The following is a 57671-nucleotide window of genomic DNA, read 5'->3' on the forward strand; positions in this document are numbered from 1 at the left end:
CTACGGGTTCACGACCATCGCCGTCGCGGCGCCCACGATCAGGGCTGGCCAGACGCGGGCGCTGGCCATCAGCAGCGCGGGCCGCTCCCCGCTGATGCCGGAGGTGCCGGCCATTAGCGAAACCCTGCCGGGGTTCGAAGCCGTGGTCTGGTACGGCCTGTTTTCCCCGGCAGGGACACCCGAGGCCATCCTGCGATATCTGCACGAGGCCTTCGGCCAGGCGTTGGATTCCGAGCGGGTCAGATCCGAGTTCGCCACGCAGGGGTTCGACGTTTTCAAGCTGCCCCGGGACGCGATCAAACCCTATGTCGAAGGCGATGCCCGCAATTGGGGAAACGTGATACGCCGGGCGGGCATCCAGATCGATTGAACTCGGCCGTGGCGCGGACCGGCGCTCACGCGAACCGCCTGGCGCCCGCCACGCATCCCACCGCGCCCAGCGTCGCGGCCAACATGGTGCCGCTGATCGGTTCGTGCAGGAACAGCGCGGCCAGCCCCAAGGCCAGGAAGGGCTGCAGCAACTGCAATTGCCCGACCGCCGCGATGCCGCCCTGCGCCAGGCCCCGATACCAGAACACGAAGCCGATCAACATGCTGAACAGCGACACGTAGGCCAGGCTGAACCAGGCCGGCGCGCCCACATGGTCGAAGGATGCGGGGCGGGTCAGCAGCGTCATCGGCAGCATGACGGGCAGCGACAGCACCAGCGCCCAGCTGATGACCTGCCAGCCCCCCAGCCGACGGGAGAGCCGCGCGCCTTCGGCGTGGCCCAGGCCGCACACGGCGATCGCGGCCAGCATCAGCAGGTCGCCGCGCAGCGATGCCCCGATGCCGCCCAGGGCGGCATGGCCGGCCACGAACACGCTGCCCAGCAGCGAGAACAGCCAGAACGCCGGACGGGGGCGTTCGCCGCCGCGCAGCACGCCGAAGACCGCGGTGCACAGCGGCAGCAGCCCCAGGAAGACGATGGAGTGCGCGGACGAGACATGCCGCAGCGCCAGCGCGGTCAACAGCGGAAAGCCCACCACAACGCCCAGGGCCACCACGGCCAAGGCCGGCAGGTCGCTCAGGGCCGGACGGCGCTCACGGAAGGCCAGCAGCAGCATTGCGCCCAGCAGGGCGGCGATGGCGGCCCGCGCGCCGGTCAGGAAGGTCGGGTCCAGATCCATGACCGCGGCCCGCGTGGCCGGCAGCGAGCCGGCGAAAATCACCACGCCTATCAATCCGTTGATCCATCCGTTCGTCGTCTTTTCCATGAGCCACCTGTGTATGGGCTGTCAGTAGAGCATGGGCAGGTATCGGGGCCCAGATACGGTCCAGTACAATTCAAGATAACTGTTATGACTATTTGACCGATACAGTCGGGGTGCCATGAAGGGACAGGGAACGCGCATCGACGCCGTGATGGAGACGATCCGTTCGAGGATCGCCTCGCGCGCCTACCCGCCGGGGGCGCGGCTGCCCTCGGTGCGCGCGCAGGCCCAGGCCATGGGGTTGTCGGTCTCGACCGTGGTCGAGGCCTACGAGCGGCTGGTGGCAGAGGGCGCCGTGCGCTCCCGTCCGGGGTCGGGGTTCTACGTTTCCGGGCCGGCGGCGCCCTTGGCCCTGTCGGAGATCGGCCCGAAACTGGATCGGGAAGTCGATCCGTTATGGATATCGCGCCAATCGCTGGAGACGGGCGATGCCGTGCCCAAGCCCGGCTGCGGCTGGCTGCCGCCGGCATGGATGTACGAGGACGGCATGCGCCGCGCGTTGCGGGCGCTGGCGCGCGCCGACGCGCCCGTGCTGGCCGATTACGGAACGCCGCTGGGCCTGCCGCCGCTGCGCCAGTTGCTGGCCCGCCGGATGGCTGCCACCGGCATCGAGGCCGCGCCCGAGCAGATCATGCTGACCGACTCCGGCACGCAGGCCATCGACCTCATCTGCCGTTTCCTGCTGGAGCCGGGCGATACCGTACTGGTCGACGATCCGTGCTACTTCAATTTCCATGCCTTGCTGAAGGCACACCGGGCGAAGGCGGTAGGCATCCCCTATACCCCGAACGGACCGGACGTCGCGGCTTTCGAGGCCGCGCTGCGGGACCATGCGCCCAGGCTCTACATCACCAATTCCGCCATCCACAACCCCACGGGCGCGACGCTGTCGCCCGTGACGGCGCACCGGCTGCTGAAGCTGGCCGACGGCTCGGGCCTGGTCATCGTCGAGGACGACATCTTCGCCGATTTCGAGACCGCGCCGGCTCCCCGGCTGGCCGCCTTCGATGGCCTGGATCGCGTGATCCACATCGGCAGTTTCTCCAAGACCGTCTCGGCCTCGCTGCGCTGCGGCTACGTGGCCGCGCGCGCCGACTGGATCGACAGCCTGGTCGACCTGAAGATCGCCACCACCTTCGGCAACGGACACCTGGCGGCCTCCGTCCTGCTCGCGGCGCTGACCCACAGCGGCTATCGCAAGCACATGGAGGAAGTCCGGCACAGGTTGGCCGAGGCGATGGACAGGACCGTTGCGCGGCTGCGCGCCATCGGCATCCAGCCGTGGCTCGTCCCGCAAGCGGGCATGTTCGTCTGGTGCCGTCTGCCCGATGGCGTGGATGCTGCCGACATCGCGCGTTCGTGCCTGAAAGACGATGTGGTCCTGGCGCCGGGCAATGCGTTCAGCCAGTCGCGCAGCGCCGCGGGCTTCCTGCGGTTCAACGTCTCGCAATCGGGCGACGGCAGGATCTTCCAGGTGCTGGCGCGCGCGCTGGAGGCGTGCCGCGGCTAGCGCGTAGATCCGGTGGACGGGTAGGCCTGTGCACGCGCCGCCCGGGGTGCGGTCTCCGGCATTTCCCGCAGGACGGGCAGCACCGCCAGCGCGACCAGCGCGATCATCGCCCCCGGCGCGGCGGTCCAGCCCGTGGCCTGGACCAGCCATTCCGCCAGGAAGGGCGTCAGCCCCCCGAACAGCGCGGTGGCCGCGGTCGCGCCCAGCGCCAGCCCGCTCAGCCGGCCTTCGCCGGGAAACTGCTCGGCCGTGGCGGGGGCGCCCACGGCGCTGACGCCGCCGGCGACCAGCGCCAGCGCGACCGCGCCCAGGGCGACCTGCAAGATCGTGCCGTGCGCCATGTAGGTGAACATGAACAGCGGCAAGGCCGCGCCCAGGACCGCCAGTCCCATCAACATGCGCCGGCGTCCCAGGCGGTCCGACAGCGCGCCGGCCGCGGGCGTGACCACGATGACGGCCACGGCGGCGACGGTCGACAGCCAGAGCGATTCGCCTTCCGCGCGGCCGCCGGCCGAGGTCAGGAAGGCGGGCACGTAGGTGATGCCGACGTAGTAGGTGATGGAGCCCAGTGCCGAGATCGCGAAGGTCCGCAGCACGGCGGCGCGATGATGGGTGAGCGTGTGCAGGATGGGCGAGGCGGGGATGGTGCCCTGGCGCCGCTGCCTTTCGAAGTCCGGCGATTCCTGCATGGCCGAGCGCGCGATCCAGATACTGCCCGCCAGGGCCGCGCCGACGAAGAAGGGGATGCGCCATCCCCAGGCGTCGAGTTGGGAGGTATCCAGCAGGGCCACGGTCGCGGCCGACACCGCCACCGCCAGCAGCGCGCCGACTTCGCTGGCGGCCGACGCGAGCGACGTGACCAGGCCCCTGCGGCCGGGGCGCGCGCCTTCCAGCAGATAGGCCACCACGCTGGTGTATTCGCCGCCCACCGAGAATGCCATCAGGCAGCGCAGGACGAGCAGCAGCACGCCGGCGGTGGCGCCCAGGCTGCCGTAGGCGGGCAGCAGCGCGGTTGCCAGCATGGCGGCCGTCATCAGCGCCATGGACAGCAGCAGGGTCCGGCGGCGGCCGAAGCGATCGCCGATGTGGCCGAACACGAGGGCGCCCAGGGGCCGCATGAAGTACGAGACGGCGAAGCCGGCCAGCGTGGCCAGCAGCGACAAGTGGCCTCCGCCGAAAAAGACGCGGGACAGGACCGTGGCGAAGTACAGGTACAGGGTGAAGTCGTACCACTCGACGATCGTGGACAGGGCGGCGATCGTCAGGGATCCGCGCGAGATCTCGGGGGCCGGGGTGGGGCCGCTGGCCGCCGCCGGCATGTCAGGAAAGAGGAATCGTGGCCATGTTCCCGGGAATGATATAGGGATGGCCGGCTCCTGGAAATGCGGGACGTGTCTCACGATGCTTCGATCCGCGTCGAAGCATCGCTGGCCCGCGCGGCGTTACGCTATCCGCTTGAACGAAGGAGCCCGCGCCATGCCCGAGCACGCCGAGATCGCCGCCACCGCTTCCCTGATTGCCGAGCCGGCCCGCACCGCCATGCTGGTGGCCCTGCTCGATGGCAGCGCCCGGCCGGCGGGAGAGCTCGCGCATGCCGCCGGGGTGACCGCGCAGACGGCCAGCACCCATCTGGCGCGCCTGGTGCAGGGGCGGCTGCTGGTGGTGGAGAACGAGGGACGCCATCGCTATTACCGGCTGAACGGGCCGGAGGTGGCCCAGGCGCTGGAACACCTGGCCGGCGTCGGCGGCCCCGCCTTCGCGCGCCGGCCACCGTTGGGCAAGCAGGCCCGGTCGCTGCAGTTCGCGCGCTGCTGCTACGACCACCTGGCGGGGCAATTGGGCGTGGCGGTGGCGCAGGCCTTGCAGCGGCATGGCTACGTCATCGCGCAACCGGGAAAGCGCTGCGGGATCACGCCGGCCGGGGAACACTGGTTCAGCGGCATGGGGCTGGACGTGCGGACGCTGCGGCCCACCCGTAACGGGCTGGCAAGGCTGTGCCTGGACTGGACGGAGCGCACGCATCACGTGGGCGGTCCGCTGGGCGTGGCAATGCTGGCGGCGTTCTGCGAGCGGGGATGGCTGCGGCGCACGCCGGGATCGCGGGCCTTGACGCTGACGCCGCCTGGGCGGATCGCGCTCAGGGAACAGTTAGGGGTCGAGGTCGAGGACGCCAGCTAGCTTCTCTACCCGGCGGCGTTGCCAGCGGCGGCAGGCGTGCCGCCGCTGGCAACGCGCGCCTGGCCTAGCGTGCCACCACCGCGAACGCCCCTTCCTGGTCGACCCGTGCCCAGTAGGCCGATTTCGTGGCGTCATAGCCCACGGCCGCGGCGCACGAGGCGTCGACGTCGGCGGGCAGCGCGGACAGGAACGCGGCCTGATAGGGTTGCTTGCTGATGCAAGACGCCGGCGCCAGCGCGATCCACTTGCCGTCCGCGTCGCGGCGCGCCAGCGTGGTGGCGGCGGCCTCGGCGCCGGCGGGCAGCGCGAATTCCAGCACGTAGGTGTCGCCGCTCTGGTCGGCGCCGAGTTCCCACTGGCGCGTGGCGTGGGCCGGCAGTTGCACCGGCAGCTTGCCGCTTTCCGAACCGTCGCCGTAGCTGCCCGGCAGGCCGGTGGCGGTCGTGATGTCCTTGGCGCGTCCCCACGGATCGATGTAGGTGCCGGTCTGCCCCGCGATGCCGCTGACCCACAGCACGTCGGACACCGTGTCCTTGCCGCGCTCCTGCCAGTTCAGCGCCACCAGCTTCTTCAGGTCGATGGTGGTCGCGCGGACCTCGATCTCCTCGTCCGGCGTGCCTTCGCCCACCAGCCGCGCGCGCTGGCTGTTGTTCAGGTTGCGGCTGAAGCTCTCGTCGCTGATGAACATGTAGCGGTACATCATGGACAGCATTTCCATGTTGCTGCCGGCATAGGAATAGCCCGGCGTGGCGCTCATGCCGCGGGTGCGGGTGTCGTAGCGGTTGAAGCTGCGGTTCGTGCCGTCCAGCAGGCGCGCGCGATGGCCGCTGGCCGAGGCGCAATAGCTGGTGCGGTAGGACGGGTCGTAGGCGCTGTTGCGCTGGATGTCGGCGGGCACGCTGCCGGGGAATACGACCTTTTCGCAGCGCTGCGTGGAGCGCACGAACCGGTCCAGCAGTTTCCATTGCGGCGTGGCGAGTTCCTTGGGGCCGTCCTCGTTGCGCGCGACCGAATGCGTGGCGAAATACGATCGGTAATCCAGCATGCCGCCCTGGATGGTGAAGATCGAGGCATTGGCGTCGACGAAGCCGGTGTCCTCGTGCTGCACCTTGTGCATCAGCACGTTCTGGATGCGCTCGTGTTCGCCGAAGCGCGTTTCGTAGCCCTTGTAGGCGGAGTCGCCCGAGATGATCTGCTGGAAGCCCAGGTCGGAGTCGTCGCGGATGAGGCTGCGCGCATAGTGGTGCTCGTGGCCCGAGACGTAGATCACGTCGTACTCGGCGAACAGCTTGCGGTACTTGTCGTAGGCTTCGCGGAACTTGACGTCGTTGACGATGGCCAGGCTGCCGTCGACGATGTTCTCGCGCACCAGGCCGTAACGATTGCCGGCGAAGGAGTTGTGGGTCTGGAGGATGATGTGGTCGACCTTGCCGCCGTGTTCCCTGACCATGCCTTCCACGAAGTCGTAGGCCCGTTCCAGCCAGCCGTACGAGATGTTGATGAACAGCACGTTGTCGCGCACCAGCGCGTAGTTCTTGTAGGCCGAGCCGGGCATGTGCTGCGCGTCGGCGGGGATGAAGTCTTCCACCGTGTCGTACCAGTCCTGGTCTATGCCCTTGGGGTCGTGGTTGCCCATGATGGGCAGGATGGTCATCCTGCCCTTGTACTGTTCGGCCAGGCCGCGCCACAGCGCGTACTCGGCCGGCGTGCCGTTCTCCACCAGGTCGCCCACCGCCAGGACCACGTTGACGCCCGATTTGGCGTACAGGTCCAGGATGGCTTTCATGGGATGCAGGGCGACGCCGGAGTCGCCGCCCTGGGTGTCGGGCAGAATGCCGACACGCAGCGTGGGCGTGACGGGTTCGGTCGGTGTGCCCGGTTCGGTCGGCGTGCCGGGATCGGTCGAAGCGGAGCCGTCTCCGCCCCCGCCGCAGGCGGCCAGTGTGGACAGCACAGCGAGCGTCAGGGCGGCAGCCGCCCCGCGCCCGGTCTTGGCGATACGTATGGACATCGTTTATTCCCCCGAAAGCGGCGCAGCTTAGGGGGAGGATGTGACCGCGTCATTGCTGCGGCCGCGAGGGGGGCGACCGCTCCTGGCATGCCTGCGTCGTTCGCATAATTGCGAATAAAGGGAGGATGCTGTAACGTGTTTAGCAATTAGAATCAATTGCAAAGCCTGTATGAGCTATTACAGCGAGACGGAAAGGCCGTTGCTCAAGCGGTTTCTGCGTGTCTTCGTCGCTTTCCTGGCCGTGTGTTTCCTGAACGCCGCGATCCTTCGCCTTGCCTGCCATGCCGGCGGCGTGCCGGAGTCCCGGCTGCTGTCCAGCTTTGCCGTGGGGTGCCTGTAAAGGCACGGTCTATCCAGGCGCCGCGCTACCTGGCGGCGTGGTCATCCCTGGCCGAGTCTCGTCTTCTTCTTTTACGCTCGACGCTATATACCACCAGCAGCGCACAGGCCAGCCAGATCAGCAGAACTTCCAGAAGCATGGGTTCCATCCAACATCGAAGTTAGGGCGATTGCCCTGCGATGATAGTGGGCGCTTCCACATACTGCCAATTGATTAAACCAAATGCAGCAATAGGGTTTGCCTTGATTGCCTACGCGCAGTCCAGGGGTCGCCCCCCATTTGAGTGATGTGATGGTTCTGCCATAACGATATCCTCGGACGTAGTGGCTTTTGTCCGGTTCGACATCATGGATATCCTGTATTTTCCCCGTTTTCGCGTGTTGCGCGGCGTGGCCGTGCTGGCCGCCGCGGGCTGTGCCTGGCCGGCGCTGGCCGCCGATTCCGGCGCGCTGTTCCGCCAGCTTGGCCAGATGATCGAGCAGACGGGCCGGGCCATCGCCGAGGACCAGCGTCGCCAGGAAGAGCAGGAGCAGCGCGCCGCCGAGAACGCCCGCCGAGAGGGCGAGCAGCAGGCGCAGCGGGAACGCGAGGAGGCTGCCCGGCAGCGGCAGCAGCAGGAGGCGGTGCGGCAGGAACAAAAGCAGAGCTTGCAGGCGCTGGCACCGCCGCCCGAGTACCAGGGCCGCATCGTAATCCACAAGCGCCTGCTCGGCATGCAGGAAGCCGGCAGCGCCCGGCCCGATTTCGACATCACGGCGCGCGGCACCGCCAGTATCTCGCCCGATGGCGCGTGGCTGGCCTTCGAGGCGACGGACGGGCAGATCATGTTGCGCGATGCGGCCTCGGGCAAGGACCGCGCGTTGCCGACACGCGTGCCGTCCGGCCAGTCTTCCCGCACGCTGGCCTTCGTCGGCAACGAGGCGCTGCTGGTCAGCGACCTGAAGAACGGTTCCGAGCTGGTCGACCTGCAAGGCAATTCGCTGCGTACGCTGCCGCCGGGCGGGTACTTTCCGTGGCCGAAGGAGGTGGGCGGACGCTACGTCGTCGAGCATTTGCGGATGACCGAATTCGACAAGGGACGGCGCTGCCTGGGGGTGAACTACTACGATGCCCGGGGGGCCGAGCAGGGAGGCGTGTCGGTGGATGATGCCGACGCTTGCGCCGCTCGCATCGACGACCAGGGCCGGCAGGAGTTCTTCGCGCAGAAGGACGGCGTGGTCAGCTATTTCGTCAACGGCGCCAAGGCCGGCGAATTCCGGGGAGATGACCGGAGGCCGGCGGACCAGTACAAGCGCCTCGACTATCGATGGATAGGCAACACGCCCTATGCCTATTCCGAGATGGGAGACTGGAGCAACCCGTCGCATCGGCTGCGGGTGTGGGACGTGGCCCAGGGGAAGATGCTGTGCGAGCTGCCCGGGCACGTTTTCGGAATCCCGTATGCCGACAAGAAGGGCAACCTCGTCATGGCCCAGCCGGCGGTACGGCTGAGCCTGCCCGCCTGTTCGATGGTGCGCGTCGGCAACGGCAACGAGCGGCTCCACTCCTGGGGCGAACAGGCCTACCTGCACGACGAACAGACCGGCACGGTCGACGTCATCGATACCTCGACCTGGCAGCGCCGCGCCACGTTGCAGACGCTGCACCGCAAGTCGCCGCAGGATAGTTCGTATTCCGGTGCGTTCCAGGAGCGGCCGGGGCACCCGGACCAGGTGCTGGTGACGTCGTATGCGACCTCGTCCCGGATACCGGCGCAGCTTTTCGACACGAAAACCGGCCAGTTGCTGCGCACCCTGCCGGCAGGCAGGTTCCAGGCGGGATACATCATCCAGCAGGACCTGCTGACCGGCCAGTCGTACAACTGGCGCACGCGTCTCTGGCGCTTTGCCTACGACGACGGCGCGGGCAAATCGGCCGCGGTGTTCCTGGCCGCGTTGAAAAAGGACAAGTTCGAGACGTCGGCCGAGTACCAGAAGCGGCTGGCCGCGCTGACGCTGCCGCATACGATGAAGGTCGCGCTGCAGGACTACGACGCGGACCGGGGCATGTTCATCGGCACCTGGCGCGACGTGCCGGTCATGGTCCCGCTGCCGCCTGCGCAGGCCCGGCAGTTCGCCGACGCGACGGCAATGAGCGTGACGGGCGAGCTGCGCGTCATCGACGAGGATTACCTGGAGCTGCGCAATGCCAGCGTGACCACGCCGGCCGGGCAGGCGCTGACGCTGGTGCTGCCCGACGGCCCCGCGCCCAAGGCGCAAGCCAGGCCGCAGGCGGCGGGCGCGCGCGATGGCGGCTCGGCGCAGGCAAGTTCGGGGGCCCCGGCGGCACGGGCTTCCAGTGGCCAGGGAAGCGGTGGGCGTTGCACGGGGACGATGGCGCATCTCGCCCCGCAACTGCGGCCCTACACCAACCCCCTCCTGGCCGAGGTCCGCAAGGAAGCCTTGCAGATCGACATCGCCTCGACGCTGGCCAAGGTGAAGGCCGGCGGCGGCAATGCCGAGGTGCTGCGCCAGCAGGCCGATCAGTCCGACCAGGCGGCGCGCGATTCGGCCACCACGGCCAACCAGAGCGACGGCGGCGGCAACAGCATCACCAGGGCCGACAACGGCACCTTGCCGTTGAACTGGCCGTGCGAGGGCATTCATTCGTCGGCCGTCTGCAACTACATCACGATGCGCTGGCAGGCCCTGCTGACGCGAGAGATCGCCAGCCTGTACGCGACCTGCCAGGGGGGCTGAGGCCGGCCACGGGCCGCGGTCAGGCTTCCCCGTAGCCCCCGCCTCCCGGCGTCTCGATCTCGACCCGGTCGCCCGCCCGCAATTCCGCGCGATCCGCGTGGTCCAGCGGTTCGACCCGCCCGTCGGCACGCAGCACCCGCGCCAGTCCCGGCGCGCCAGGCTGGCCGCCGCGCAGCCCGAAGGCAGGATGGTGCCAGCCGTTGGCCAGCAACGACACCGTCATGGGCTCCATGAAGCGCAGCGTGCGCACGCCGCCGTCGCCGCCGCGCCACCGGCCGTCGCCGCCGGAGCCGTGGCGGATCTCGTAGCGTTCCAGCCGCACCGGGAAACGCAACTCCAGCACTTCGGGGTCCGTCAGCCGGGAATTGGTCATGTGGGTCTGCACCACCGACGTGCCGTCGAAGCCGCCGGCCAGGTTGCCGGCTTCGTCGAAGCGGCCGCCCGCGCCCGAGCCACCGGAAATGGTCTCGTAGTACTGGTGGCGGGCATTGCCGAAGGTCAGGTTATTCATGGTCGGCTGGCTGCTGGCCATGATGCCCAGCGCGCCATACAGCGCGTTGGTGACGCAGGTGGAGGTCTCGACGTTGCCGGCCACGACGGCCGCCGGATAGCGCGGGTTCAGCATCGAGCCTTCGGGAACCACGATGGTGAGCGGCTTCAGGCCGCCCGCGTTCATGGGGATGTCCTCGTCCAGCAGCGTGCGGAACACGTACAGTACGGCGGCGGAGGTGACGGCGCGCGGGGCGTTGAAGTTGTTGGGCAGTTGCTTTGACGTGCCGGTGAAATCCAGCGTGGCGCTGCGAGTGGCGTGATCCACGGTGACCGCCACCCGCACCTGCGCGCCGTTGTCCAGCGATACCGCGAAGCTTCCGTCGCGCAGGCGGCTGATGGCGCGGCGCACGGATTCCTCGGCGTTGTCCTGCACGTGGCCCATGTACGCCTGCACGACGGCCAGGCCGAAGTACCGCACCATGGCCATGAGTTCTTCGCGGCCCTTTTCGTTGGCGGCCACCTGGGCGCGCAGGTCGGCGATGTTCTGGTCGATGTTGCGCGCCGGATGCCGAGCGCCGGCCAGCAGCTGCCGCATCTCGGCCTCGCGCAGGTGGCCGCCGCGCACCAGCAGGAAGCTCGTGATCAGCACGCCCTCGTCGTCGATGGTGCGCGAGTCGGGCGGCATGGATCCGGGCGTCAGGCCGCCGATGTCGGCGTGGTGGCCGCGCGAGCCCACGTAGAACAGCACGCGGGTGCCGGCCTCGTCGAAGATGGGCGTGATGACCGTGACGTCCGGCAGGTGCGTGCCGCCGGCGTAGGGATCGTTGAGCACGTAAGCGTCGCCGGGCCGCAGCGTGCCCTGGGTGCTGTCGATGACGGCCCGTACGCTGGCGCCCATGGATCCCAGGTGCACCGGGATGTGAGGGGCGTTGGCGACGAGGTCGCCCTGCGCGTCGAAGATCGCGCACGAGAAATCCAGGCGCTCCTTGATGTTGACCGAGTGCGCGGTGTTCTGCAGGCGCCAGCCCATCTGCTCGGCGATGGACATGAACAGGTTGTTGAAGATCTCCAGCATCACCGGGTCCGCTTGCGTGCCGACGGCGCGGCGCTCGGGCCGGGGCACGGCGCGTTCGAGCACGATGTCGCCGTTCGCGCTCGCGGTGGCCCGCCAGCCGGGATCGACCACGGTGGTCGCGTTGGCGTCGGTAATGATGGCGGGGCCCGCGATGACGTCGCCGGCCCGCAGATCGGCGGACGCGTAAAGCGGGCTGTCCTGCCAGGAACCGGCGTGCATGGCGGCGCTGTCGCGGGCGCGCAATCGCGTGCCGGCTTCGCGCGCGGGACGATCGAACCAGGCGGCGTGCGCGCTCTGGGGCCCTTCCCCGGCGGTGGCCTCGGCCATCACCGAGTCGATCACCAGCGCGCGGCCGGGCATCAGGAAGGCGAAGCGCTGGCGATAGGCGCGCTCGAATTCGGCCAGCATGGCCGGGGTCTCGCCCAGCGGGACCGGCAGCGCGGTGTCGGTGCCCTCGTAGCGCAGATAGGCCCGTTCGGCGATGCGCAGGTCGGCCGCTTCGCAGCCCTGGGCCTGGAGTTCGCCCTTGGCCGCGGCGCCCAGTTCGTCCAGCACCCGGCGCGCCTCGGCGCGGCCGGCGTCGTCGAAGCGGCGTTCCACCGAGCGTTCCCGCACGGCGGTGGCGACGGCCAGGCCCATGCCGTAGGCGGACAGCACGCCGGCCAGCGGATGGATCAGCACGCGCGGCATGGCCAGCGCGTCCGCGACGGCGCAGGCATGCTGGCCGCCGGCGCCGCCGAAGGTGGTCAGGGTGTAGCGGGTGATGTCGTAGCCGCGCTGCACGGAAATCAGCTTGATCGCGTTGGCCATGTTGGTGACCGCGATCTCCAGGAAACCGTGCGCCAGCGCCTCGGGCGTGGTGGCGCGGCCGGTGCCGAGCTCGACTTCGCGGGCCAGTTCGGCGAAGCGCGCGCGGACCACCTCGGCGTCCAGGGGCTGGTTGCCGTCGGGGCCGAACACGGCGGGAAAGTGGTCGGGCTGGATGCGGCCCAGCATCACATTGGCGTCGGTGACGGTTAGCGGTCCGCCGCGCCGATAGCAGGCGGGGCCGGGGTCGGCGCCGGCCGATTCGGGGCCCACGCGCAGCCGCGTGCCGTCGAAGCGCAGGATGGATCCGCCGCCGGCGGCCACCGTGTGGATGCTCATCATGGGCGCGCGCAGCCGCACGCCCGCCACCAGCGTATCGAAGGTGCGTTCGTATTCGCCGGCATAGTGCGATACGTCGGTCGAGGTGCCGCCCATGTCGAAGCCGATGATGCGGTCGAAGCCGGCGGCGGCCGAGACGCCGGCCATGCCGACGATGCCGCCGGCCGGGCCGGACAACACGGAGTCCTTGCCCTGGAAGGCGCGAGCGTCGGTCAGCCCGCCGCTCGATTGCATGAACTGCAGGCGCACGCCGGGCAGGGCGGACGAGACGCGGTCCACGTAACGGCGCAGCACGGGCGACAGATAGGCGTCGACCACGGTGGTATCGCCGCGCGCGACAAAGCGGATCAGCGGCGAAACAGCGTGCGAGACGGAAACTTGCACATAGCCGAGTTCGCGCGCGATCGCCGCCACCCGTAGTTCGTGCGCCGGGTTGCGGTAGCCGTGCATGAGCGCGATGGCGATGGACTGGTAGCCTTGCGACCGGCCTTCGGCCAGGGCCGCCCGGGCCTGCGCCTCGTCCAGTCCGGCCACGACGGCGCCGTCAGCAGCCAGGCGTTCGTCGATCTCGGCCACGTGGCTGGAGAGCTGTTCGGGCAGGATGATCTCGCGGTCGAACAGGCGCGGCCGGTTCTGGTAGGCAATGCGCAAGGCGTCGCGAAACCCGCGGGTAACGGCCAGCAGCACGCGCTCGCCCTTGCGTTCGAGCAGGGCGTTGGTGGCGACCGTGGTGCCCATGCGTACGACCTCGATGCGGTCCGCGGGTACCGGTTCGCCCGGAGCCAGCTCCAGCAGGCGCCGTATGCCTTCGACGGCGGCATCGTCGTAGCGGCCGGGATTCTCGGAAAGCAGCTTGGCGGTCGTCAGCGAGCCGTCGGGCCGGCGCCCGATCACGTCGGTGAAGGTGCCGCCGCGGTCTATCCAGAATTCCCAGCGGGCGTCGTCGGCGGGAGAGGGGGAGGCAGTATTCATAGCGATGAGGCCGCGCGAGCGGCCTGGTCATAAAGGCCCGACAGCATGCGCAGGCGCCGGGCCACGTCGGACAGGGAAGCGCCGTCGGCCAGTTCGCCTTCGACGCTGGCAAGCAGGCAGCGGCCCCGGACGGCGCGGAAGCGGTCGATCAGTGCCGCGCCTTCGTCCGTGGTGGCGTAGAGCACTTCCTTGCCGCTCTTTTCGCCGCGCACCAGGCCCATGCCTGCCAGTTTCTTCAGCGAGTAGTTGATGACGTGCGTGTCTTCGTAGTTCAGGGTGAAGCAGATGTCGGCCAGCTTCTTGCCTCGTTCCCGATGATGGACGTGGTGCAGCACGAGCACGTCCGTGACCGCGAGGTCGGCCGTGCCGGCCGCCGCCATGCAGCGCACGATCCAGCGGCTGAACGCGTTGTGGGCGATGATCAGTCCGAACTCGAGTTCGGACAGCTCCGCATGCGGGCCGGTGGCCAGGTGCGCCGAGGACAGGATGCGCAGGCGTTCGCCGGCCTCGTCGGGCGCGCCCGGGCGCCGGCGGTCATTCGTCATCGTCGTCGCTCTCGCCGGCGAACAGGCGTTCCTTGGGGGGAGCGATCTCGGTCACGAGGTCGCGCACCAGCGGCTTGTTGGGCAGGGGTTCGACCGTGTGTGAGCTGCCCGGCTCCAGCTTGGCCAGACAGGCATACACGACCTTGCCGTCCAGGCGCATCATGCATTCCTTGCAGGCATTGGCGTTGATGCAGGCATAGCGGAAGGCTAGCGTATCGTCCTGGTGCGCGCGCACCCAGCGCAGCGCGTCCAGCAGCGACGCGGCCGCCTGGGGCGGCACGTCGTACTCGACGACGCGGGCCTCGGTATCGGCGCCGGCACGCCGGATCTTCAGGCGGATGGAGTCGTTGGGCGATGTCATGCGATGTCCTCCTGCCGGGCTTCGAGGCGCTGGACGGGCTGGGTGGCCAGCGTCCATTGGCCGTCGCGCCAGGCGATGGTCTGGTTCAGCGTCCAGGCGTCTTCCTGCCCGGGGTGGTCTTCGCGCTGGTGGGCGCCGCGGCTCTCGCGCCGCGCCAGCGCGCAGCGGGTCACGGCCTGCGCCACCAGCAGCATGTTGCGCAGGTCCAGCGTATCCAGCCGCACCGGGTCCTGCGGTCCGCCGCCCGGCAGATCGCTGCCGGCCCGCGTCCGCAAGGCATCGAGTTCGCCCAGCGCCTGCCGCAGGCCAGCCTCGGTCCGGAAGGGGCCGACGTGGGTCTGCATCAGCGCCTGCAATTCCTCGATCAGCGACGCGGCATTGAGCCCGTCCGGCTCGCCGTGGCGCGGCGCGAGGCGTTGCAGCCAAGGGCGGGCCAGGGCCTCGAGTTCCTCCAGCGACGGCGGCTCCGGGCAGTCGGCGGCGGCGACGCGGCCGGCCCGCAGGCCGAAGGCGATCGCCTCGGTGATGGCGTTGCCCGACAGCCGGTTCGCGCCGTTGGCGCCGCCCACGGCCTCGCCCGCGGCATACAGGCCGGGGACGTCGGTGGCAAGGTCGGTGTCCACCCGGATGCCGCCCATGTGATAGTGGGCGATGGGCGCCACTTCTATCATCTGTTTCGTCAGGTCTATACCCGCCTTGGCCAGCTTGTTGATGATGGGGCCGAAGGCCGCGCGCAGCGTGTCTTCGGGCACGTGGCGGAAGCTCAGCCACGCGCCGCCGGCCGGCGTGCCGCGGCCGGCCTCGACTTCCTTCAGGATGGCGTAGGTCGCGGCGTCGCGGGTAGTGGTATAGCCCTGGCCCTCGGCGGCGTTGCCGTAGCGTTCGACGAATTCCTCGCCCTGATTGTTCAGCAGCTTGCCGCCCAGCTTGTAGCGGAAGGGATCCCACATGATGGGGTCGAAGCCGACCAGGCGCGGCGCCAGGTGGCCGATGGGGAAGAACTGCACGAACTCCATGTCGATCAGCCGGGCGCCCGCGCGCAGGGCCAGCGCGAAGCCGTCTCCGCCCATGTTGAGCGAGGCGCTGTTGCGGCGGTAGAGGCGCGTCAGGCCGCCGGTGGCGATGATGGTGGCCCCGGCCCGTATCAGGACCGGGTCGCCGGTGCCCAGGTGCAGCGCCACTGCGCCGACGACGCGGCCGTCCTTGCGCAGCAGCTCCACCACCAGCAGGTCGCCCACGCGCCGCACGCCGGCCTCGCGCGCGGCCTGCGCGCGCAGGGTCTTGGCCACGGCGGGACCGGTGTTCAGGTAGTCGACGTAGACGCAGCGGGGGCGATCATGGCCGGGGGCGCGGGTCTGCGCCATCCGCTCGCCGTCGCGGGCCCAGCCCACGCCCCAGCGGTCCAGCAGGCGGATCGCGTCCACGCCTTCCTCGCACAGCAGCCGGGCCAGCGGTTCGCTGCACAGGCCGCGGCCGGCCGCCAGCGTGTCGCGCAGATGATGCTGCCAGTGGTCCGGCCCTTGCTCGCCCAGCGCGGCGGCCACGGTCATCTGGGCCATGATGGTGGCGCCGCCGCGTCCGATCAGGCTGCGGTCGGCCAGCAGCGCGCGCTTGCCTGCCTGCGAGGCGGCGATCGCCGCGCTCATGCCGGCGCCGCCGGCGCCTATCACCAGCACGTCGGTTTCCAGCGTGTGGGGGGTGGGGTGGGACATGTTCATTCTCCGTTGGGGGCCAGCGCCCCCTCCAATTCCCGGGCCGGGGCCTCGGCGCCCAGGTAGGCCTGCTGCACGGCGGGGTCGGCCGCGAGATCGGCGGCATTGCCTTGCAGCACCACGTGGCCGTGCTGCAGCACATAGGCCCGGTCGGCCAGCTCCAGCGCGATGCGGGCATTCTGTTCGACCAACAGGATGGTCTGGCCGGACGCCTTCCAGCGGAACAACACCTCGTAGACGGCATCGACGAATTTCGGCGACAGGCCCATCGACGGTTCGTCGATGCAGACCAGCCGCCCGCGCCGCAGCCACGCGCGGCCCAGGGCCAGCATCTGCTGTTCCCCGCCCGACAGGGTGCCGGCCAGTTGGCCGCGCCGCTCGGCCAGGCGCGGGAAGGCCTGGAACACCTCGTCCAGGTCGGCGGCCACGGCGGCCTTGTCGTGGCGCCGCGGGTAGGCGCCCAGCAGCAGGTTCTCGCGCACCGTCATGTCCGGAAAGACGCGGCGCCCCTCGGGCACGCTGGCCACGCCGAGATCGATGACTTCGGCGGGCGCCAGGCCCTGGATCTCGCGTCCGTCCAGCAGGACGCGGCCGCTGGACGGGCGGGCCAGGCCCAGCACCGACTTGAGGGTCGTGGACTTGCCCGAGGCGTTGCCGCCCAGCACGGAGACGACCTCGCCGGGCTGGACGTGAAGGCTGACGCCGAACAGGGCCTGGACGGCGCCGTAGTGCACGTCGACGGCGTCCAGCTGCAGCAACGGGGGGGAAGTGGGTAGCTCAGCCAAGATGGGCATCCGAGTTGACCGGCCGCCTGCGCGCGCGGCCGAGGTAGGCTTCGACGACTTCGGGATGGTCCAGGGCCTCGGCTGGCGTGCCGGTGGCCAGTATCCGCCCCTGGTTGAGGACGATGGCGTGATCGGCGATGCGGCGCACCAGCGACAGCTTGTGCTCGACGACCAGGATGCCGAGCTGGGGCTGTTCCGCGCGCAGCGCGAGCAGCAGGTCGGTGAGTTCGGCGGTCTCGCTGGGGTTCATGCCGGCCGCCGGTTCGTCGAACAGCACGAAGCGCGGCCGGGCCGCCAGCACGCGGGCCAGTTCCAGGCGCCGGCGGTTCGCGTACGAAAGACTGTAGGCCGGCTGGTCGCGCCGTGGCCAGAGCCGTTCGCCGAAGCGTTGCAGGGCCGCGCGGGCGCGCTCCTGCGCCTGGGCGCGGCGGCGGCGCCAGGCGGGCAGGCCGAGCAGTTCGCCGGCGATCTCGGTCAACGGATCGACCAGCCGCGCGGATCCCGTACGGCCCAGCAGCCCGGCCTGGGTGCCCAGCATCACGCTGTCCCACACGCTCAGGGCGGGGAACACGCGCGAGGTCTGGAAGCTGCGGCCCAGGCCCAGCCGGGCGATGCGCTCGGGGGCCAGTCCGTCTATGCGGCGGCCGTCCAGGAAGACATGTCCCGACGACGGCTTCTCGACCCCGCTCAGCAACTGGATCAGGGTCGACTTGCCCGCGCCGTTGGGGCCCACCAGCGCCACGGTCTGTCCCGGACCGACGGTGAAGCTGACGTCGTCCACCGCCTTGACGCCGCGGAAATGGCGGCTCAGGCGTTCCACCCGCAGTCCTCGTTGTTCATCGCGAGTCGTCATATCAGTCGTTCATGGCAAAGGGGAGTCCGTTGCGACGTGTGTTCCGATCGAGGGCACAGCGGATCCGGCTTTGCCGGTCCGCCAGTGCCGCCCCCTTGAGGGGGCGCGCGTAGCGCGTAGGGGGTGGGTTTCATCTTGCTCCCAGGAGGCCATGCGGGCGCAGGCGCAGCATGATCAGCAGCGCGACCCCGTAGGCCACCATGCGCCATTCGGCGAAGGGCCGCAGCAGTTCGGGCAGCAGGGTCAGCGCGAAGCCCGCCAGCGCCGCGCCGGTCAGGTTGCCCAGGCCGCCCAGCACCGCGATGGTCAGCAGCAGGATGGAGGCGCTGACGGTGAAGCTCTCGGGACTGACCACGCTCTGCACATAGGCGAACAGGCCGCCCGCCAGACCCGCCAGCAGGCCGGAACAGGCGAAGCCCACGAGCAGGTAGCGGCGCACCGGCAAGCCGGCGGTGTGCGCGGCCAGCCTGTCCTCGCGTATGCCGCGCCAGGCCCGGCCCACGCCGGAGTCCAGTAGGCGCTGCGCCAGGAACAAGGCGATCCCGGCCACGGCCGCCACCAGCCAGAACTTGCCGGCCAGGCTCGACAGCGGCAGTCCACCCAGCAACGCCAGCCTGGGCGCGGGGATGCCGATGAACCCCATGGGGCCGCGCGTGACGTCCAGCCAGCTCATGAACACCAGGTAGCCGATCTGCCCGACGGCCAGCGTACCCAGCGCGGCCGTATGGCCGCTGAGCTTGAGCAGGGGCAGGGCGGCCACCACGGCCACACAGGCGGTGACCGTGGCGGCGCCGATCAGCGCGGCCTCGGCCGGCCAGCCGAAGTTGCGGGCCAGCAGTCCCACCGCGTAGGCACCCACGCCGTAGAAGGCCGTGTGCCCGATGGACAGCACGCCCAGCGCGCCCGAGACCAGCGTGACGCTGGCCACCAGCAGCGCGAAGATCATGGCGTAGACCACGGCCTGCAGGAAATAGGCGTTCTGCGTGAGCGCCGGCAGCAGCGCCAGCACGGCTGCTGCCGCCAGGAAGCCCCAGGGCGGGAGTTCCCAGGCGCGCACGGCGCCGCGCTGGCTCGAGGACGAGGCCAGCACGCTGGTGGTCGGCATGGCGCCCGCCGCGCCGCTGGCGCCGCCCAGCGCGTCCAGGCGTCGGTCGCCCAGGAGCCCGTGCGGCCGGAACACCAGGAAGACCAGCACCAGGCAGAAGGCCACCAGGTCGCGTGATCCTTCGCCGATGTAGGCGCTGGCCAGCGTTTCCACCACGCCCAGCAGCAGGCCGCCCAGCACCGCGCCGGGCGTGCTGGTCAGGCCGCCCAGCAGCGCCGCCGCGAAGCCCTTCAGGCCAAAGGGCAGCCCCATCTGCGGGAATACGCTCTTGAAATAAAGCGCGACCAGCACGCCGCTCAAGGCGCCCAGCGCGCCGGCCAGGGCGAAGGCCAGTTGCCGCACGCTGCCGGTGCGCACGCCCAGCTGCGCCGCGGCGTCGCGGTCCTGCGCGGTGGCGCGCAGCGCGCGGCCCCACCACGAGCGCGACAGGAACAGCGTCAGGGCCAGCGTGGCCAGCGCGCCGAAGCCGAAGATCAGCAGGTCGGTGCTGGTGATGTAGGCGTCGCCGAAGTAGTAGGTGGCTTCATCGAACGACACGGGGAAGGACTGGCTCTCGGGCGACCAGATGATCTCGGCCAACTGTTCGATGATGAGGCTGATCGCCAGGGTGGACAGCACGGGGGCGATGTAGGGCGCGTTCTCCAGGGGGCGCAGCGCCACCCGTTCGAGCAGCATGCCGAGCAGCGCGACGATGAGCACCGATCCGGTGGCCGCGACGGGCAGCGGCAGTTGCAGCACGGCCACGCCGGTGAAGGCGATGAAGGCGCCCAGCATGAACAGCGCGCCCTGCGCGAAATTGATGAGGTTGGAAACGCCGAACACCAGCGAGAAGCCGAGCGCGATCAGGGCGTAGACCTGGCCGATGGCCAGGCCGTTCAGAATCTGGCTGGCGAATAATTCGAGCATGGGAATGAGTGCGGTGGCCGGAAAAGGCTGCGCCGGCCGCGCCGTGAGGCGGGCCGGCGGCAGGCGCTGAAGGAAATTACTTGCTCAGTTGGAATTCGCCGTTGCGGATCACCAGGAAAGTGGGCGCCTTGCGGACGTTGCCGTTCTCGTACTTGGTCACGCCGGTCACGCCCTCGTAGGGAGGGCCTCCCGCCAGTTCGTCGCGCACGCTTTGCCCGGTCAGCGGCTTGCCCGATTGCACGACACGGCGGATGGCGGCCACGCCCACGCCGGCCGCGTCATAGGCCAGCGCGGCGAACTGGTCGGGCGTACGGTTGTACTTGGCGCGATAGGCATCGGTGAAGGCCTTCTTGGACGGATCGCCGGCGAAGAAGATGCTGTGGACGACCACGCCCTCGGCGGCCTTGCCCGCCAGCTCGATGAACTTGGGCGATGTCAGCGGCACGCCGCCGCCCACCGGGATGTCGACGCCGGCCTGGCGCAGTTGCTGGATGAAGATCGAGGCTTCCTGATAGGGCAGGGCCAGGAAGACGCCGTCGGGCTTGAGCGACTTGATCTTGCTGACCAGCGGCCGGAAGTCACGGGCGCTGGGCATCACGGCCTCGGTCAGCAGTACCTTGCCGCCGTCCTTCTCGATCGCGGCCGAGGTGGCCTTGACGGTGAACAGGCCCCAGTCGTCCTGCGAGTACGGGATGACGATGCGGTTGGCCTTGAGCTGCTTGTGGATGGTGTCGGCGTTGTACTGGGCCAGCACGTCGTCGGTATTGTTCTGCCGGAACTGATACGGGCTTTGCTTGCTGAAGTCCGGGTGCGACGAGGTGGGGCTGATCTGGGCGATCTTCGCCTCGGTGAAGATGGGCGCCGCCGCCAGCGACGCCGTGGTCGACCAGGAACCGATGGCCAGCACCACGCCGGGCGTGGCCACGATCTTGCGCGCCACGGTGGCCGCTTCCTGCGGCGAATTGCGGTCGTCCTCGACCACCAGCTTGACCGGGCGGCCGTTGACGCCGCCGTCGGCATTGACCTTGTCCAGATACAGCTCGACGGCGTTCTTGAAGCTCGTGCCGTATTCGGCGAAGTTGCCGGACAGATGGGTGAACAGGCCGATGGTGATCGGCGGTTCCGCGGCCAGGGCGGGAGCGGACAGCAGGCCGGAGACGGCAGTGGCCGCCAGCAGGCGGCGGAAGGGGAGTCGCGTCGGCACGTTGATTCTCGGTCGTTGATGAAAGAAAACGGCACCGCAACGTCGAGATCGGCGCGTTGTGGCTCGACGCAAACGTTATGCTTTCATCAACAAAACATCAACGTATTGTTACTAATAAGCTTATATCGCCAGGACGGCATCCAGCAGGCCCGCGCGCCAGGCCAGCCAGGCCAGGGCGATCACGGCCAGCGCGATGGCGACGCCCCAGGCTTTGCCGTGCCGTTCGGCGAAGGGATCGCGCAGGTTGCGCCCCGCGTCCGGCGGGATGCGGGCCATGCGCGACAGCGAGCCGCCCAGCTTGACGTTGATCTTCATGCGGCCATTGATAGCCCAGCCGCTGGCATCCAGCAGCGGGCCCAGACTGCGCTGGCGCAGCTTGAGCCATGCGATGAGCACGCTGGGACCGGAAATACTCAGGACGATGCCCAGCAACGCCACCGGTATCCACCAGCCCAGGTCCACGAACTTGGTGAAGACCGCCACCAGCACCGTGCTGATGCTGCCCAGGGCGACGCCCAGGGCGGCCACGGTCCCGACGTCGACCTTGCCCGGCGTGGCGGGCCGGGCATCGCCGTCCTTCCTGTCGGCGGTGACCAGGTTGGCCGCCAGCGAGCCCAGCTTGCCCTGCGCCGCCGCGTCGCTGGCGGCGGCGCGCTTGGCCACCTGTTCCTCGATCATGCGCACGAACTTCTTGTACGGCGAGAAGAAGGCCTGCGCGATGCTGGTGGGATTCTCGATGATCTTGACGATGGTGGCGTCCCAGTCCCGGCCCTGGCGGTCGTAGAACACGCCGTTGCGGCCGACGAAAAGAAAGTCCACGTCGCCCGCCGTGATCGCCGCCACGATGGTGATCTTCTCCCCTGGCCGGCGGCAATCGCAATAGACGAGGTAGGCCTTGGCCAGGCCCGCCAGCGCGGCATGGCGCGCGGCGTCGTCGACGCGTACCGTCAGTTCGCAGCTGCGCGCGTCCAGGTACAGGGTGCCGGCCTGGAAGACCGCTCCCTCGCGGCGGTAGAAGTCCTTGAACGAGACGAAGTTGTCGAGCAGGTGGACGAGGTCGCGCTGGAAGCGCAGCAGCTTTTCCAGATCACCCATGCGCGTGGTGCGCGGTTCGATCTTCTCGTCGGCGTCGAGCAGGGACTTGATCGCGGCCTCGGTGCCTTCGTCCAGCATGGCCATGAGGTCCGCCATGGCCAGGGCGTCGAGCCTTGTCGCGGGCTTGGCGGCCAGCCAGTTGCGCGCCGGTTCGAGCCGTGTGGTCAACTGCACCCAGGCCGGTTCCGCCAGGGTGTCGAGCGTCGTGCCCAGCAGGGGCTCGGCGGCGCGGACGCGGAAGGTATCGAGCGCCTGGGCCCAGGCGGGATTGACGCCTTCGCGCAGCGGCAGCGGACGGTCGGCCGCGATGGTCGCCAGCGGCAGTTGGGCGATGCGGTCGGAACCCAGCGTCAACGCTTCGTCGTACAGCTTGCGGTATTCCTCTTGCGACGGATTCAGGGCCAGGGCCGCGCGGCGATCGTAGGCCGCCAGGCGGCAGCGCGCGTAATAGTCGTCGATCTTGGCTTGCACCGCGTTCACGGCCTGGACCGCCGCGAGGGTATCGTCGCCCAGCGGCACGACCGAGGGGTCGCCCGCCACCTTGTCGCGCCATTGCCGGATCGCCGCGGCCTCGGCGAAGAAGGCCTCGACACGCGCCCGGTCTATGCCCGGCCTGGCGTCCAGGCCCTCCACGCTGCCGTGGGTTTCCATGATGTGGCGGATGGCCGCGCGAGCCGCGGGCGTCTCCGCGGTTTCTTCCGTGATGATGCCATCGCCGTTGAAGCGCATGGCCGCCAGCAGGCGGCTGCGGTCGGCGACATCGGCCAGGCCGATGACGTCGCCCGGCTTGCGCAGCAATTGCAGGATGTGGCGGGCTTCCTCGGCCAGTTGCGCGCCTGGATCGCCGTCGGACAAGGCTTGCAGCGCCAGTGTGTCGCCGCCTTCCAGCAGCCGGTCCGGATCGCGTAGCCGTTCGCATGTCCAGCGGCAGGCGGCCAGTAGTTCCGGAGGCCGGATGCGGCCATCGGCATCGGTATCGATCAGGTCCAGGGTGCGGGGATCGAACTCGATGCCGCGCGTGGGGCAGGCCAGCGCCACCCACAGTTTCTGGTCCAACTGGTCGAGATGGCACACATCGGCGCCCGAGCGGATCGATACCTGGTCGACGCCGCCCGCGCGGAAGAATTGCCAGGCATGTTCCATGTACGGCCGGCTCCGGGGCGAGTCATGCGGATGGGTCCCGCGCCCTTCGCATTTTTCATGCCTTGCCGTGGATCAAGGCATGGAACTGGCCGTTCGTGCCGGCCTTACAGCAGCGACTGTCCGTATTCCAGCACCTGGTCGCAGACTTTCTCGGTGATCTGCTGCTTGAGCCCGCCGCCGCCCAGTTCCATCTTCTGTCCGCTGTTGCCGCCCAGGATGCCGCTCAGGCCTTCGCGATAGCCGGGATCGGACTGGGCCTGCTGTTCGCCGCCCAGCTTGCCGAGCAGCTTGTCCTTGACCGACGCGGCGCCGCCGCCCAGGTAGTTGTTCTTGGCGCAATAACTCAGGATGCCCGTGATGTTGCCGGTGCCGACCGAGCCCAGCGACGGCATGGATGCGCCACCCAGGCCCCCCAGCAGCGAGCTTCCGCCGCCCGAGGATTGCTGGCCGCCACCACCGCCCAGCGCGCCCTTGACGGAATCCAGGAGCTGGGCCTGGGCGGTGGCGGCTCCGAGGAGCAATCCCAGGGCCAGGGCGGCGAGACGGGGGGCGGTGGTCGACATGTTTGATCTCCTTGACGGCTTGGATGGTCCGGCGCGGGCCCGGGGCCCGTGGCTGGAAGCTGCTCAAGCGTATACCAGGACGGTGACGCGAACCAGTTGCCGATACCGATGCTGACAACAGGTTGCCGATCCCGATCCTGACAAGCGGCTGACATGCCGCATTTCCGGGATCCTGCCCCGTGCTCTACACTCGTCCGGCCCGCCCGAGCCACCCCTTACGCAACGGATTCCGCATCGTGTCTTCCGCCGCATCACGTTCCTCGCGTCCCCTCGTCATTGCCTCGGTGATGGCTTCCATGTTCATGATCGCGATCGAGGCCACCATCGTGGCCACGGCCATGCCGCAGATCGCCGGGGACCTGGGCGGGCTGAAGCTGTACAGCTGGGTGTTCGCGTCCTTCCTCCTGACCCAGACCGCAATGACCGTGGTCTTTGGCAAGCTCTCCGACATCTACGGCCGCAAGCCGATGATGCTGGCCGGCATTGCCGTGTTCCTGCTGGGTTCGGTGCTGGCGGGCTTCGCGTGGTCCATGCCCTCGATGATCGTCTTCCGGCTCATCCAGGGCATAGGGGCGGGCGCGATACAGCCGGTGGGCATGACCATCGTGGCCGACCTGTATCCGGTGCGCGAGCGTGGCAAGGTCCAGGGGTACCTGGCCAGCGTGTGGGCGATTTCCGGCGTGCTGGGGCCCATGCTGGGCGCGCTGATCATCCACCAGTTCTCGTGGGCATGGATCTTCTGGATGAACGTGCCGCTGGGTCTTCTCGCCACGGCGGGTTTCGTGTTCTTCCTGCACGAGGAGCGCGAACGGCGGCCGATGTCCATCGACGTGACCGGGGCCGCACTGTTCACGGCCACCGTGGCGGCGCTGATGATCGCCCTGACCGACGCCGGCGACGGCCTGGCCTCGCGCGCGTGGATGGCTGCGGGCGCCTTCGTCGTCTGCCTGGTGCTGTTCGTGCTGCAGGAGCGGCGCGCCGAGCATCCCGTCGTGTCCTTCGCCTTGTGGAGCCGGCGCCCGGTGGCCGCGGCGAACGTCGCGATGCTGCTGGGCAGCATGGTCATCATGGGGCTGACGACCTTCCTGCCCATGTACGTGCAGAGCGTGCAGCACCGCACGCCCGTGGTGGCGGGGCTGGCGCTGACCATGATCATGGTGGGCTGGCCGCTGGGGTCCACCGTGGCGGCCAAGGTGTTCCCGCGCTACGGCCTGCGGCCCATGCTGCTCCTGGGCAGCATACTCGTGCCCATCGGGGCCTGTGCGTTCCTGCTGCTGAGGCCGGACAATTCGCCGGTGCTGGCGGGCGCGGGCTCGCTGATCGTGGGCCTGGGCATGGGCTTCATGGGCGTCTGCTCGCTGGTGCTGATCCAGGAGATCGTGGATGTGTCCGATCGCGGCAGCGCGACGGCTTCCAACATCTTCGCGCGCAACCTGGGCAGCACCCTGGGCGCCACCGCGCTGGGCGCGGTATTCAACTTCGGGCTGGCGCGGGCCACCAGCGACGCGCCCATCTCCTCCGAACAGCTCAAGCACGCGCTGGAGTCCGCCGGCGCGAACCCCGTCATCCAGGCCGCCATGCAGGACTCCTTGCACATGACGTTCTGGGCGGTGTTGGTCATCTCGCTGCTGGTGATGGCGGCCACGGTCTGGATTCCTCCGACTTCCGTGGGCCGCGTCAGCCGTTCCGCCGCCAAGATGTAAGCGTCGGCATCGGCGCCGGCAACCGGCAACGGCGCCGGGAACGCCGGCGGCCTTCGGCCCTCGGCCCCGGTGCGGGGGCGCATCCGGGCTCGTCCATGTTCGGGATGCCGTCCGCGCGGCGCGTGGATGTTACGGCCTGTGAGGCCGATGGCGCCTTCTCGCATACATACGGCAACCCGGCGCGCCGCCTGGTTTTGGCAGGATGGTGGCACAGGAACCCCATTTGGAGATTGCCATGAAACGAAGCTATGTCCCCGCCGTGGGCGCCTGCCTGATCGCGATGGCGTCGGCCGCGATGGCGCAGGCCCCGCAGCAGGCCCCCGCGCCCGATCCCTCGCAAGGCGCGATGCCCGCGCAGCCCCAGCCCGCGGCCAACGTGTCGGACGATCAACTGCGCAAGTTCGTGAGCGCGGCCCAGAAGGTGGCCATGATTTCGCAGGAGTACACGCCTCGGCTGAACTCCGCGACGGACGCCGCGTCGCAGCAGCAGGTGCACAAGGAGGCCGACGACAAGATGGTCGACGCCGTGCATCGCGAAGGCTTGACGGTGGACGAGTTCAACGGCATCGGTCAGGCCGTCGAGCAGAATCCCAGCCTGGCCCAGCGCGCGCGCGACATGGCCAAGTAAGGGCATCGCGGGCATGCGCCCGCGATGTTCACGAGCGGTCAGCCGAACAGCTTGTTGGCAGTACGGGCCACCAGTTCCCCCTGGAAGCGCGCGCCCGCCAGATCGGCCGCCGAGGGCTGGCGCGAGCCGTCGCCCCCGGCGATGGTGGTCGCGCCATAGGGCGCGCCGCCGACGATCTCGGTCAGGGTCATCTGGCCCTGGTAGCTGTACGGCAGGCCCACCACCACCATCCCGAAGTGCAGCAGGTTGGTGATGATGGAGAACAGCGTCGTCTCCTGGCCTCCATGCTGCGTGGCGGTGGAGGCGAACGCCGCGCCCACTTTCCCGTTCAACGCCCCGCGCGCCCACAGGCCGCCGGTCTGGTCCAGGAAGGCGGCCATCTGCGAGGACATGCGCCCGTAGCGCGTGCCGGTGCCGATGACGATGGCGTCGTAGTTTTCCAGCTCGGCCACCGTGGCCACCGGCGCGGCCTGGTCCAGCTTGAAGTGGGCATTCTTGGCGACGTCGGCCGGCACGGTTTCCGGCACGCGCTTGACGTCCACCTGGGCGCCCGCGCTGCGCGCGCCCTCGGCAACGGCCTCGGCCATTTTCTCGATGTGGCCGTATGACGAGTAATAGAGAACCAGGACCTTGCTCATGGAACCTCCTCGGAGCGCTGCGTGGGCGACCCAGGTATTCATCCCATACGCCCGCCCGGCGTGCAAGCGGAAGATGTGTAATGAAGTGTTGCGCCTTCCTCAGGGCTTGAAGGCGCCGATGAAGATGGCCGGATCCACCCGCGCGTCGTTCAGGCTGACGTTCCAGTGCAGGTGGGGGCCGGTGGCGCGGCCGGTCGATCCGACCCGTCCCACTTCCTCGCTCCGCGCCACGTCCTGGCCCACGCGCACCCCGACCTCGGACAAGTGGCAGAACATGCTGATGAAGCCCTGGCCATGGTCGACGAACACGGTCTTGCCGTTGAAGAAATAGTCGCCCACCAGGACCACGCGTCCCGCGGCGGGCGCCTTGACCGGCGTGCCGGCGGGCACGGCGAAGTCCAGGCCGGAATGGGGATTGCGGGCTTCGCCGTTGAAGAAGCGCTGCAGTCCGAAGGGGCTGGACAGCCGGCCGCCGGCAACGGGGCGGTCCAGCATGACGTTGCTGGGGCCTTGCGGGCGGAAGGCGCGGTAGGCGGCCAGTTGCTCGGCGGTTTCCTTCTCGATGCGCGCGAGGTCGGCCGGGTCCGGGTTGACCTGGCGCTTGTTCTTGAGCTTGATGTGCTGGGCGACGTAGGTTTTGGTTCCCACCTGGAAATCCAGCGTGCGCGTTCCTCCTTCCTCCTGCACCGCCAACCGCTGCGTGCCCGGCTTGGTGCCGAGCGGAATGCCGACGACGGCGATCCATTGTCCGCCGTCGTCGCGCAGCACCATCGTCCTGCGGTCCAGATAGGTCGCCACCGGCGCGGCGGGACCGTCGCCCAGCGCGACGACCGCCACGCCGCCCGGCACGGGCTTGTTCAGCAGGCGGGTAATGAAGCTTTCGGCGTGGACAGGGGCGGCGGCGCACAGGGCAACCACCCACAGCAGGCGGCGGGCAAGCATGGCGGGCATGGGAGGTACGAGGAAAGGCATTGCCCCAAGCGTACAGGCTCCCACCGTTTCCCCGCAAACGGGCCCGCTAGTCGGCGTCCAGTTCCCGGTAGTGGCGGAAGATGCCGTCGCCCCAGGGCAGGCGCCGTCCGCTTGTCAGATAGGCCTGGAGTTCCGGCAGGCCGCCGACGCGCGCGTGCAGCGCCATCACGCCGGGATGGGCGCGCGCCAAGGCCGCCATTCGCCGGGGGAACGCGTAAAGCAGGCCGTCGACCAGGTGGTAGAGCGACAGGTCGGCATAGGTCCAGCGGTCGCCGCCGCCGACCCAGTCGCCGCGGCGGGCCAGCACGCGTTCGAAGTAGCCCAGGAACTTCGGCATGCGCTGGCCGCGGAAGTCGCCGGCGCGCCGCAGCGCTTCCGCCTTCTGTTCGTCGTAGTAGAGGCCGGAGGCGATGGGGTGATGGACGTCGTGGGCCTCGGCCACCATGTCGGCGATGGTCAGCTGGATCTGGTTGATCCACAGCCGGCCCGCCAGGTCGCCCGGCGCGAGGCCATGGCGTTCGCCCAGGAACAGGAGGATGTTGGCCGTTTGCGAGATCGTCATGTCGCCGGCCACCAGATAGGGAGGCGCGAAGGGCGGGCTGTCGCGGTCGGCGGCCATGTCGGCCACCAGGTCCGAGGCCTGCACGCCGGGTTCGCGCGCGCATTCCCGATAGGGGATGCCGCCGGCTTCCAGCGCCAGCCGGACGAACTCGCCGCGTCCGGGTATGCCGTTCCAGTACCAGAACTCGTAGGTCATGCGGACTCCTTCGTGTCTAGAACTCCAGGCAGATCTTGCCGAAATGGGCGTGCGCCGCCTCGTGGTGGAAGGCGTCGGCGATCCGCTCCAGGGGGAAGCGCCGATCGATCACCGGGTGCAGCTCAATGGCTTCCAGGGCGCGCACCATTTCCTGCTGCTGCCGGCGGCTGCCCACGATCAGGCCTTGCAGGCGCGCCTGCTTGGCCATCAGCGCCGCCGTGGGGATTTCGCCGCTGCCGCCGGTCAGCACGCCGATCAGCGAGATGTGCCCCGCCACGCGCACGGCCTTGATGGACTGGGCCAGCGTGCCCGGGCCGCCGACCTCGATGACGTGATCCACGCCGCCGCCGGTCAGCTTGCGCACCGTGTCGCCCCACTGTGGATCGTTGCGATAGTTGATGACGTGGTCGGCGCCCAGGGCGCGGGCGCGCGCCAGCTTCTCGTCCGACGACGAGGTGATGATGACGGACGCGCCCATGGCCTTGGCCAGTTGCAGCGCGAAAATCGAGACGCCGCCCGTGCCCAGCGCCAGCACCGTGTCGCCCGCCTTGAGCCGGTCGTCGCCCACCAGCGCGCGCCAGGCCGTCAGCCCGGCCGTGGTCAGCGTGGCCGATTCGGCATGGTCGAGGTGGCGCGGCGCGCGCGTGAACCAGGTCGCCGGGCGGACGATGGCCTCGCGCGCGTAGCCGTCCACGCCGTCGCCGGGAACCGTGGAGAAATTGCCGATCCGGGCCTCGCCGTCCAGCCAGTGGGGAAAGAAGGTCGAGACCACGTGGTCGCCTTCGGCGAACTCCTCGACGCCCCGGCCCACCTGCTCGACCACGCCGGCGCCGTCCGCCATGGGGATGCGGCCGAAGTGGCGCTCGTCCGTACGCAGGGCGACGAGGTAGTCGTGGTAGTTCAGCGAACTGGCGTGCAGGCGCACGCGGATCTCGCCGGCGGCGGGGGAGCCGGGATCGGGCAGGTCGATCAGCTGGATATGGTCGAGCCCGCCGGGGGCTCCGAGCGCAACGGCTTTCATGACGGGTTCTCCTGGACGGGGTGCGGCGCGGGTTCGTATAAAATAACGCCGGGTGCTGCCGCTGTACATGCGGCAGCAGGTTCTGGGCATCGGTCGGGCCGCCGGTGCAGGATTGCCTTGGATGATTCCATGAACCGAAACGCCCCTAGCCGGCCCGTTCCGCGCGCCCAGGATCTTGCCGCCCGAGCCCTGCTCACGCTGGAAAGATTCCTTCACATCGAAGCCGTCAGCGGCATCGTGCTGCTGGCCGCCGCCGCCATCGCCCTGGTCTGGGCCAATTCCCCCTACGCTTCCGGCTACCACGCCCTGTGGCATGCGCCGCTGACCTTCGGCGTGGGCAGCCACGTCGTCTCGCAGTCCCTGCATTTCTGGATCAACGACGCACTGATGACGGTGTTCTTTCTCGTGGTCGGGATGGAGATACGGCGCGAGATCCACGAAGGCGCGCTGGCCAGCCTGGCCCAGGCGGCGCTGCCGCTGGCGGCCGCGCTGGGCGGCGTGGCGGTGCCGGCGCTGATCTATCTGGCGTTCAACGGCCAGGCACCGCAAAGCCAGGGCTGGGCCGTGCCGACCGCCACCGACATCGCGTTCGCGGTCGGCGTGCTGGCGCTGCTGGGCCGGTCCATTCCGGGCAGCGTGCGCATCTTCCTGCTGGCCCTGGCGATCATCGACGACATCGTCGCCGTGCTGATCATCGCGATGTTCTATTCCGGCGGACTGGACTACTCCGGCTTGCTGGTGGCCGCCGTGGGCATCGTGATGGTGCTGGCCCTGCAGCGGATGGGGGTGGGGACCGCCTACGCCTACGTGCTGCCAGGCGCGGTGCTGTGGATCGGCCTGTTGCAGACGGGCGCGCATCCCACGCTGGCGGGCGTCGTGCTGGGCCTGATGACGCCGGTGCTGCCCGCGCCGCGCCACGAGCATCCGCGGGACATCGTGCGCCGTGCCGCGGATTTCCTGGTGCGCGCGGGGTCGTCCGACACGGACGGCACGGCGGAGCAGGCGCGGCGGCTGCGATGGGCGCAGCGCGAACTGCTGGCGCCCGTGACGCGCGTGCAGATGGCCCTGCATCCGTGGGTGGCCTATGTCGTCATGCCGCTGTTCGCCCTGGCCAATGCCGGCGTCACGCTGGACGGCGTCGACCTGTCGGCGTCCTCGTCGCAGGCCGTCATGCTGGGCGTGGTGGCGGCGCTGGTGATAGGCAAGCCGCTGGGCGTGATCGCGGCCAGCTGGATCGCCGTCCGGCTGGGATGGTGCCGGCTGCCGCCCGGCGCCACGTGGAGCGGGGTCGCGCTGGTGGGATTGCTGGCGGGCATAGGCTTCACCATGTCCATCTTCATCGCCAACCTGGCGTTCGGCGACGAGAACCTGCTGGGAGCGGCGAAGCTGGGCGTGCTGACGGCATCGGCGGTGGCGGCCACGGCGGGGCTGGCGTGGGGCGCGATGCTGGCGGCCAGGCAGCGGCGCAAGGCGGAGCCGGCGCGGGAGGCGGGCGCCTCTTGAGGCCGGCGGGGCGTCAGGTCTCGAAATCCACCAGTTCGTCGCCGTCGTTCACCGTATCGCCGACCGCGAAGCGGAAGGCCTTCACCCGCCCGTCGGCGGGGGCGCCGATGGTGTGTTCCATCTTCATCGCCTCCAGCACCAGCAGCGGCGCGCCGGCGGCCACCCGCGCGCCGGGCGCGACCAGATGGGCGGCGATCCGGCCCGGCATGGGCGCGGCCAGGCCGGTACCGGCGTCCGTGCCTCGTTCCCAGGCCAGCAGCGGATCGACCAGCACAAGCGTCCAGGTTCCGTCTTCGCCATACACGATGCGGCGGGCGCCGTCCCGATAGACGTCCGCGCGCAGCGTGCGATCGGGCAGCACCGCTTCCAGCCGGGGAGCTTCGCCCCACAGGTCCACGAATACGGCCGAGCCGTCCAGCACGACAGTCATGCCCCGGGGCGCAGGCGTGACCGCGACCTCGCGGCGATGGTCGCCACACGCGAACAGGAACACCGTGGCGGCGTCCGCGTTCAGGCGCCAGCCGTCCGCGCGCCATGGCGAACCGGCCGGCCCCGTTGCGGCGACATGCCGCATCTCCGCCAGCGCGGCCAGCAGCCATGCCTCGCGCGGCGGCGCGGTGTCAGGCGCGAACAGGTTGTCGTGCTCGCGTTCGATCAGGCCGGTGTCGAGGTCCGCCCGGTCGAACGAGGGGGAGGCGACCAGCCGCGACAGGAAGGCGAGGTTGGTGGGCAGGCCCACGATGCGGCAGGCGGACAGGGCCTGCCGCATGCGGGCCAGGGCTTCGCTCCGGTCGGAGCCGTGGACGACGAGCTTGGCGATCATGGGATCGTAGTGGGGCGTGATGGTGTCGCCCTCGTCGACGCCCGCGTCCAGGCGCAGCCAGGGAGCGGCGGCAGGCGGCACGAAGCGTTGCAGCCGGCCTGCCGCGGGCAGGAAGCCCTGCGCGGGATCCTCGGCGTACAGGCGGGCCTCCAGCGCATGGCCGGACGGGGCCGGCGGCCGGCGGTCCAGCGGCAGCGGTTCGCCGCTCGCCACGTGCAACTGCCATTCGACCAGGTCGAGTCCGGTGATCATTTCGGTGACCGGATGCTCGACCTGCAGCCGCGTGTTCATCTCCATGAAATAGAAGCCGCCGTCCGGGTCGACGATGAACTCCACCGTGCCCGCGCCCACGTAGCCCACGGCGCGCGCGGCACCGATGGCGGCCCGGCCCATGGCCTCGCGCCGCGCGGCGGTCATGCCGGGCGCCGGCGCTTCTTCCAGCACCTTCTGGTGGCGGCGCTGGACCGAGCAGTCGCGCTCGAACAGATGGATCATGTTGCCGTGGCTGTCGCCGAAGACCTGGATCTCGATGTGGCGCGGACGCAGGACGTAGCGTTCGACCAGCATGCGATCGTCGCCGAAGGCTCCCGCGGCTTCGCGCTTGCAGGCGGCCAGCGCCGCATCGAAGTCCTCGGCGCGGTCCACGCGGCGCATGCCCTTGCCGCCGCCGCCCGCGCTGGCCTTGATCAGCACCGGATAGCCGATGCGGGCCGCTTCGCGGGCCAGCAGCGCGGGATCCTGGTCGTCGCCGTGATAGCCCGGAGTAAGCGGCACGCCCGCGCTTTCCATCAGGGCCTTGGCGGCGGACTTGGAACCCATCGCGCGGATCGCGCCGGGTGGTGGCCCGATGAAGACCAGGCCCACGCGTTCGCAGGCCTCGGCAAAGGCCGCGTTCTCGGACAGGAAGCCGTAGCCCGGATGGACCGCCTGCGCGCCGCTGGCCAGGGCGGCCTCGACCAGTGCATCCGCGCGCAGGTAGGAGTCCCGCGCCGGGGCGGGGCCGATGCGCCGGGCCGCGTCGGCCTGCCGGACATGCCGCGCGCCGGCATCGGCGTCCGAATACACCGCCACGGTCGCCACGCCCATCCGCCGGGCCGTGGCCATGATGCGGCAGGCGATTTCTCCGCGATTGGCGATCAGGATCTTGTCGAACACGATGGGCTTTCCTTCAGGGGCGCTACATCCGGAACAGGCCGAAGCGGGTCGGCTCCACGGGGGCGTTCAGCGCCGTCGCCAGCGACAGGCCCAGCACGCGCCGCGTCTGCGCCGGATCGATGATGCCGTCGTCCCACAGCCTGGCCGTGGCGTAATAAGGGTGGCCCTGGGTCTCGTACTGTTGGCGGATGGACGCCTTGAAGGCTTCCTCCACTTCCTCGCTCCAGGGTTCGCCGCGCGACTGCAGGGTGTCGCGCCGCACCGTGGCCAGGACAGCGGCGGCCTGTTCGCCGCCCATGACGCCGATGCGGGCGTTGGGCCACATCCACAGGAAGCGGGGGCCGTAGGCGCGCCCGCACATGCCGTAGTTGCCCGCGCCGAAGCTGCCGCCGATGATGACGGTCAGCTTGGGCACCCGGGCGGTGGCGACCGCGGTCACCATCTTGGCGCCGTCCTTGGCGATGCCGCCGTTCTCGTACTTGCGTCCCACCATGAAGCCGCTGATGTTCTGCAGGAAGATCAGCGGGATCGAACGCTGGGCGCACAGCTCGATGAAGTGCGCGCCTTTCTGCGCCGATTCCGAGAACAGGATGCCGTTGTTCGCGACGATGCCCACCGGCATGCCGTACAGGCGCGCGAAGCCGGTGAACAGGGTGGGGCCATAGCGCGCCTTGAACTCGTCGTAGCGCGATCCGTCCACCAGCCGGGCGACGATCTCGCGCACGTCGTAGGGCTTGCGCACGTCCTGCGGCACGATGCCGTACAGTTCCTCGGGGTCGTGCACGGGTTCGTCGCCGTCGGCCAGCGCGGGCGCGGCGGGGCAGTTCAGGTTGCCGACGATGCGGCGCGCCAGGTGCAGCGCATGGGCGTCGTTCTCGGCCAGGTGGTCGGCCACGCCGGAGACGCGGGTGTGCACGTCGCCGCCGCCCAGGTCCTCGGCGCTGACGATTTCCCCGGTCGCGGCCTGCACCAGCGGCGGGCCGCCCAGGAAGATGGTGCCCTGGCCCCGCACGATCACGGTTTCGTCGCTCATGGCGGGCACGTAGGCGCCGCCGGCGGTGCAGGATCCCATCACCACGGAAATCTGCGCGATGCCCTGGGCCGACATGTTGGCCTGGTTGTAGAAGATGCGGCCGAAGTGCTCGCGGTCGGGAAAGACCTCGTCCTGCAGCGGCAGGTAGGCGCCGCCGGAATCCACCAGATAGAGGCAGGGCAGATGGTTCGCCTGGGCGATCTCCTGGGCCCGCAGGTGCTTCTTCACGGTCATGGGGTAATAGGTGCCGCCCTTGACCGTGGCGTCGTTGGCCACGACCATGCAGGCCACGCCGTGGATGCGGCCGACGCCCGCGATCAGTCCGGCGCAGGGGGCCTCGTCGCCGTACAGGCCCAACGCCGCCAACTGGCCGATTTCCAGGAAGGCCGAGCCGGGATCCAGCAGCAGGCGGATGCGCTCGCGCGGCAGCAGCTTGCCGCGCGCCGCATGGCGGGCGCGGGCGGTGTCCCCGCCGCCTTGCGCGGCCTGCGCGGCCCGCGCGCGCAGGTCCGCCACGAGGCGGCGCATGGCATCGGCATTGGCCTGGAATTCCGGGGAACGGGTGTCCAGCCGGCTGGTGTGGGCATGCATGGCCTGGCTCCTGGGCGAAGGGGTCAGCGGGTTTCGGAGAAGAGTTCCCTGCCTATCAGCATGCGCCGGATCTCGCTGGTGCCCGCGCCGATCTCGTACAGCTTGGCGTCGCGCCACAGGCGACCCGTCGGATAGTCGTTGACGTAGCCGTTGCCCCCCAGCGCCTGGATGGCTTCCCCGGCCATCCAGGTGGCCTTCTCGGCGGCGTACAGGATGGCGCCCGCGGCATCCTTGCGCAGCGAGCGGTCGTGGCCGGGTTTGTCGCAGCTGCGTGCCACCGCGTAGACGTACGCCCGGCAGGCCTGCCAGGTGGTGTACATGTCGGCCAGTTTCCCCTGCATCAGCTGGAACTCGCCCACGCTCTGTCCGAACTGCTTGCGTTCGTGCACGTAGGGCAGCACGACGTCCATGCAGGCCGCCATGATGCCCAGCGGCCCGCCGGCGAGCACCGCGCGCTCGTAGTCCAGGCCGCTCATCAGCACGCCCACGCCGTTGCCGAGGCCGCCCAGCACGTTGTCTTCCGGGACCTCGCAATCGTCGAAGAACAAGGGATAGGTGTTGGAGCCGCGCATGCCGAGCTTGTCGAGCTTTTCACCGAAGGCCAGTCCGGGGAAGCCTTTCTCGACGATGAAGGCGGTGATGCCGCGCGGCCCGGCGTCGGGATCGGTCTTGGCGTACACGATCAGGGTGTCGGCGTCGCCGCCGTTGGTGATCCACATCTTCGAGCCGTTCAGCACGAAGCGCCCGTCCTTGCGCGTGGCCCGCAGCCGCATGGACACCACGTCCGAGCCGGATGTGGTCTCGCTCATCGCCAGCGCACCCACGTGATCCCCGGCAACCAGCGGCGGCAGGTGGCGTGCCTTCTGCCCGGGCGTGCCGTGCCGGTGCAACTGGTTGATGCACAGGTTGGAATGGGCTCCGTAGGACAGGCCCACCGCCGCCGACGCCCGCGACAGCTCTTCCATGGTCACCACGTGCGCGAGATAGCCCAGCGCGATGCCGCCGTAGTCGTCGCCCACCGTCATGCCGTGCAGCCCGAGATCGCCCATTTTCTTCCACAGGTCGCGGGGGAAGGTGTTGTTCTTGTCGATGGCCGCGGCGCGCGGCTCGATCTCGTTGGCGGCGAAGCTGCGGACGACCTCGCGCAGCATCTCGATGGTGTCGTTCACGCCGAAATCCAGGGAAGGCAGCGGGATCATGGAGGTTCTCCGATTCTTGTCTTGCTGCGGAAAGAAAGACGTCAGGCCACGGCGTGAGGGGCCTGGCGGTCCTGCGGCGAGGCCGAGCCAGGGGACTCGGCGTACTGCGCCAGCAGGCGCTCCTGCTTGATGCGGGCGAGGCGTGCGTTTTCCTCCTTGACGTGTCCGAAGCCGCGCACTTCCTGGGGCAGCCTGGCCAGTTCCAGCGCCAGGGGCAGGCGTTCGGGGGTAAGCGTGGCGACGATCCGGCGCATCAACGCCTCGTAGCCGCCGATCGCCGCGCGTTCGGCGCGCCGCTCGGCCAGGTAGCCGAACGGATCGAACGGTGTGCCGCGCAGCCCGCGCGCCCGTGCCAGCCATTTGTAGGCGGTCAGCATCCATGGGCCATAGGCCTGCTTCACCAGGTGGCCGTGCGCGTCGCGGCGCGCGAACAGCGGCGGCGCCAGGTGGAAGCGCAGGCGGTAGTCGCCTTCGAACTGGCGCGCGACGCGCTCGGCGAAGCCGGTCTCGACGAACAGCCGGGCAACCTCGTATTCGTCCTTGTAGGCCATGAGCTTGTAGAGGCTGGCCGCGACCGTGCGCGCCAGCCGGTTGCCGGCGACCCGTTCCTCTTCCAGGGCGGCGATCTCGCGCACGAAGGTCTCGTAGCGGGCCGCATAGGCGGCGTTCTGGTAGCGGGCGAGCCGCTGCGTGCGGTCGGCCAGCAGCGCATCCAGCGAGTACGGGCGCGGCGGCATCATCACCACGGTGCCGGGCCGCTTGAGCCCGGCGGCGACGCTGGCCGCCGGCAGGTCCAGCGCGGCCAGCCGGCCCCAGGCGAACGCGGCCTTGTTCATTTCCACGGCCGCGGCGTTCAGTTCGATCGCCCGCATCAGCGAGTCCTCGCGCAAGGGGATCCAGCCTTTCTGCCACGCGTAGCCCAGCATGAAGACATTGGTGGCGATCGCGTCGCCCAGGAGGCCGGTGGCGATCTCGGTGGCGTCCACCGCCTCGGTCTGCCAGGCCGCCTCGCGCACGCGTTGCAGCATGGCCTCGGGCGAGGCATGCCAGTCGGGGTCCTGGGTGAAGGCACCGGTGGGCGACACGTCCAGGTTCAGCGCCGCGCGGGTGCGCGTCGTCGCCATCATGTCGATGGCATCCTGGCCGCAGGCGACCATCAGGTCGCAGCCCAGCACGACGTCGGCCTGGCTGGAAGGAACCCGGGTGGCGTGCAGGGCGGCGGGGGTGGCGGCCAGCCGCACGTGCGACATCACCGCGCCGCCTTTCTGCGCCAGTCCGGCCATGTCCAGCACGATGACGCCCTTGCCTTCGAGATGGGCGGCGATGCCCATCAGCGCGCCTATGGTGACCACGCCCGTGCCGCCCACGCCGGTCACGACGATGTTCCAGGCCTGCTCCAGGCCGGGCAGGGCCGGCGCCGGCAGATCCCGTGGCGGCGTCACCTGCCGCGCCGCCGGCTTGCGCAGCGCGCCGCCCTCGACCGTGACGAAGCTGGGGCAGAACCCCTTCACGCACGAGAAGTCCTTGTTGCACGAGCTCTGGTCGATGGTGCGCTTGCGGCCCAGCGGGGTCTCCAGCGGCAGGATGGACACGCAGTTCGACTGCACGCCGCAATCGCCGCATCCTTCGCACACTTCCTCGTTGATGAGCACGCGGCGGGCCGGATCGGCCAGCTTGCCGCGTTTGCGGCGGCGGCGTTTCTCGGCGGCGCAGGTCTGCACGTAGACGATGACCGACACGCCGGGTAGCTCGCGCAGTTCGCGCTGGATGTCGTCCATGCGGTCGCGGTGGCTGATGGCTATGCCCGCAGGCAGCCCGGGAAGCTCGCGCAGCGCATCGGGCTCGTCGCTCACGAGGTGGATGTGGGGCACGCCCTCGGCCACCATCTGCTGCAGGATCTGCGGCACCGTGGGCGCGCCCTCGACCGGCTGCCCACCGGTCATGGCGACCGCGTCGTTGACGAGGATCTTGTAGGTGATGTTCACGCCCGCCGCCAGGGCGGCGCGGATGGCCAGGGATCCGGAGTGCGTATAGGTGCCGTCGCCGAGGTTGGCGAAGATGTGGGGCGTGTCGGTGAAGAAGGCCTGGCCTATCCAGGTCGCGCCTTCGCCGCCCATCTGCGTGAAGGTCTCGGTATGGCGGTTCATCCACTGTGCCATGTAGTGGCAGCCTATGCCGGCCACCGCGCGCGAGCCCTCGGGCACCTTGGTGGACGTGTTGTGGGGGCAGCCCGAACAGAAGTAGGGCAGGCGTTGCGGGGCGCCGGGCGCCGCGCGGGTGTAGCCCTCGGGCGGCTTGCGCGCGGCAAGGTAGGGCAAGGCGCGCGCGTCCAGGGCGTCGCTACCGATCACCTTGGCGATGCGCGAGGCGATCACGCCGGCGATGGCGGCCGGCGTCAGCTCGCCATTGGGCGACAAGAGGATGCCGTCGTGCGGCACGTGCACCCATTCGCCGGTCTCGTCGTACTTGCCGACCACGCGCGGCCGCGCGGAAATGGATGCGTTGTAGAGATGTTCCTTGATCTGGTATTCGATGATCTGGCGTTTTTCCTCGACCACCAGGATCTCGTCCAGGCCTTCGGCGAATTCGCAGATGCACTCGGGTTCCAGCGGCCAGGACACGCCTATTTTCAGCAGCCGCAGCCCCATGGCGCGGGCGGCCGTCTCGTCGACGCCCATCATGGCCAGGGCCTCGCGCACGTCCAGGTAGCTCTTGCCGGTGGTGACGATGCCCAGCCTGGCACGCGGCACGTGCCAGTCCTGCCGGTTCAGGCCGTTCTGCCGCACGTATTCCAGCAGCGCGTACAGGCGTTCGCGCTGCAGGCGGTTTTCCTGCTCCAGCGGCGGGTCCGGCCAGCGGATATGGAAGCCGCCTTCCGGAATGGGATAGGTATCGGGCACGCGGATGTTCACCGCCATGGGATCGATGTCCATGGAGGTGGACGACTCCACCGTGTCGCTGACGACTTTCAGGCCCACCCAGCATCCGGAATAGCGCGACATCGCATAGCCGTGCAGGCCGAACTCGATCAGCTCGCGCACGCCGGCCGGGTTCAGGACCGGGATCATGGCCGCGATGAACGCGTGTTCGCTCTGGTGGGGCAGGGTGGACGACTTGCAGGCGTGGTCGTCGCCGGCCACCAGCACCACGCCGCCATGGCGTGAACAACCGGCGATGTTGCCGTGCTTGAAGACGTCGCCGCAGCGGTCCACGCCGGGGCCCTTGCCGTACCACAGCGCATACACGCCGTCGGTGGTGGCGCGGGCGTCCAGGCTGACCATCTGCGTACCCCAGACCGCGGTGGCCGCCAGTTCCTCGTTCAGTCCCGGCACGAACTTGATGCGGTGGGCCTCCAGGTGCCGGGCGGCCTTCCACATCTCCAGGTCCACCGATCCGAGTGGCGATCCCCGGTAGCCCGAGACGAAGCCCGCAGTGTTCAGTCCGGCAGCTTCATCGCGCTGCTTCTGCGCCAGCATCAGGCGCACCAGCGCCTGCGTGCCGGTCATGTAGACGCGGCCGCGCGGCCGTGTGTATTTGTCGTCCAGGGTCAGGACGGTCTCGACGGGTTGTGCGCTCATGATGCACTCGCAGTCCAGGGTTGGGCGCGCAAGGGGGTAGCGCGGAGCCGGCCGGCCGCGCGGGGCGGCGGATGGCGTCCGCATGGCGCCTTGAAGGCCCGGTCGGATGGACGGGCCGGGAAACAGCGAAGGGGGTAAGCGGTGGACGGGGGGAGGAACCAGCGAGGCGGCGCGACCCGAAACATGGTCGCGCGGCCCGGGTGGGCGGGCCTGCAGGAGCATGCGCTGTGCGAGCCTTCGCGTTCATACCTTCGGTCGGCGCGGCCTGGTGGAGCGGGCCGGCTTTCCTCCTCCTGTGCGGTGCGGGACCGCATGTAGAAGGTGCGTGATGAGCACAACATACCACGCCGGCAGGGGCTTAAGCTTATTTCTTTTAGTTGTTAAGTGATGCAAAAACATTTAAATACAATATATAGAACCTGCTCGATATCACTCGAGGTTCTGAACACCATGAAACGTTTCTTCGCATCCGCCGCGCTTGCGCTCGGCCTCGCCTCGGCCTCTCTCCATACGGCAGCCGCCGCGCCGCTGGAGATCGGCTATCTGCCCATCCTGCCCGACGCGCAGTTGTTCATCGCGCGCGAGCAGGGGGCGCTGCCGGCCGAGGGCGGTCCGCCCAAGCTGGTCCAGTTCCAGAGCGGGCCCGCGCTGGTGCAGGCCCTGCTGGCGGGGCAGCTCGACATCGCCTACGTCGGCATCGGCCCGGCCCTGGTGGCGCGCGGCAAGGGCGCCGACATCAAGGTCGTCGCCTCCAACATCGTCGAGCAGGTCAGCTTCGTCGCCATGGGCGACCTCGCGCCCTATTTCGCCTCGGGCGATCCGGCCACGGCCTTCTCCCGCTTCGCCAAGGACAAGGGCCGCCAGCCCGTCATCGCCAGCTATCCCCGGGGCGCGGTGCCCGAAGCCGCCTTGCAATACTGGCTGCGCAATCGCATCAAGGTCGATCCCGCGTCCTTCAAGCTGATCTACCAGGGCGAGGCGCAGATGCAGCAGACCCTGCTGACCGGCGCGGTGGACGGCGCCGTGATCCTCGAACCCACCGTGACCACGGTCCTGACGCGTGCGCCCAAGGCCCGCGTCGTCGCGCGCGGTTCCGACCTGTTCCCGCGCCAGCCCGGCGCGGTGCTGCTGGTGCGCGAGAAGCTGATCAACGAGAAGCCCGAACTGGTGAAGTCGCTGGTGGCCGCCCATGTCGCGGCGACCCGGCTGTTGGATACCGATCCGGCCAAGGCCGCGCCGCTGGTGCAGAAATACGTGGGCGGCGGCCGCCTGCCGGTGGACCTGATCGAGAAGTCGATCCGCAATTCCAAGGGCCAGTTCGAGGCCAACCCCAACACCATCGTGCCGGCCACGCTGGTGTTGCAGAAGTTCCAGTCCGAGACCGGCACGCTGGAAGGTCCGGCCGTGGACGTGACGAAGTTGTTCGACACGCGTTTCTATGACGCCGTCGCCGGCAAGCGATAGACCCGCGCGTCGTCCATGATGGTCAAGAATCCCGGATGGCCGGTGCGCGCGGCCTATGGCGTGGCGGGCATCGTCGTCTTCGTGCTGCTGTGGAAGGCGGCGGGCGTGTTCCGCTGGGTCAATCCCGGCACGCTGCCCGATCCGTTCGCGCTGCCCGACGCGCTGGCGCAGGAGTGGACCTCGGGCCGTTTGCTGCCCGCCGTCGGCTCCAGCCTCATTCATTACTTCTGGGGCCTGGCGCTGGGTACCGCGTTCGGCATCGCCGTCGGCCTGGCCGCCGCCACGATACGGCGCTTCGATCTGTTCCAGGCCTACCTGGCCCGCGTGCTGCGGCCCATTCCGCCGCTGGCCTGGGTGGTGTTCGCCATCGCCTGGTTCAAGGTCAGCCATGCCGGGGCGGCCTTCGTGATCGCCATCGGCGTGTTCTGGGTGAACTATTTCGCCACCTATAGCGCGGTCCGCAACATCGATCCCCGCTTCTATGAGCTGGCGCGCAGCTTCGGGCAGGGCAGCTACTGGCGGCGCGCCGTCAGCATCACGCTGCCGGCCATCGCGCCCGGCACGCTGGCGGGCGTGCGCACCGGCATCGGCCAGGCGTGGATGACGCTGATCGCGGCCGAACTGCTGGGCGTGCCCGGCATGGGGCAGGAAATGAATGCCGCAGCCGGCGTGGGCGCCTACGAGGCGGTCGTCGTCTACATGCTGGCCATATCGCTGGTCTACGCCATCTGCGACCTGGGTTACGCGTGGCTGGAGAAAAAGGTGCTGTCGTGGCGGCCGTAATCGAATTCGATCGTTTTTCATACACCCATCCGGGCGCGCCGGGCCCGGTCATCCAGGACCTGTCCCTGGACATCGCGAAGGGCGAGTTCCTGGCCGTGGTCGGCGGTTCGGGCGTGGGCAAGTCCACGCTGCTGCGCACCGCCGCCGGCCTGATCGTGCCATCGGCGGGGCAGATGCATTTCCGCCTGCCGCAGCGCGCGGGCCGCCGCCGGCGGGCCGTGGTGTTCCAGGACGGCCGGCTGCTGCCCTGGCGCACCGTGGCCGGCAACATGGCCTACGGCCTGGAGACCCTGGACATCGATGCCGGCGAGAAGCGCGGCCGGGTGGACGAGGCGCTGAGGATGACGGGGCTGGCCGAGTTCGCCGACCGTTGGCCGCACCAGTTGTCCGGCGGCCAGGCGCAGCGCGTCGGCATTGCGCGCGCGCTGGCGGTCAAGCCTGACATCCTGTTGATGGACGAGCCCTTCAGCGCGGTGGACGCATTGACGCGCCGCCATTTGCAGGCCGAGCTGATGCGGATCTGGCAGGCCACGCACGCGGCGATCATGTTCGTCACCCACGACATCGACGAGGCGGTGTTCCTGGCCGACCGTGTCGTGGTGCTGGGCGGTCGGCCCGCGAACGTGGCCGAGAACCTGGTGATCGACCTGCCGAGGCCGCGCGATCGCGGCCATGCCGACTTCGGCCGCTATGTGACGCACCTGTCGACGCAACTGGGGGTGGACTGATCATGGCCGTCATCAAACTCGTCATCCACGCGCCCACGCCGGCCGCGCTGGAGCGGGGCCGGCGCAACGTCGCCAACCTGCTCAAGGCCGACGGCCAGGCCCAGGTGGAACTGGTGGCCAACGCCGGCGCCGTCGCGGCCGCCCTGGGGCAGCCGGACGCCACCGATGTCCATCTGCGCCTTTGCGCGAACACGCTGGCGGCCAACGGGCTGACGACGCCGGACGGCATCGCCGTGGTCGAGGCCGCGGTGCTGCACATCGCGCGCCGACAGGCCGAGGGCTGGGCCTACATGCGCGCCTGACCGCTCAGCCCATCGTCATCAGGCTGGCGTTGCCGCCGGCCGCGGCGGTGTTGATGCTGACCGACCGTTCGACCAGCAGGCGTTCGAGCGGGATGGCGGCCTCGCCCGGCGCGAGATCGACCACCGGCACGAGCGGACCCTCGCGGCGGGCAAGCTGCCGCAGGATGGATTTCAGCCGGTTGCCCATGGCATGGACGAGGACCGCGTCGAACGGCGAGGCGGCGGGATCGGCCACGGCTACGTGGGCGGCGAGGTCCGTCGGCAGCGACGCGTGCAGCGCGGCTGCCTGATGGCTGGCCTGCCACAGGGCGTCATTGCCCGTGGCCAGCGCCGCGGCCAGTTGGACCAGCAGGTCGGCGGTTTCGTCCGCGATGCACAGCACCCTGCCGCGCGGGCGCAGCGCGTAGACATCCAGTTGTCCGGTGGGGCCGGGCAGGGTGGCCGCGGCGGTCTCGGGCAGTCGCGCGGCGTAGGCCGCGCAGCGGTCGGCCAGTTCCGCCATGCCCTGCTCCCGGGCCCAGTCCCACAGGATGGCCAGCGGCCGAGCGGGGCGGAGGGGTTGCAGCCACGCGGGGGCTGGCGGATGCGAGGCCAGTGCGCGTATCGCGATGTCCGGCGGCGCCGCCGACAGCAGGCGCGGCAGATAGAGCGGCCCGCCCGCCTTGGGGCCGGTGCCCGACAGGCCTTCGCCGCCGAAGGGCTGTACGCCGACGACGGCGCCTATCATGTTGCGGTTCACGTAGATGTTGCCCACGCGCGCTCTGTCCAGCACCAGCGCGACGGTGTCGTCGATGCGGGTATGCAGGCCCAGCGTCAGCCCGTAGCCCAGCGCGTTCACCTGATCCAGCAGGCGGTCGAGATGCTGCCCCGCATAGCGCACCACGTGCAGGACCGGTCCGAACACCTCCCGGTGCAACTGGTCCGGCCGTTCGAGTTCGATCAGCGTGGGGGCGACGAAGCAGCCGTGCCGGCACTCGTCCGGATCCAGGCGGCCCGCGCGGAATACGGGATGGCCGGCGTCGCGCATGGCGGCGACGTGCCGCTCGATGTCGTCCCGCGCGGCTTCGTCTATGACCGGCCCGGCATCGGTCTCCAGGCAGTCGGGCCGGCCGGTGCGGTATTCGTCCATGGCGCCGCGCAGCATGGCCAGCATCCGGTCGGCGATGTCTTCCTGCAGGCATAGCAGGCGCAGGGCCGAGCATCGCTGGCCGGCGCTGTCGAACGCCGATTCCATCACGTCGGCGACCACCTGTTCGGGCAGGGCCGACGAATCGACGATCATGGCATTCAGCCCGCCGGTTTCGGCGATCAGCGGGATGCTCCGGCCGCCGGTGCCCAGCCGCTCGGCCAGCGCGCGGCGCATGTCCCGGGCCACCGCCACCGAGCCGGTGAACAGCACGCCCTGTACGCGGGCGTCGGCGACCAGACCGGCGCCGACGGACTCGCCGCGTCCCGGCAGCATTTGCAGCGCACCCGGCGGTACCCCTGCGGCGCGCAGGATGCGTACGGCCTCGGCGGCGATCAGCGGCGTCTGCTCAGCCGGCTTGGCCACGACCGTATTGCCGGCCGCCAGCGCGGCGGCCACCTGGCCGGTGAAAATGGACAGCGGGAAGTTCCAGGGGCTGATGCAGGCCACGATGCCCAGCGGCCGGTGCAGCGCGGCGTCGAATCCCTCGGTGGCGCGCGCCGCGTAGTAGCGCAGGAAATCGACGGTCTCGCGGACTTCGCCGAAGGCGTTGGGCAAGGTCTTGCCTGCCTCGCGCACCATCAGCGCCGCGAGCGCCTCGCGTTCGTCTTCCATGCCGTCGGCGGCGCGGCGCAGGACGGCCGCGCGTTCGGCCGGCGCCGTGTCGCGCCAGAGGCGGGTGGCATGGGCGGCGCGGGCGAGCGCGAACTCGAGGTCGGCCAGCGAGGCTTCCTGTACCTGGCCGACCAGGTCGCCGCGATGAGCGGGGTTGCGGATGTCCAGGCGCGCCCCGGGCGCCACCTCGTCATTCAGCAGGGGGCGGGCGAGCCAGGTCCGCGCGGCGGCGCCCGCCAGCCGGTGCGACAGCCGCAGCAGGCAGGATTCGTCGGACCAGTCCAGCCCGCGCGAATTGGCGCGCTCGGCGCCATACAGGTCGGGCGGCAGGGGGATGCGCGGGTCGGGCGCGCCGACGGGGCCGCCCCCGGCGCCGATGTCGCGGGCGGCCGCGACCGGGTCCACGATCACCGCTTCCAGGGGCAGGCCGCGGTCGGCCACGCGATGGACGAACGAGGTGTTCGCGCCGTTCTCGAGCAGGCGCCGCACCAGATAGGCCAGCAGCGTATCGTGCGGGCCGACCGGCGCGTAGATGCGGCAGGGGCGGTCCAGGCCGCCCGTGCCCACGACCTGGTCGTACAGCGGCTCGCCCATGCCATGCAGGCACTGGAACTCGTATTGCCCGGGTCGGAAGTCCGCGGGGCCGGCCAGGTGGTAGACGGCCGCCAGGGTGTGGGCATTGTGGGTCGCGAACTGCGGGAAGACCGCGTCGGGCGCGGCCAGCAGCCTGCGCGCGCAGGCGAGATAGGCGATGTCGGTGTGGGGCTTGCGCGTATAGACCGGATAATCCGGCAGGCCCTGGACCTGGGCGAGCTTGATCTCGCTGTCCCAGTACGCGCCCTTGACCAGGCGGACCATGAGCCGGTGGCCGCTGCGGCGGGCCAGGGCGGCCAGGTGGTCGATCAGCCGCAGGCTGCGCTTCTGGTAGGCCTGCACCACGAACCCCAGGCCGTCCCACCCCGCCAGGTCCGGTTCTCCGCACAGGCGTTCCAGCAGGTCCAGCGACAGGTCCAGGCGCGCGGCCTCTTCCGCGTCGATGTTGAGGCCCATGCCGTACCCGCGCGCCGCGCGCGCGAGCGACAGCAGGCGCGGATAGAGTTCGCCTAGCACCCGTGCCCGCTGGCTTCGCTCGTAGCGCGGATGCAGGGCGGACAGCTTGATCGAGATGCCGGGAACCTCGTAGGGCGTGCCGCCCCGGCACGAGGCGCCGATGCGCTGGATCGCCTGGTCGTAGGCCGCGGTATAGCGCAGGGCGTCGGCCTCGGTCATGGCCGCCTCGCCCAGCATGTCGTAGGAATGGGTGTAGCCGCGCGCCACCTGCGCGCGCGAGCGGTCCAGCGCCTGTTCCATCGTGCGGCCCGCGACGAACTGATCGCCCAGCAGGCGCATGGCGGCATCGACGGCCCGGCGCACCAGCGGCTCGCCGCCTTTCTCGATCAGGCCGGCCAGCGCCGCCTGCGGGCCCGATCCCTGGTGCGCGGCATACAGCCGGCCGGTCAGCAGGAGGCCCCAGACGGCGGCGTTGACGAACAGCGACGAGCTGTGTCCCAGGTGGGCCGACCATCGGCCCTTGCCGATCTTGTCGCGGATCAGCGCGCCCCGGGTGACCGTGTCCGGTATGCGCAGGACCGATTCCGCCAGGCACATCAGCGCGATGCCTTCCTCGGACGAGAGGGAAAACTCCTGCAGCAGCATCTGCGCCAGGCCTTCGGTCGCCGGGAGCCCCGCCTGGTCGCGCAGCGTGGAGGCCAGCCGCCACGCCAGCTCCATGACCGGCCCGTTGTCGGTCGGCGGTTCGATCGCGTCCAGCAGGCGCCCGACCATCTCGTGTTCCGCTCGCCGGGTGTCCGCCGTGATGGCCGAGCGTTCGCCGGTCTGCGGCGCGAGGCCTGGCGCGAAGGACTCGAAGGGGATGGGGCGGGGAGTGGTCGACGGCATGGATGCCCTCCTGGCGCCGGGCGGCGTGCGGCAGGATCCAGTCTAGCCCATGGGCGGGATGGCTTGCAGCGTGGCGAGGTCCAGCAGCGTGAAGCGGCCGTCCGGCATCCATCCTCCGGTGTCGATGTGATGGACGTTGCCCAGCACGACCGGATCGTCCACGGGCGTGTGGCCCACCACCAGCGCGCGCAGCCCGGCAACGCCGCTGGCATTCTCGCCTTGCAGCCGATCGCGCGACCACATCGCGCGGTCCCGCGCTGCGCGCCACAGCCGCAGCGACCAGGTCAGCCGGCTCCAGTCCCGCACCGGGCTGTCCGCGTGCACGATGCCCACCCGTCCTGCCGGTGTTTCGATCTCCCTGGCCAGCGGCAGGCACGCGAAGGCCTCGGCATAGACGCGGCGCCGAGCGAGGGGCAGCGTGACGAACCACGCTCCGCCGTTGGCGATGTAGCTGGTCTGGTCGACGGGGTTGCCCTTGGCGTAGCGTATCGCGATGTCTTCGTGATTGCCGCGCACCGCATGGAACCAGGGAAGGGCCAGCCAGTCCAGCACCTGTTCGGATTCCGGCCCCCGGTCGACCAGGTCGCCCACGCTGAAGAGCCGGTCGGTGGCGGGATCGAAGCCGGCGCGGTCCAGGGCGGCCCGCAGCCGCGTGAAATGGCCATGGATGTCCCCGACCGCGATGTCGCGGCCGTGGCGGTTGGGTTCATGGCGGACGAGAAGGGCGCTCATGGGATTCCGTGGACAGATCCCATGATAGGCCGTTACGGCGATCCGGGCGCCTGCCCGCAGGCCAGGTTGGCCGGTATGGCCACGTCCATCAGGCGCGGGTTGGGCAGGTTCAGGTTGCGCATGATCTCGACGTACTCGGCCTGCGTCTTGCCGGCCAGGCGCGGGTTGTGCCGCTTTTCCTCGCCGATGCTGGAGGCGGTCCAGCCCTTGTAGTCGTGCGCCGGGTAGACCGTGGTGTCGTCGGGCAGCGCGAACAGCCGGTCGACGATGGAGTGCCACGACAGCCCGGCGTCGCCGGCCTGAAAGTCGGTGCGGCCGGTGCTGCGGATCAGCAGCACGTCGCCGGTGAAGACGGCCTGGGGCGCGGCCGGTTCCAGCACGAAGCTGAAGGACTCGTCGGTGTGCCCCGGGGTATACAGAGCCTGCAGCATGATGCCGTCCACGCGCAGCAGTTCACCGTCGCGCACCTGGCGCGAGACGCATTCGGCGCGCGAGCGTTCGCCCATGATGGTGGTGCAGGCGGTGGCGTCGCGCAGGTCGCCCAGCGCGGTGATGTGGTCGGCGTGGGTGTGGGTGTCGATGGCGTGGACCAGGCGCAGGTCCAGCTCGCGTATGGCCTGCAGGTAGTGGTCCAGGCGTTCCTTGACCGGATCGATGATCAGCGCCTCGCCCCCGCGGCGGGACGCCAGGAGGTAGGTGTAGGTGCTGGAGTCGGGCTCGAAGAACTGGCGGAAGATCATATATTTCTTCAAGAAATAAGCAAATTTCTATATGGAATATATGTTAGACATTCACATGTCGGCCGTCAAAGCCTGCCGGGGGATGGCGGCAGCAGCCCCATGCGCCGCTTCGCCCGGTGCGCCGAGCCGTTGCGCACGGCCCAGCGCAGCACCGGCGCGACGCCGCCGATCGCCATGCCGGCGGCACGGACCCGCCAGGCGGGGCGCCGCAACTCCAGCATGTCGGCGGCCCAGCCCGGGAGCAAGGCCGTGCCGGCTTCCATCATGAACCGGCTGACCGGCCGTGCCAGCGGGCTGACGGCCGGGGGATGGGACAGCAGGATGCGGGCGATTTCGCGGGTGCGGTCGTCGCACACCAGTTGCGGCCGCATGCGCGCCAGGTAGGCCGCCACTTCGGCGCGCGAGCGTGGGACGTCGCGGGCGCCCAGGCGCAGCGCGATCAGCGAGATCTCGTCGTAGTAGCGGTCCTGCTCGGCGCCGGACAGCGCGGGGTTGCGATGACGCAGGTGCGCGGCCAGGAAGTTGCTGACCTCGGCCACGTGGACCCAGGTCAGCAGGTCGGGATCGTCGGCCGCGTAGGGGCGGCCGTCGGGCGCCGTGCCGCGTACCTGTTCATGGATGCCGCGCACGCGCGCGATCAGCCGCTCCGCATCGGCCGTGGCGGCGTAGGTGGTGCCCGAGATGAACTGGCCGGTCCGGCGCAGGCGGCCCAGCATGTCCTGGCGGAAATTGGAGTGGTCCCAGACGCCGGCCAGCGCGAGCGGATGCAGCATCTGCATGAGCAGCGCGGCAATGCCGCCGATCAGCATGGAGGTGAAATCCCCGTGCACTTTCCAGCAGGCCGAGTCGGGGCCGAACAGGCCGGGATCGCCGCGCGGATACTCGAAGTCGATGCCGCCCAGCGCCAGTCCGGTCAGGCCCAGGACCTGGGCTTCGATGTGCCTGCGTATCATGCGCGGCCCCGCGTGGGCTGGAGGGACGGGGCGTTGCGCTGCATGAGATCGCACAGGTGTTCGGCCGCCGGCGTCATGGGCATCTCGGCGCGCCGGATCAGCACGATGTCGGGCGCGGGCAGGTTTTCGCGCACGGCGATCACCTGCAGCGAATCGCGCGTCAGGTCGAATTCCCGCCATTGCACCGGCAGCAGCGCGAGCAGGTCGCTGTTGGCCAGCGCCACCATCATCGATAGCGCGGTGCGGGCCTGGAGCGCCACGCGCGGCGCGGGCAGGCCGTATTCCTGGAACAGCCGCGCCAGGTCGTCCTGGTTGTCGTAATCGGTCGAGGGCAGGGCCCACTCGGCACCGGCCAGCGCCTTGAGCGAACGCGAGCGCGCCAGCGGATGCCCCTTGCGGCAGACCACGGCGCGGGTGTTGGAGAACAGCGTTTCGACGATGAAGCCGGCCGGCACGGTGCCGGGCGCGGCGCCCAGGTAGAAGTCGATGGCGCCGCTGCGCAACTGCGATTCGAGATCGGGGAACAGGCCTTCGATGAGCTGCAGGTACACCTGAGGATAGCGCCGCCGGAAGGCGGGCAGGGCGCGGGGCAGCAGGCCCATGTGCGGCATGATGGACAAGCCGGCGATGACCGTGCCGGCGCCCGAGCCCTGGGCCTGCGCCAGTTCGTCGCGCGCCCGGCGCAGTTCGTTGACCATGCCGCGCGCGCGTTCGTGGAACAGCCGCCCGAGCGGCGTCAGGACCATGCCGCGCGCCTGGCGTTCGAACAGCGGCGTGCCCAGTTCCTTTTCCAGGCCGCGCACGCTGCGGGTGAGCAGCGGCTGCGCCACGCCGAGCCGGCGGGCGGCGGCGCGCAGCCCGCCATGTTCGACGATGGCCACGAGGTCCCGCAGCTGATTGAGTTTCATGGATATCAAAATCGAATCACTCGTGGGATTTTGACATCTTGTCCGTAGCACCGCCACTTTTCTACAGTCACCTCGCGTCCACCAGAAAAACTTGATAGCACGCGCAGGAGACAAGCATGCAACGCATCATGGCCTCGGGCCGGCACAGCCGGTTGCTGGCATGGGTGGCAGGGTTCGCCGTCGCCCTGTCGCTGATTCAGGATTCAAGGGCCCAGACCTGGCCCGCCAAGCCGGTCAGGATGATCGTGCCGTTCCCGCCCGGGGCCGCGCCCGACGTCGTGGCGCGGTTGATCGCCGACCGGCTCTCGCACGGCTGGGGACAGCCCGTGTATGTCGAGAACAAGCCCGGCGCCGGGGGCATTCCGGGCATGTCCACGCTGGCGCGGTCCGGCGCCGACGGCTACACGGTGGGCTTCGTGCCCGCCGCCGCGGCGGTGCTCACGCCCTTGCTCTACAAGCAGCCGCAGTACGACATGGACCGCGACATCGTGCCCGTGGCCGCCGTGGGCACCAGCCCCATGATGGTGGTGGTGCCGGGCACGTCGGCCATCCGCTCCATGGCGGACCTGGCGAAGGAAGGGAAGGCCCGGCCGGGCACCTTGAATTTCGCGGCGGCGCAGGCCGGATCGGTGCCGCACCTGACCGGCGAGATGCTGGCGCGGGCCGGCGGATTCCAGCTTTTCACCGTGCCCTATGCCGGCTCGCCCGCCGCCATCAACGCGGTGCTGGCGGGCGAGGCGGCGTTGACCATCGACGGTATCCCCGCCCTGGTCCAGCACGTCAAGGCCGGCAAGATGCGGGCCCTGGCGGTGACTTCGCCGCGGCGGCTGCCGGGCCTGGAATCGGTGCCCACGGTGGCCGAGACCTTGCCGGGCTTCGAATCGCTGGGCTGGTTCGCGTTGTTCGCCCCCACCGGGACGCCCGGCGCGGTGGTCGAGCGCATCAACGCCGACATCAATCGCCTGCTGGACGACAAGGAACTGGTCTCGCGCCTGGCCGACCTGGGCGTCTACCCCATGCACGGCAGCGCGGCCGATCTCCAGGCCTTCGTACGGGGCCAGCAGGCGGTCTGGAAGAACACGGTGCAGGAACTGGCGATCCAGCCGCAGTAGGCCTGTCCGTCCAATCAACCACGATGGAAATGCAGATGAACGATAGAAGAAAAGCCCTGGTTACCGGCGGGGCGACCGGCATCGGCCGCAGCGCGGTGCTGGCCCTGGCGCGCGCCGGCTACGACGTGGCGATCAATTACGCCTCCAGCGGGAAGGCCGCCGGCGAAGTGGCCAGCGAGGCGGCGGCCCTGGGGGCCCGCACCATGCTGCTCCAGTGCGACGTGTCCGACGACGCGGCGGTGCGCCAGATGATGCGGGCCGTCGACGAGCGGTTCGGGCACCTGGACGCGCTGGTCAACAACGCCGGCACCACCGCGGCCTGGAAGGTCCGGGACCTGGACAGCCTGGACATGGACGAGTGGGACCGTACTTTCGCGGTGAACGTGCGGGGGCTTTTCCAGGTCACGCGCGCCGCGGTGCCGCTGCTCAGGAAGGGCACCGACCCAGCCATCGTCAACACGGCCAGCATCGTCGGCCTGCGGCCCGGCCCCCAGCCCTTGCCCTACGCCGCGAGCAAGGCGGCAGTCGTGAACCTGACCAAGACGCTGGCCTGGAACCTGGGGCCGGACATCCGGGTGAACGCCGTCGCGCCGGGCTGGATGGAGGGCGACTGGATGCAGCGCATGCTGGGCGAGAAGTACGGCGACCTCATGGGCAAGCGCGCCCGCGCCACGCCGCTGCGCCGCTGCGTGACCGCCGACGACGTGGCCGAGACCATGTTGAACCTGCTGCAATCGAACCGTTTCGTCACCGGCGAGATCGTCGTGATCGACGGCGGCTACACCAGCTCGACCTGAGGAGGCGCCATGCTCGAAGGATTCGTCCCCTTTCCGCCCGAGTTCGCCCGCCGCTACCGCGAGCGGGGCTACTGGCAGGACCGCTCGCTGGCCCAGGAATTCGCGCAGGTCTTCGCGCGCCATGCGGACCGGGTGGCCCTGGTCGACGGCGATCGCAGCCATACCTACGCCGACCTGGACCGGCTAAGCGACAATCTGGCGCTGCACCTGCTGGCGCTGGGGCTGCGGCCGCTGGACCGCGTCGTGCCCACCCTGCCGAACGTGGCCGAATTCGTGATCCTGTATTTTGCGCTGCAGAAGATCGGCGCCATTCCCATCGCCGCGCTGGTCACTCATCGCTATCTGGAAATCAGCCAGTTCGTCAGGCTGTCGCAGGCGCGCTGCTGCGTCTATCCGGTATCGCAGGGGGACTTCGCCTTCGGTCCCGTCGTCGACCGCATACAGCAGGAGAACGACTGCCTGCGGCTGCGCCTCGTGCTGGGCCCGGCCGGGCCCGGGGAGCATTCGCTGGCCGAGCTGATCGAGACGCCGGCCCCCGGCGACCGCGCGGCCCTGCGCGACATCCGCATCGATCCCGAGGACCCCTGCATCTTCCAGCTGTCGGGCGGCACGACCGGGATTCCCAAGCTGATCCCGCGCACCAACAACGACTACGCCTACAACTCCAAGGTCGCGGCGGAAGTGACCCGGGTGGACGGCGACTCCGTGCTGCTGCTGGTGCTGCCCATCGCGCACAACCTGCCCTTGGCGTGTCCCGGCATACAGGGCTTCCTGTTCAACGGCGCCAAGGTGGTGCTGCACGCGAACACCCGTCCGGCCGAGATGTTCGCGCTGATCGAGAAACACCGCGTCACGCACCTGAAGGTGGTGCCGGCGTTGCTGATACGCCTGATCAACGATCCGGACATCGGGCGCTACGACCTGTCGTCGCTGCGGCTGATCCAGAGCGGCGGCCAGCGCATGCAGCCCGAGGTCCGCTCGCGCACCCGCCGCCTGATTCCCACCGCGCTGGTGCAGGAGAACTTCGGCATGTCCGAAGGCGTGCTGATGTTCGTGCGCCACGACGACCCCGAGGACGTGCTGATGGAAACCTGCGGCCGGCCGGTCTGCCCCGACGACGAGATCAGGCTGATCGACGACGAGGGGCGCGAGGTCGGGCCGGGCGAGGTGGGCGAACTGTCCTGCCGCGGTCCCTACACGCTGCGAGGCTACTTCGGCGTGCCCGAGTACAACGCCAGGCAGTTCACGCCCGACGGCTTCTACCGGTCCGGGGACCTGATGCGCAGGCATCCCTCGGGCAACTACATCGTCGAGGGCCGCAAGAAGGACCTGATCAACCGCGGCGGCGAGAAGATCAGCGCGGAAGAGATCGAGAACCTGATACTCATGCATCCCGCGGTGCAGAACGTGGCCTGCGTTCCCATGCCGGATCCCGACATGGGCGAACGCATGTGCGCGTGCGTGGTGCTGAGGGCGGGCGCGTCGCTGACGCTGCCGGAGCTGGTGGCTTTCCTGAAGGCGAGCGAGATCGCCAAGTTCAAGCTGCCCGAGCGGCTGGAGGTCCTGGACGATTTTCCGGTGTCCACCTTCGGCAAGGTGTCGAAGAAATCCCTGGCCGAGATGGTGGCATCCCGGGCGGCCGCGGCCTGAAAGAAGGAGAGACGCGACCATGCGCATCATCGATTTGCACTGCTATCCGGGCACGCAGACCTGGATCGACGCCCAGGGCCCTTATGTCGAGGCCCTGGCCACCTACTGGAAGCGGAACTGGGTCGGCAAGCCCGAGGACGAGGTCGTGGCCGAATTCGCCGCCGCCGGCGTGGATGCCTGCCTGGTCGCGCTGGACCTGGAGACCACCGTGGCCACGCCGCCCTGCACCAACGAATACGTGCACGGCATGTGGAAACGGCATCCCGACCGCATCATCCAGTGCTGGGGCGCGCTCGAGCCCGCCAAGGGCGAAATCGCGATACGCCAGGCTCGCAGGGCGGTGCGCGAGCTGGGCTTCATGGGCTTTCATTTCCATCCCATCATGCAGCACTTTGCGGTCAACGACACGCGCTACTACCCGCTGTTCGAGGAAATCGCCTCGCTGGGCGCGGCCGTGATGATAGACGTCGGCACCACCGGCATGGGGGCCGGCCTGCCGGGTGGCATGGGCGCGCGCATACGCCACGCCCATCCGGCCGCCATCGACGACCTGGCGGCCGATTTTCCCAACCTGAAGATCATCATGGCGCACCCCGGCTGGCCCTGGGTGGACGAGACCACCGCCGTGGCCCTGCACAAGGGCAACGTCTATTGGGAAATGTCGGGCTGGGCGCCCAGGCATTTTCCGGGCAATCTCAAGGTCGACATCCGCGGCCGGCTGCAGGACAAGATCATGTTCGGCAGCGACTATCCCAGCCTGCCGTACGCGCGCATCCTGAAGGAATGGCAGGAACTGGACTACAGCGACACCGTGATGGAGAAGGTCATGCATGGCAACGCGGCGCGCGTGCTGGGGCTGTAGGCCGGCGGGCATGTTTTCTGCTGGAAGGGGACGTTTCAGGAGATCGACATGAAGCGTTCCATTGCGGCAAGCATCCTGCTCAGCCTCGGCATGGTCCTGACGGCGCCGCTGGCCCTGGCGCAGACAAGTTCGGGGACCGGTAACGGCCAGAAGAGCGGCAACGGCCAGAGCGGCGGCAGCAACGCGCCCAGCGGCTCCAGCTCCGACAGCCCGACCCGGGGCAGCACCAACAGCGGGCCGTCCGGTTCGTCGGGTAACGCCCAGGACAGCGGCTCGTCCCCCGGCAAGCAGGGCCAGGGTACCGGCAGCGCGGGCTATCCGGGCAGCACGACCCAGGGCGGCGCGCAGAACCAGCCGCCCAACCGGGGCGCCACGGGCTCGGGCTCCGGCGGGCGCGATCCCTCCACCGGGACGGAGTCTTCCGGAGCCGGAGACCGTTCCGGTTCGCGCAACAGCGGCAGCGGGCTGCTGCGTTAGGGCCGCGACACGCCGCCGCAGGCACGCGGTGGCGTCAGCAGCTACAATGCCCCGATGCGCCGCCTGTTCATCCTGCTGCTGCTTGCCTTCCTGCCGTTCCAGTTCACCTGGGCAGCGGCGGCGGGCTATTGCCAGCACGAAACCGGCAAGGTGGCCCAGGCGCACTTCGGCCACCACGAACACGTCCATCAGGACACCGGCGACAAGGGCGACGCCAAGAAAGCGGTGCATCCCGACTGCGTGGTCTGCCACATGATCGCGTTGCAGGCCGTCCTGGCCGGCACCCCGGACCTGCCCAAGGCCGGCATCGCCCATGCCCATCCTCCCGCGCCGCCCGCCTTCCTGGCGGCGGCGCCCGTCTCGCTGCCCGAACGCCCCCAGTGGCGCGCGCTCGCCTAGCCGGCGAGACGCAGCCGTTCCCCCCGCTACTTTCGTCTCGCCGAATTCACGGAACCGTTTTCCAGGTGCAATTCGATGCGCAGACTTCTATGGCCGCTCGGGCTGGCGGCCGTCTTGTCCAGCCCCATGGTCGTGGCCCAGCCGCGGCCCGATCCCGTTCCTATTCCCATTCTTGACCAGGTACCCGCCGCTGGCGGCCCGCTGACCCTGGAGGCGGCGCTGGCCATGGCCGCCGCGGGCAACCCGGCACTGGCGGCCGCCGCCAAGGAGGCCGAGGCCCTGCAGGGCGGCGTCGTCCAGGCGCGGGTCCTGCCCAATCCCGATATCTCGTTCGCCGTCGAGGACACGCGACGCGATTCGCGCACCACCAGCGTGGAGCTGGGCATTCCCATCGAGCTTGGCGGCAAGCGTTCCGCGCGCATCCTGGCGGCGGAGCGGGCGCAGACCGTGGCGGTGGCCGAGTTCACGCGGGCGCGTGCGCAATTGCGCGCGGCCACGGTGGCCGCCTTTTTCGACCTGCTGATCGCGCAGGAAGGGGTGGCGCTGGCCAACGGGTCGGCGCAGGTGGCGGCCCGGGCGGCGGACATCGCGGCCCGGCGGGTGGCGGCCGGCAAGGTCCCGCCGCTGGAAGAGACGCGGGCCCGCGTCGAGCGGGCCAATGCCGACCTCGAGGTCGAGACGGCGCAAGCGCGCGTGCAGGAGGCAAGACGGGCGCTGGGGGCGTTGTGGGGCGAACCCGATCCGCGCTTCGGCCAGGCCGTGGGCAGCCTGGACGTGCTGCCCGCGCGCGCGCCGGTCGATGCGCTGCTGCGGGAGCTGGAGCAGGCGCCCGAACTGGCGGCGCACCGGCTGGAGATCGAGCGCCGCGAGGCCGTGATCGGCGTCGAGCGCAGCAAGCGCTACCCGGACGTGCGGCTGACCGCGGGTACGCAGCGCAACAATGAGCTGGGGCGCAACCAGACCCTGCTGGGCGTGTCGATTCCGCTGCCGCTGTTCGACCGCAACCAGGGCAATCTGTACGAGGCCACGGTGCGCGCAGACCAGGCGCGCGACGTGCATCGCGCCATGCAAGTCAGGCTGGCCCACGAGCTGCGGCAAGCTTCCGCGCAACTGGAACTGGCGCGCAAGAGCGCCGACGCGCTGCGCGGCACGGTGCTGCCCGGCGCGCGCGACGCCTATGAAGCCGCCACCCGCGGATTCGAGGCCGGCAAGTCCGGTTTCCTGGACGTCCTGGACGCGCAGCGCACGCTGTTCCAGGCCCGCATCCGCTATCTGGCCGTGCTGGCCGACACCTACCAGGCCGCCATCGCGATCGACCGCGTGCTGGGCCGCTGAAGGAATCCTGTCATGTCGACGACGAAAAAACAAAAGGCCGCGATGGCGGCCATCCTGATCGCGGGCGCGCTGGCGGTGGCCGGCGTGCTGTTCTGGCCCGCGCCGCATGGCGAGGAAGACGGCCACGGCCACGGCGGCGAGACGCCGGCCGGCGCATCGGCCGACGAGCACGCCGATGACGGCCTGGTGAAGCTGAGCGAAGCCCAGGTCCAGGCGGCCGGCATACGCACGGCCGAGGCTGGCCCGGGAGTGCTGCGGCCGACCCGCGAGTTCCCGGGCGAGATACGCTTCAACGAAGACCGCACGGCCCACGTCGTGCCCCGGCTGGCCGGCATCGTCGAGCGCGTGTCGGCGGACCTGGGGCAACAGGTCCGCAAGGGCCAGGTGCTGGCCGCGATCGCCAGCACGTCGCTGTCGGACCTGCGCAGCGAACTGCTGGCCGCGCGCAAGCGCGAGACCCTGGCCGAGGAAACCTTCGTGCGCGAAAAGAAGTTGTGGGAAGAGCGGGTGTCCGCCGAGCAGGACTACCTGCAGGCGCGCACCGCGCGGGAAGAGGCCAGGATCGCGGTGCAGAACGCCGCGCAGAAGCTCCAGGCCGTGGGCGCGGCGGGCCGGGCGCCCGCGCTGAACCAGTACGAACTGCGCGCGCCTTTCGACGGCACCGTGGTCGAGAAACACATGGCCATGGGCGAGGCGGTGGGCGATACCACCACCGTGTTCACCATCGCCGACCTGAGCACGGTCTGGGCCGAGTTCATCGTCGCTCCGCAGGACCTGGCGGCCGTGCGCGTGGGCGAGAAGGTCAGCATTTCCTCGTCCGCCCTGAACGAGACGGCCCAGGGGGAAGTGTCCTACGTCGGCCCGCTGCTGGGCGCGCAGACCCGCACCGCCACCGCCCGCGTCACGCTGGCCAATCCCGGCATGGCCTGGCGTCCCGGGCTCTTCATCACCGTCAAGGTGCTGCGCGGCGAAGAGCCCGTGGCCCTGGCCGTGCCGGCCGATGCCATCCAGACGGTGGGCGATGACAGCGTGGTGTTCACCGTCGTGCCCGGCGGCTTCAAGGCGCAGCCGGTGAAGACCGGCCGCCGCGACGGCCTGCGGG

46 protein-coding genes (2 of these 46 only partly in view) are annotated in these 57671 nt (G+C 69.6%); 20 read left to right on the forward strand and 26 right to left on the reverse strand.

The genetic code is table 11. The annotated features are described in order from the left end of the window. Positions 1-370, forward strand: the end of a protein-coding gene (locus tag WKR98_RS12000; RefSeq protein WP_341433246.1) for a Bug family tripartite tricarboxylate transporter substrate binding protein. Its footprint begins 623 nt before the window's first position; only the last 370 of its 993 coding nucleotides appear in the window; its start codon lies beyond the left edge, outside the window; it ends in the stop codon at positions 368-370. A gap of 25 nt (positions 371-395) precedes the next feature. Here the strand turns inward: WKR98_RS12000 and WKR98_RS12005 are convergent, their stop codons facing one another. Further along, positions 396-1256 (reverse strand): DMT family transporter, encoded by an 861-nt coding sequence (locus tag WKR98_RS12005; RefSeq protein ID WP_341433248.1) that lies wholly within the window; start codon positions 1254-1256, stop codon positions 396-398. 115 nt (positions 1257-1371) lie between these two features. On the opposite strand from WKR98_RS12005, the gene WKR98_RS12010 reads away from it, so the two are divergent. Continuing rightward, the gene (locus WKR98_RS12010; protein ID WP_341433250.1) at positions 1372-2763 is read left to right on the forward strand and encodes an aminotransferase-like domain-containing protein; all 1392 of its coding nucleotides are present in this window, start codon (positions 1372-1374) and stop codon (positions 2761-2763) included. On the opposite strand, the gene WKR98_RS12015 is transcribed toward WKR98_RS12010, so the two are convergent. Next, the gene (locus WKR98_RS12015) at positions 2760-4082 is read right to left on the reverse strand and encodes an MFS transporter (protein WP_124688310.1); all 1323 of its coding nucleotides are present in this window, start codon (positions 4080-4082) and stop codon (positions 2760-2762) included. The two genes, WKR98_RS12010 and WKR98_RS12015, sit on opposite strands and share 4 nt — an antisense overlap. Before the next feature lie 157 nt (positions 4083-4239). Between WKR98_RS12015 and WKR98_RS12020 the strand changes: the two genes are divergently transcribed. After that, positions 4240-4941 carry an ArsR/SmtB family transcription factor gene (locus tag WKR98_RS12020; RefSeq protein WP_341433252.1) on the forward strand — a complete coding sequence of 234 codons (702 nt, stop codon included), beginning with the start codon at positions 4240-4242 and terminating at the stop codon, positions 4939-4941. A gap of 64 nt (positions 4942-5005) precedes the next feature. On the opposite strand, the gene WKR98_RS12025 is transcribed toward WKR98_RS12020, so the two are convergent. After that, positions 5006-6952: a metallophosphoesterase family protein gene (locus tag WKR98_RS12025; RefSeq protein WP_341433254.1), complete on the reverse strand. Its 1947-nt coding sequence runs from the start codon at positions 6950-6952 to the stop codon at positions 5006-5008. A gap of 199 nt (positions 6953-7151) precedes the next feature. Here WKR98_RS12025 and WKR98_RS12030 point away from each other — a divergent pair, with 199 nt between their 5' ends. Together WKR98_RS12030 and WKR98_RS12035 are read left to right on the forward strand one after the other, a co-directional pair. Then, positions 7152-7292 (forward strand): hypothetical protein, encoded by a 141-nt coding sequence (locus tag WKR98_RS12030; RefSeq protein WP_161567723.1) that lies wholly within the window; start codon positions 7152-7154, stop codon positions 7290-7292. Between the two features lie 347 nt (positions 7293-7639). Continuing rightward, positions 7640-10030, forward strand: a complete 2391-nt coding sequence (locus WKR98_RS12035; RefSeq protein WP_341433255.1) for a hypothetical protein — start codon at positions 7640-7642, stop codon at positions 10028-10030. Between the two features lie 19 nt (positions 10031-10049). Here the strand turns inward: WKR98_RS12035 and WKR98_RS12040 are convergent, their stop codons facing one another. The 10 genes from WKR98_RS12040 to WKR98_RS12085 all read right to left on the reverse strand — a co-directional run bounded on the left by WKR98_RS12040 (position 10050) and on the right by WKR98_RS12085 (position 23987). Continuing rightward, positions 10050-13715, reverse strand: a complete 3666-nt coding sequence (locus tag WKR98_RS12040) for a hydantoinase B/oxoprolinase family protein (RefSeq protein WP_341433256.1) — start codon at positions 13713-13715, stop codon at positions 10050-10052. Beyond that, positions 13712-14260 carry a winged helix DNA-binding protein gene (locus tag WKR98_RS12045; protein WP_124688315.1) on the reverse strand — a complete coding sequence of 183 codons (549 nt, stop codon included), beginning with the start codon at positions 14258-14260 and terminating at the stop codon, positions 13712-13714. The genes WKR98_RS12040 and WKR98_RS12045 overlap by 4 nt, the downstream gene beginning before the upstream one ends. Continuing rightward, positions 14250-14621, reverse strand: a complete 372-nt coding sequence (locus WKR98_RS12050; RefSeq protein WP_124688316.1) for a 2Fe-2S iron-sulfur cluster-binding protein — start codon at positions 14619-14621, stop codon at positions 14250-14252. The genes WKR98_RS12045 and WKR98_RS12050 overlap by 11 nt, the downstream gene beginning before the upstream one ends. Beyond that, entirely contained in the window at positions 14618-16333 is a 1716-nt protein-coding gene (locus WKR98_RS12055) for an FAD-binding protein (RefSeq protein WP_341433259.1), read from the reverse strand. The genes WKR98_RS12050 and WKR98_RS12055 overlap by 4 nt, the downstream gene beginning before the upstream one ends. A gap of 2 nt (positions 16334-16335) precedes the next feature. Then, complete coding sequence (locus tag WKR98_RS12060; RefSeq protein WP_370282826.1) at positions 16336-17118, reverse strand: ABC transporter ATP-binding protein; 783 nt, start codon at positions 17116-17118, stop codon at positions 16336-16338. Beyond that, entirely contained in the window at positions 17111-17971 is an 861-nt protein-coding gene (locus WKR98_RS12065; RefSeq protein WP_341433262.1) for an ABC transporter ATP-binding protein, read from the reverse strand. Before WKR98_RS12065 ends, WKR98_RS12060 begins: the two co-directional genes overlap by 8 nt. Before the next feature lie 130 nt (positions 17972-18101). Then, the gene (locus WKR98_RS12070) at positions 18102-19982 is read right to left on the reverse strand and encodes an ABC transporter permease (protein ID WP_341433264.1); all 1881 of its coding nucleotides are present in this window, start codon (positions 19980-19982) and stop codon (positions 18102-18104) included. A gap of 76 nt (positions 19983-20058) precedes the next feature. Next, a complete protein-coding gene (locus WKR98_RS12075; protein WP_161567724.1) occupies positions 20059-21186 on the reverse strand; it encodes an ABC transporter substrate-binding protein in 1128 nt (375 codons plus the stop codon). 120 nt (positions 21187-21306) lie between these two features. Next, on the reverse strand, positions 21307-23424 hold the full coding sequence (locus WKR98_RS12080; protein WP_341433266.1) for a hypothetical protein: 2118 nt from the start codon (positions 23422-23424) through the stop codon (positions 21307-21309). 104 nt (positions 23425-23528) lie between these two features. Then, positions 23529-23987, reverse strand: a complete 459-nt coding sequence (locus tag WKR98_RS12085; RefSeq protein ID WP_124688322.1) for a DUF2501 domain-containing protein — start codon at positions 23985-23987, stop codon at positions 23529-23531. Between the two features lie 287 nt (positions 23988-24274). Between WKR98_RS12085 and WKR98_RS12090 the strand changes: the two genes are divergently transcribed. Continuing rightward, positions 24275-25690, forward strand: a complete 1416-nt coding sequence (locus tag WKR98_RS12090; protein WP_124692248.1) for an MDR family MFS transporter — start codon at positions 24275-24277, stop codon at positions 25688-25690. 235 nt (positions 25691-25925) lie between these two features. Beyond that, positions 25926-26318, forward strand: a complete 393-nt coding sequence (locus WKR98_RS12095; RefSeq protein ID WP_124688323.1) for a DUF4168 domain-containing protein — start codon at positions 25926-25928, stop codon at positions 26316-26318. A gap of 38 nt (positions 26319-26356) precedes the next feature. On the opposite strand, the gene wrbA is transcribed toward WKR98_RS12095, so the two are convergent. The 4 genes from wrbA to WKR98_RS12115 all read right to left on the reverse strand — a co-directional run bounded on the left by wrbA (position 26357) and on the right by WKR98_RS12115 (position 29706). After that, positions 26357-26956 (reverse strand): NAD(P)H:quinone oxidoreductase, encoded by a 600-nt coding sequence (gene wrbA / locus WKR98_RS12100; protein WP_124688324.1) that lies wholly within the window; start codon positions 26954-26956, stop codon positions 26357-26359. A gap of 99 nt (positions 26957-27055) precedes the next feature. Continuing rightward, positions 27056-27898, reverse strand: coding sequence for a peptidoglycan DD-metalloendopeptidase family protein (locus WKR98_RS12105; RefSeq protein ID WP_202865624.1), 843 nt, complete (start codon positions 27896-27898; stop codon positions 27056-27058). A 76-nt stretch (positions 27899-27974) separates the two neighbouring features. Next, positions 27975-28685, reverse strand: coding sequence for a glutathione S-transferase (locus WKR98_RS12110; protein ID WP_124688325.1), 711 nt, complete (start codon positions 28683-28685; stop codon positions 27975-27977). 16 nt (positions 28686-28701) lie between these two features. Beyond that, positions 28702-29706: a zinc-dependent alcohol dehydrogenase family protein gene (locus tag WKR98_RS12115; protein WP_341433271.1), complete on the reverse strand. Its 1005-nt coding sequence runs from the start codon at positions 29704-29706 to the stop codon at positions 28702-28704. Between the two features lie 129 nt (positions 29707-29835). On the opposite strand from WKR98_RS12115, the gene nhaA reads away from it, so the two are divergent. Further along, positions 29836-31209, forward strand: a complete 1374-nt coding sequence (gene nhaA / locus WKR98_RS12120) for a Na+/H+ antiporter NhaA (protein ID WP_124688327.1) — start codon at positions 29836-29838, stop codon at positions 31207-31209. Positions 31210-31222: 13 nt separating this feature from the next. On the opposite strand, the gene WKR98_RS12125 is transcribed toward nhaA, so the two are convergent. From WKR98_RS12125 to WKR98_RS12140, 4 genes are read right to left on the reverse strand one after another with little or no spacing between them, the layout of a single operon-like run. Next, the gene (locus WKR98_RS12125) at positions 31223-33187 is read right to left on the reverse strand and encodes an acetyl/propionyl/methylcrotonyl-CoA carboxylase subunit alpha (protein ID WP_341433273.1); all 1965 of its coding nucleotides are present in this window, start codon (positions 33185-33187) and stop codon (positions 31223-31225) included. Positions 33188-33209: 22 nt separating this feature from the next. Next, the gene (locus WKR98_RS12130) at positions 33210-34811 is read right to left on the reverse strand and encodes a carboxyl transferase domain-containing protein (RefSeq protein WP_341433275.1); all 1602 of its coding nucleotides are present in this window, start codon (positions 34809-34811) and stop codon (positions 33210-33212) included. Between the two features lie 23 nt (positions 34812-34834). Next, a complete protein-coding gene (locus WKR98_RS12135; protein ID WP_341433277.1) occupies positions 34835-36010 on the reverse strand; it encodes an isovaleryl-CoA dehydrogenase in 1176 nt (391 codons plus the stop codon). Positions 36011-36051: 41 nt separating this feature from the next. Next, positions 36052-39588, reverse strand: a complete 3537-nt coding sequence (locus WKR98_RS12140) for an indolepyruvate ferredoxin oxidoreductase family protein (RefSeq protein ID WP_341433279.1) — start codon at positions 39586-39588, stop codon at positions 36052-36054. A 450-nt stretch (positions 39589-40038) separates the two neighbouring features. Between WKR98_RS12140 and WKR98_RS12145 the strand changes: the two genes are divergently transcribed. From WKR98_RS12145 to WKR98_RS12160, 4 genes are read left to right on the forward strand one after another with little or no spacing between them, the layout of a single operon-like run. Beyond that, on the forward strand, positions 40039-41052 hold the full coding sequence (locus WKR98_RS12145) for an ABC transporter substrate-binding protein (RefSeq protein WP_341433281.1): 1014 nt from the start codon (positions 40039-40041) through the stop codon (positions 41050-41052). Between the two features lie 15 nt (positions 41053-41067). Beyond that, positions 41068-41835, forward strand: a complete 768-nt coding sequence (locus WKR98_RS12150) for an ABC transporter permease (protein WP_192901800.1) — start codon at positions 41068-41070, stop codon at positions 41833-41835. Then, entirely contained in the window at positions 41823-42563 is a 741-nt protein-coding gene (locus WKR98_RS12155; protein WP_341433284.1) for an ABC transporter ATP-binding protein, read from the forward strand. Before WKR98_RS12150 ends, WKR98_RS12155 begins: the two co-directional genes overlap by 13 nt. 2 nt (positions 42564-42565) lie before the next feature. Next, positions 42566-42865, forward strand: a complete 300-nt coding sequence (locus tag WKR98_RS12160; protein WP_124688333.1) for a DsrE family protein — start codon at positions 42566-42568, stop codon at positions 42863-42865. Between the two features lie 4 nt (positions 42866-42869). Here WKR98_RS12160 and putA read toward each other — a convergent pair whose 3' ends face one another. The 5 genes from putA to WKR98_RS12185 all read right to left on the reverse strand — a co-directional run bounded on the left by putA (position 42870) and on the right by WKR98_RS12185 (position 49937). Continuing rightward, positions 42870-46604 carry a trifunctional transcriptional regulator/proline dehydrogenase/L-glutamate gamma-semialdehyde dehydrogenase gene (gene putA / locus WKR98_RS12165; RefSeq protein ID WP_341433287.1) on the reverse strand — a complete coding sequence of 1245 codons (3735 nt, stop codon included), beginning with the start codon at positions 46602-46604 and terminating at the stop codon, positions 42870-42872. Between the two features lie 42 nt (positions 46605-46646). Beyond that, positions 46647-47336 (reverse strand): metallophosphoesterase, encoded by a 690-nt coding sequence (locus WKR98_RS12170; RefSeq protein ID WP_341433288.1) that lies wholly within the window; start codon positions 47334-47336, stop codon positions 46647-46649. Between the two features lie 32 nt (positions 47337-47368). Continuing rightward, positions 47369-48076 (reverse strand): MBL fold metallo-hydrolase, encoded by a 708-nt coding sequence (locus WKR98_RS12175; RefSeq protein ID WP_341433290.1) that lies wholly within the window; start codon positions 48074-48076, stop codon positions 47369-47371. 65 nt (positions 48077-48141) lie between these two features. Next, positions 48142-49029, reverse strand: coding sequence for an oxygenase MpaB family protein (locus WKR98_RS12180; RefSeq protein ID WP_341433292.1), 888 nt, complete (start codon positions 49027-49029; stop codon positions 48142-48144). Then, positions 49026-49937: a LysR substrate-binding domain-containing protein gene (locus tag WKR98_RS12185; protein WP_341433294.1), complete on the reverse strand. Its 912-nt coding sequence runs from the start codon at positions 49935-49937 to the stop codon at positions 49026-49028. Before WKR98_RS12185 ends, WKR98_RS12180 begins: the two co-directional genes overlap by 4 nt. 116 nt (positions 49938-50053) lie before the next feature. Here WKR98_RS12185 and WKR98_RS12190 point away from each other — a divergent pair, with 116 nt between their 5' ends. The 8 genes from WKR98_RS12190 to WKR98_RS12225 all read left to right on the forward strand — a co-directional run. Next, entirely contained in the window at positions 50054-51049 is a 996-nt protein-coding gene (locus WKR98_RS12190) for a Bug family tripartite tricarboxylate transporter substrate binding protein (protein ID WP_124688339.1), read from the forward strand. A gap of 35 nt (positions 51050-51084) precedes the next feature. Then, positions 51085-51846, forward strand: coding sequence for an SDR family NAD(P)-dependent oxidoreductase (locus tag WKR98_RS12195; protein ID WP_124688340.1), 762 nt, complete (start codon positions 51085-51087; stop codon positions 51844-51846). A 9-nt stretch (positions 51847-51855) separates the two neighbouring features. Next, complete coding sequence (locus WKR98_RS12200; RefSeq protein WP_341433296.1) at positions 51856-53496, forward strand: (2,3-dihydroxybenzoyl)adenylate synthase; 1641 nt, start codon at positions 51856-51858, stop codon at positions 53494-53496. A 19-nt stretch (positions 53497-53515) separates the two neighbouring features. Then, positions 53516-54358 (forward strand): amidohydrolase family protein, encoded by an 843-nt coding sequence (locus WKR98_RS12205; RefSeq protein WP_341433298.1) that lies wholly within the window; start codon positions 53516-53518, stop codon positions 54356-54358. 48 nt (positions 54359-54406) lie between these two features. Continuing rightward, positions 54407-54835, forward strand: coding sequence for a hypothetical protein (locus tag WKR98_RS12210; RefSeq protein WP_341433299.1), 429 nt, complete (start codon positions 54407-54409; stop codon positions 54833-54835). Positions 54836-54889: 54 nt separating this feature from the next. Next, positions 54890-55234: a cation efflux protein, CzcI family gene (gene czcI, locus WKR98_RS12215; protein ID WP_124688344.1), complete on the forward strand. Its 345-nt coding sequence runs from the start codon at positions 54890-54892 to the stop codon at positions 55232-55234. Between the two features lie 75 nt (positions 55235-55309). Next, the gene (locus WKR98_RS12220) at positions 55310-56569 is read left to right on the forward strand and encodes a TolC family protein (protein ID WP_341433300.1); all 1260 of its coding nucleotides are present in this window, start codon (positions 55310-55312) and stop codon (positions 56567-56569) included. A gap of 12 nt (positions 56570-56581) precedes the next feature. Then, on the forward strand, positions 56582-57671 hold the 5' portion of the coding sequence (locus WKR98_RS12225; RefSeq protein WP_341433302.1) for an efflux RND transporter periplasmic adaptor subunit. It continues 104 nt past the right edge of the window; only the first 1090 of its 1194 coding nucleotides appear in the window; it begins with the start codon at positions 56582-56584; its stop codon lies beyond the right edge, outside the window.

It is taken from the genome of Pigmentiphaga sp. YJ18, assembly GCF_038066655.1.
In the GTDB taxonomy this organism is placed as follows: Bacteria; Pseudomonadota; Gammaproteobacteria; order Burkholderiales; family Burkholderiaceae_B; genus Pigmentiphaga.

Coding starts and splice junctions, on each gene's coding strand:
- WKR98_RS12005 (WP_341433248.1), bottom strand. CDS start 1,256: ATGGAAAAGACGACGAACGGATGGATCAACGGATTGATAGGCGTGGTG.
- WKR98_RS12010 (WP_341433250.1), top strand. CDS start 1,372: ATGAAGGGACAGGGAACGCGCATCGACGCCGTGATGGAGACGATCCGT.
- WKR98_RS12015 (WP_124688310.1), bottom strand. CDS start 4,082: ATGCCGGCGGCGGCCAGCGGCCCCACCCCGGCCCCCGAGATCTCGCGC.
- WKR98_RS12020 (WP_341433252.1), top strand. CDS start 4,240: ATGCCCGAGCACGCCGAGATCGCCGCCACCGCTTCCCTGATTGCCGAG.
- WKR98_RS12025 (WP_341433254.1), bottom strand. CDS start 6,952: ATGTCCATACGTATCGCCAAGACCGGGCGCGGGGCGGCTGCCGCCCTG.
- WKR98_RS12035 (WP_341433255.1), top strand. CDS start 7,640: ATGGATATCCTGTATTTTCCCCGTTTTCGCGTGTTGCGCGGCGTGGCC.
- WKR98_RS12040 (WP_341433256.1), bottom strand. CDS start 13,715: ATGAATACTGCCTCCCCCTCTCCCGCCGACGACGCCCGCTGGGAATTC.
- WKR98_RS12045 (WP_124688315.1), bottom strand. CDS start 14,260: ATGACGAATGACCGCCGGCGCCCGGGCGCGCCCGACGAGGCCGGCGAA.
- WKR98_RS12050 (WP_124688316.1), bottom strand. CDS start 14,621: ATGACATCGCCCAACGACTCCATCCGCCTGAAGATCCGGCGTGCCGGC.
- WKR98_RS12055 (WP_341433259.1), bottom strand. CDS start 16,333: ATGTCCCACCCCACCCCCCACACGCTGGAAACCGACGTGCTGGTGATA.
- WKR98_RS12065 (WP_341433262.1), bottom strand. CDS start 17,971: ATGACGACTCGCGATGAACAACGAGGACTGCGGGTGGAACGCCTGAGC.
- WKR98_RS12070 (WP_341433264.1), bottom strand. CDS start 19,982: ATGCTCGAATTATTCGCCAGCCAGATTCTGAACGGCCTGGCCATCGGC.
- WKR98_RS12080 (WP_341433266.1), bottom strand. CDS start 23,424: ATGGAACATGCCTGGCAATTCTTCCGCGCGGGCGGCGTCGACCAGGTA.
- WKR98_RS12085 (WP_124688322.1), bottom strand. CDS start 23,987: ATGTCGACCACCGCCCCCCGTCTCGCCGCCCTGGCCCTGGGATTGCTC.
- WKR98_RS12090 (WP_124692248.1), top strand. CDS start 24,275: ATGGCTTCCATGTTCATGATCGCGATCGAGGCCACCATCGTGGCCACG.
- WKR98_RS12095 (WP_124688323.1), top strand. CDS start 25,926: ATGAAACGAAGCTATGTCCCCGCCGTGGGCGCCTGCCTGATCGCGATG.
- wrbA (WP_124688324.1), bottom strand. CDS start 26,956: ATGAGCAAGGTCCTGGTTCTCTATTACTCGTCATACGGCCACATCGAG.
- WKR98_RS12105 (WP_202865624.1), bottom strand. CDS start 27,898: ATGCTTGCCCGCCGCCTGCTGTGGGTGGTTGCCCTGTGCGCCGCCGCC.
- WKR98_RS12110 (WP_124688325.1), bottom strand. CDS start 28,685: ATGACCTACGAGTTCTGGTACTGGAACGGCATACCCGGACGCGGCGAG.
- WKR98_RS12115 (WP_341433271.1), bottom strand. CDS start 29,706: ATGAAAGCCGTTGCGCTCGGAGCCCCCGGCGGGCTCGACCATATCCAG.
- nhaA (WP_124688327.1), top strand. CDS start 29,836: ATGAACCGAAACGCCCCTAGCCGGCCCGTTCCGCGCGCCCAGGATCTT.
- WKR98_RS12130 (WP_341433275.1), bottom strand. CDS start 34,811: ATGCATGCCCACACCAGCCGGCTGGACACCCGTTCCCCGGAATTCCAG.
- WKR98_RS12135 (WP_341433277.1), bottom strand. CDS start 36,010: ATGATCCCGCTGCCTTCCCTGGATTTCGGCGTGAACGACACCATCGAG.
- WKR98_RS12140 (WP_341433279.1), bottom strand. CDS start 39,588: ATGAGCGCACAACCCGTCGAGACCGTCCTGACCCTGGACGACAAATAC.
- WKR98_RS12145 (WP_341433281.1), top strand. CDS start 40,039: ATGAAACGTTTCTTCGCATCCGCCGCGCTTGCGCTCGGCCTCGCCTCG.
- WKR98_RS12150 (WP_192901800.1), top strand. CDS start 41,068: ATGATGGTCAAGAATCCCGGATGGCCGGTGCGCGCGGCCTATGGCGTG.
- WKR98_RS12160 (WP_124688333.1), top strand. CDS start 42,566: ATGGCCGTCATCAAACTCGTCATCCACGCGCCCACGCCGGCCGCGCTG.
- putA (WP_341433287.1), bottom strand. CDS start 46,604: ATGCCGTCGACCACTCCCCGCCCCATCCCCTTCGAGTCCTTCGCGCCA.
- WKR98_RS12170 (WP_341433288.1), bottom strand. CDS start 47,336: ATGAGCGCCCTTCTCGTCCGCCATGAACCCAACCGCCACGGCCGCGAC.
- WKR98_RS12175 (WP_341433290.1), bottom strand. CDS start 48,076: ATGATCTTCCGCCAGTTCTTCGAGCCCGACTCCAGCACCTACACCTAC.
- WKR98_RS12180 (WP_341433292.1), bottom strand. CDS start 49,029: ATGATACGCAGGCACATCGAAGCCCAGGTCCTGGGCCTGACCGGACTG.
- WKR98_RS12185 (WP_341433294.1), bottom strand. CDS start 49,937: ATGAAACTCAATCAGCTGCGGGACCTCGTGGCCATCGTCGAACATGGC.
- WKR98_RS12190 (WP_124688339.1), top strand. CDS start 50,054: ATGCAACGCATCATGGCCTCGGGCCGGCACAGCCGGTTGCTGGCATGG.
- WKR98_RS12195 (WP_124688340.1), top strand. CDS start 51,085: ATGAACGATAGAAGAAAAGCCCTGGTTACCGGCGGGGCGACCGGCATC.
- WKR98_RS12200 (WP_341433296.1), top strand. CDS start 51,856: ATGCTCGAAGGATTCGTCCCCTTTCCGCCCGAGTTCGCCCGCCGCTAC.
- WKR98_RS12205 (WP_341433298.1), top strand. CDS start 53,516: ATGCGCATCATCGATTTGCACTGCTATCCGGGCACGCAGACCTGGATC.
- WKR98_RS12210 (WP_341433299.1), top strand. CDS start 54,407: ATGAAGCGTTCCATTGCGGCAAGCATCCTGCTCAGCCTCGGCATGGTC.
- czcI (WP_124688344.1), top strand. CDS start 54,890: ATGCGCCGCCTGTTCATCCTGCTGCTGCTTGCCTTCCTGCCGTTCCAG.
- WKR98_RS12220 (WP_341433300.1), top strand. CDS start 55,310: ATGCGCAGACTTCTATGGCCGCTCGGGCTGGCGGCCGTCTTGTCCAGC.